Consider the following 57,671-nt stretch of genomic DNA (forward strand, 5'->3'; position numbering starts at 1 on the left):
GCGCGTCGTCGCGACGGCCTCGGCGAGCGAACGCGACGCGCTATTGGCGCTCGGCGCGAGCGAAGTCATCGACTATCACGCGCAGCGCTTCGAAGAGGAGGCAGGCGAGGTGGACCTCGTGTTCGACCTCGTGGGCGGCGAAGCCCAGCAACGCTCGTGGCAGGTCGTCAAGAACGGCGGGGCGATGGTCTCGACGCTGGGCGAACCTTCGCAGGCGCAAGCGAGCCGCCACGGCGCGCGCGCTACGCGCTACACCGCGCGAGCGGACGGCGCGCAGCTCGCCCATATCGTCGAGCTCGTCGAGAAGGGCGCGGTGAAAGCCGAAGTGGTCGAGCGCTTCGACTTCGACGACACGCCAAGGGGCTTCGAGCGGCTCGCCGGGGGGCACCTGCGCGGCAAGCTCGTAGTAATGCGTCAGTGGCACGACGCCCTTTGATCTTCGATGCTCACGCGGCGCGCACGCGACGCTGCGAGATGTCCTGGAGCGTATTCGTCGCATTGTGCAAGCCGGCGTGGGCTGCGCACGCGTTTCAAGCCTTACACGTAATCGATGCAAGTTCGCGCGCGGCCGACTGCAGCGCGAAAAGACGGTGTGCGCAGCCATTGCAAAGGGACGCGCCCTCATTGGGCTTGCAAACCTTTCGGGAATCCGAAGTGCTCGCACGGATTCGAGCGCGCCCATTCGTGCGCGGGTAGCGCTATCGTCCATGACCCGAACACGCCTCATCGAAGATTACGCATTGCTTGCCGATGGCCGCAGCGCGGCGCTGCTCGCTCGCGATGGCTCGATCGACTGGCTCTGCTGGCCGCGTTTCGACAGCGAACCCTGCTTTGCCGCGTTGCTCGGCCGCGAAGAGGATGGCCACTGGCGCCTTGCACCCGCCGATCCGGCGCGCCGCGCGAGCCGCAGCTACCGGCGCGACACGCTCATGGTCGAAACCGCCTGGAAGGGCACGCACGGCAGCGCGCGTGTGATCGACTTCATGGCGGCTGATAGCGCTGAACCGTGCATCATGCGCATCGTCGAAGGCGTGGACGGCAGTGTGGATATGCACATGATCGCGCAGCCGCGCCGCGCGGATGGGCACGCTGCGCCACACACGATAGACGCAAGCGGCGCGGCGACCGTGCGCGCCGCGTGTGGCCCGATGACGTTGCGCGCGGAGGTGCCGTTGCGTGTCCACGCGCAGGCGCTCGAAGCCGCGTTCACGGTGCGCGCGGGCGAGCGCTTCGTTTTCACGCTATGCCCGGGCGAGGCCGTGGGCGTCGATCCGGCATCGGCCGTCACGGCGCTGCACGACACGCAACGTCACTGGCGCCGCTGGATCGACCACTTCGACAACGATCGAACGCTCTGGCCGCAAGCGGTGCGGCGCTCGCTCCTCACGCTCTACGCGCTGGTCTACCGTCCGACGGGCGCGATGGTCGCCGCGCCCACCACGTCTTTGCCGGAGGCGCCGGGCGGCGAACTCAACTGGGACTATCGCTATTGCTGGCTGCGCGACGCGAGTTTCGCGCTGGAAGCGTTGCTCGAAGCGGGCTTTCACGACGAAGCGCGCGCCTGGCGCGACTGGCTGCTGCGTACGATCGGCCATGTGCGCGGACACATTCACGTCATGTATTGCGTCGATGGCTGCCACGTGCCGCGCGAGCGCGAGGTCGACGCCCTGGCGGGCTGGCAGGGCGCGAGGCCCGTGCGCTTCGGCAATGCGGCGTGTATGCAATATCAGCCGGATGTGTTCGGCGAGGCGTTCGATTGCCTCTATCTCACGCGGCGCGCCGGCATCGTCGCGGCGCAGGAGGAGGCCGAACTCGAAGCGCGCTTGATCGGTTGGCTGCTCGATCATGGCGGGAAGCCGGGTTCGGGAATCTGGGAGACGCGTGGCCACGCGCGCCACTACACGCTTTCGCGCGTCATGGCGTGGGTGGCGCTCGACCGCTTCATCAAACACTGGTGTGAAGACGGCCCGGGCATAGGCGACCCGCTGGTGCAACGCGCACTGCAGATGCGCAAGGCCCTGTACGAGGAGGTCTCCGAACACGGCTGGAGCGCGCGGCGCGGCGCCTTCGTCCGCGGTTACGGCGAAGAGGCGCTCGATGCGAGCGTGCTCCTCATGCCACTCGTGGGCTTCATGCGCGCCGACGAGCCGCGTATGTCGGCCACCATCGACGCGATTCGCGCCGAACTGGGCGAAGGCGGCCTGATTCGTCGCTGGCGGCTCGGCGGGGACGAAGCGCCCGACGAAGGCGCCTTCCTCGCGTGCTCGTGCTGGATGGCCGACTGTCTCTACCTGCGCGGCGACGTGGACGAGGCCATCGCCCAGTTCGAGCGCGTGCTGGCCGTGGCCAACGACGTCGGTTTGCTCGCCGAAGAGTATGACGTGGGGGCGCAGCGGCTGGCGGGCAATTTCCCGCAGGCGCTCAGTCATCTGGCCGTGGTCAAGACGGCAATCCTGCTGAGCGGATCGGCGAAGGGCCATCGCCGCGCCAGGTGAGCCGGCGCGGGTCGTCAGGCCGATCAGCCCGCCGGCACGATCGCCCCGATCAGCCGCGCCGCGAAATCGGGCCAGGTAACGACGAGCGGCATCGGGTTCATGAGTGCGGCGGGGTTCATTGCAGGCTCGGCCCACGGCGACGCAAACGTGCGCGCAAGCCTTATGCCCCTGCGCTGCGGCAGACGCTCGCATGCGTGGCACACCATGTGCGCTGCGAAGGGCTAGCGCGCGGGTGGTTTTCAGCACGCACCGCCCGTTTTTTCTATCCAGACGATGACGAGGAAAGCCAACCATGAAGCCACGACACTATTTCATTTCTGCACTAGCGAGCGTGACGCTTGCTACATCGGGTCTCGCGCTCGCCCAGGGTTCAGGCGGCGGCAGCAGCAGCACGAGTCCAGGCGCTGCGACCGGCGGCGCAAGCGACGTGTATCCGGCGCAGACTCAGGGCGTCGAGCAGAATCCTGCCGCTACCGGTACGACACACAAGTCGACTCATCACAAGAAGCACACGAAGGCGATGTCCAAACCGATGAACGACACGACCAACACCCCGGGTGCGGACGCAAGCAGCGACAGCAAGGGGCAATAAGCTCGTCAGATAGCCCCTGACCCGGATGGCGCGCGGTCGTTCCCCACCGCGCGCCATGCTTGACTGGAAGGAACGCTCAACGGTGGATCGCGCCGCGCAGTCGCGTAACTTCGGCGGGCGCGATGGGCGCCGCGTCGTTGCCCCACGCGCCGCGCACGAAGCTCGCCACCTGGGCGACCTCGCTGTCCGTGAACTGGGTGCGGAACCCAGGCATCTTGCGCGGCGTGCCGCCATTACCGGTTTGCGGACTCTGGCTGCCTTCGACGATGAGGCGCAGTACGCTTGTCGCGTCGGACGAGAGCGCGAGCGAACTGCCCGCAAGGGGCGGCGCCTTGTCGGGTTTGCCGGCGCCGTCGGCGCCGTGGCATTTTGCGCAGTACGAGAGATAGAGGCCGGCGCCGGGCCGCTCCGGCGTGCCGCCGTGCAATGCCGCCATGGTCGAGGCGCGCGCGGCCGCGGAATCGGCATACTGGCCACTCGCCTCGCGTGCGGGCAGCGATTTCAGATAAGTGGCGATGGCGTGCAGATCGTCGTCGCCCAGGTATTGCGTGCTCGCGCCCACCACGGGCGCCATCGCGCCGAATGCATAGGCGCGGTCGTTGTGCCCGTCGCGCAGGAACGCGGCGATGTCGTCGGCACTCCAGCGGCCCAGGCCGCTGCCTGGGTCGCCCGTCAGATTCGGCGCGTACCAGTGGTCGTTCACGCCGCCCGTGAGGTAGAGCGGGCTGCTTTGCGTGTAGCCCATTTCGTTGTAGGCGGGCCCGCGCGGCGTGTGGCACGCGCCGCAGTGGCCGAGACCCTGCACGAGCCAGGCGCCGCGATTCCACTGCGCGGTCTGCCCGGGGTCGGGCTCGAAGCGGCCATGTTGTGCGAACGCGAGACGCCAGAACATCATCACCCAGCGCTGGTTGAACGGAAACGGCAGATGCGTTTGCGGCGCGGCATTCGGCACCGGCTTCACGCCATACATGAAGTACTGGTAGAGCGCGTTCACGTCGCTTGCCGCCAGCGCCGCAAACGACGGATAAGGCATCGCGGGATAGAGCCGCTTGCCGCCACGTGCTTCGCCGCGCTGCAAGGCCGCGGCGAACTGCGCGGGCGTGTAGTCGCCGATGCCGTGCACGGGGTCGGGCGTGATGTTGCTGGCGTAAATCGGACCGAACGGCGAATTCACGGCGAGACCGCCGCCGAAGGGTTCGCGTTTGGCGGAATCGTGGCACGAGGCGCAATCGCCCGCTTTCGCGAGCTTTTCGCCCAGTGCGATCTGGGCGGCATCGGGCGGCGGTTTCGTCGTCGCGAACGGCTCGTCGCGGTGGCAGCCGGCGAGCAGCACGAGGGCGGCGAGCACAGCGCTCGAACCGGCGCGGGAGTTCATCGCAACGCCCCGCATAGCCGTTCGAGCGGCAACGCGAACAGCACCGATATCGTGAACACGAGCGCGATCGTGAACGCCACGGCAACGGCCGTGCTGCTCCAGGCGAGAAAGCGGAAGGTGTCGCGCTGCGGCGTGTCGACGGCGGCGCTTTCGCGCCACGTGCGCCGCGCCAGCAGCGCGCCGGTGAGCGCCAGAGCGAACGCAGCGGCGGAGACGAGCGCAAGCGTCCAGTGCACGACCTCCCAGGGCTCGCCATTGCGTTGCGGGACGCCGCCGGCACACGCGGTGGCTGCGAGCGTCTGGCAGACCAGCACGTGGACCGCCCAGATGGCCGGCACGCCAAAAATGCCGTACCACACGGCAATATGCTGCCGCAGCGTGGGCCGGATGCGTGCGGGCACGGGTGCTGGAGACGCGGCGGAGTGCATCATCGTCCTCGCATCCAGTAAGGCGAGAGATAGAGCACGGAGAAGATGAAGAGCCACACCACGTCGACGAAGTGCCAGTACAGGCCGCCAATGGTGAGTGCCGCATCGCGTCTGCCGTCGAAGTAGCCGCGCGCGATCCAGAACGCGAGCGCGGCGAGCATCAGCACACCCGCCATCACGTGGGCCATGTGAAAGCCCGTGATCGTGAAGTAGAGCGAACCATACAGATGCGTCGCGAGCCCATAGGGCCGGTCGTGCCACTCGAAGAACTGGATCGTGACAAACGCGATGCCGAGCGCAATGCCGGCGATCATCGACCAGAACGCGGGCCAGGAGCGCGCGCGCCGCACAAACGCGCCCGCGAGCCATACGAACACGCTGCTCGTGAGCAGCAGCGCCGTGTTCAGTCCGCTCATGCCGAGCTTGGGCAGGCCATCGGGCGGCCAGGGCTGTGCGCTCTGCGAAGCGAGATAGAGGTACGAGAAGATCAGGTAGCCGAACAGCGCGGTTTCCGTCACGACGAGCGTGAGCACGCCCCACCAGCCGCCCGCATGTTCGCCGGCGCTGCCCACGGGCAAGGCAAGGGTTTCGTCTTCGCTTCCTGTCGTGATCGACTCGGCAGTCGTCTCGGCGACTTTGCCGGCGGGCGTCGTGCCTTGCGGCGCGAACGGTTCGCGCTGTCCTAGCGAGCGCCGCGGCCACAGCCACGAGAGCAGCGCGAGTCCGCATGCGAGCCCGGCGAGCGCGGTGAACTGAGTCGAATGGAACAGCAACCCCACGAACACGAGCGTCGAAGCCACGCCCAGCACGAAGGGCGCGTAGCTGTCCTCGGGCATCTTGAGGATGACGTCGGGCTCGCCCATGAGGGGCGTGACGCCGAGCGCTTCGCGCCCGCGATGGAGCAGATAGCCGGGACGCGGCACATTTGCATCGGGCTGCCAGAGCGGGTCCCGCGAGCGCACGCTCGGCAGGATCGCGAAGTTGTACGGAGGCGGCGGCGACGAGGTCGCCCACTCGAGGCCCGCCGCATTCCATGGGTTCGCGCTCGCGCGTGCGCCGCGCCGCGCGCTCACGAGCGCATTGCCGATGAACATGGCGATGCCGATCGCGAACACGAACGCGCCGATGCTCGTGAGCAGGTTGGCCGTGTCCCAGCCCATGCCTTCCGGGTAGGTATAGATGCGCCGCGGCATGCCGAGGAGCCCGGAGATGTGCATCGGAAAGAAACCCAGGTTGAAGCCGACGAACGTGACCCAGAAGGTCCACTTGCCGAAGCGCTCGTGCATGAGCCGTCCGGTGAACTTGGGAAACCAGTACGTGAGGCCGCCGAGCACCGGAAACACGTTGATGCCGAGCAGCACGTAGTGAAGGTGGGCCACGACGAAGTAGGTGTCGGTGAGCTGCCAGTCGAGCGGCACGGCGGCGGTCATCACGCCGGAAACGCCGCCCACGGTGAACATCAGCACGAATCCCGCGAAGTAGTAGAACGGCGTCTTGAACACGGGCTTGCCGGTCCAGATCGTGGCGATCCACGCGAACACCGCAATTGCGCTCGGCACGGAAATCACCATGCTCGCCGCACCGAAGAAGGCCAGGGCGAGCGGCGGCAGGCCCGTGGCGAACATGTGATGGAGCCACACTTCGAAGCCCACGAGCATGGTCGCGACCGTTGACAGCGCAACGGCCGCGTAGGCGACGATCGGGCGGCGGCAGAAGGTGGGCAGCGCGTCGGACACGATGCCCATGGCGGGCAGCACGACCACGTAGACCCACGGGTGCGCGAAGATCCAGAAGAGGTGTTGCCACAACAGGGGGCGCCCGTCGGCTGTCGTATCGAAGAAGTGCGAGCCTGCGTTGCGGTCGAGCCAGAGCATAAAGAACGCGAGGCTCACGGAGGGCACGGCGAGCAGATTGGCGGCCGAAGCCGTGAGCGTGCCCCAGACGAGGATGGGCAGGCGCGCGACCGACATGCCGCTGGCCCGCATGCGCAGGAACGTGATGACGAAGTTCCCCGCGCCCACTGTGGTGGAAATGCCGAGCAGCACCATGCCGAGCGCGTAGACGTCGATGTTCGGCCCGGGGTCGTAGGCGGCCGTGGAAAGCGGCACGTAGTTGAACCAGCCCGCATTGGCTCCCTGTCCCGCGGGAAAGCTCGCGTAGAGCAGAATGCCCGCGCCGAGAAAGACCCAGTACGAGAGCGCGTTCAGGCGCGGGAACGCCATGTCGCGCGAGCCGAGCACGAGCGGCCACAGGTAGTTCGAAAAGCCGCTCAGCACGGGTAACGCGTAGAGAAAGATCATCGTGACGCCGTGCATCGTGAAGAGCTGGTCGTATTGCTCGGGCGTGAGAAGCGTTTCGTTGGGGCGCGCGAGTTGCGCGCGCATGATGAGCGCTTCCACGCCGCCCAGCACGAGGAACACGAACGCCGTGACGAGATAGCGGAGGCCGATGGTCTTGTGATCCACCGTGGAGAGCCAGCCGCGCCAGCCGGCGCGCGTTTCCCACATCTCCTGGAGGCGGCGCAGGGTGGCTTCGTCGAGCGGCGCCGTGCCCGTTTCCGGCACGCGCGAGAGGCGCCCGGCACGCGGACGGCGCGGCACCGTCGCGCTGGCGGGACGGTCGGAAGCTGCGGGGGAGGCCGGGATATCGTTCATGTCACTGGAGTGTGTCGAGCCACGCGCCGAGGTCGCTCGCCTCGGCCGGAGTGAGGGCAATGTCGGGCATGAGCGATTCGGGTTTGCGCTGCTGGGCGTGCGCCACCCAGTCGAGCCGGTTGACGGATGTGTTGGCGAGCGTGCCCGCGGCGATCAGGCGCCGCGAGGCGAGATGCGTGAGGTCGGGCGCCTGCATGCCGCCCGACTGCGTGCCGCGCACGGCATGGCAGCCGCCGCAGCGCGCGGCGAACAGCTGCTCGCCGCGCTGCGCCGCGCCGCTTTGCGCGGCCGCTGCGGGCTGCCGTTGCGCATCGAGCCAGCGCGAGAAATCGGCAGGGACCTGCGCCACCACTTCCATGGCCATATGCGCGTGCTGTGCCCCGCAGAACTGCGTGCACTGCCCGCGCCATACGCCGGGATGGTCGGCCTCGATCCACTGGTGATTGACCTGGCCGGGTATGGCCTGCGTCTTGCCCGCGAGCGCCGGAACCCAGAACGCGTGCACGACGTCTGCGCTTTGCAGATCGACGCGCACGGGCTCGCCCGTGGGAATGTGGATTTCGTTGGCGGTTTCGAAGCTCGCGCCCTCGGGCGTTCGATAGCTCACTTTCCACCACCAGTCGTAAGCCGTGACGGTCACGGTGAGCGAAGGCTCGCGCGGCGGGTCGGCCACGGCGGCCAGCACGCGCAGCATCGCCACGAGCGCGCCCAGCAACAGGACCGATGAAATGGCCGTGCCGACGGCAACGATGCGGTTCGCCGTGCGCTCGCCTTGCTCGTCGGCAACGTTGGTTTGCAACAAAGCTTCATCTTGCGCCGCGCCACCGCGACGCCTGCGCCGGATCGCCAGATAGAGCAACGACGCTATGACGATGCACACGCCCACGCACAGGACGGCGAGGCCCCAGTCGAGCGCCTGCACCGGACCCGATGCGGGGCCCGCGCTGTGCAGGAAGTAGGCAAGTGGGGTCATGAGCGGCGCAGCAGCGTAGGCGTCCAGAACGTTTTTCGCCTGCGCACCCGGCATGCCCATGCACGCCTCATCGCTGCGCGAGCCAGGCACACGCGCTGCGCGATCCCGGCAGGCCCGCTACGCGCTTTTACCGGCGTTTTTTATGGAGATCGAGCATGCAAAGCCCTTACGACCTGCCCCGTTTTCGACGCGTCCAGATGGAGCCCGCCACGCCGCCGAAAAAGAACGATCCGGGCGGCGGCGCAGAACCCGACGAGCGCGAATCCGGCGCCCCTCAGGCGGAGCCGCACGAGTTGCCGGACCTGCCGGAACCTGCCGAAGTCGGCGAGGATGGCTAACTCACGAAACACGAAACGCGTGATGAAAGACGCGCCGCGTGCGCGGCGCGCCCGATCACTTCTGGTTCTTCTTCGGAATCTTCGCGCCGGATTTGCGCGCCTGGTTCAGCGCGATGGCAACGGCTTGCTTCTGCGACTTGCCTTGCTTCACTTCCGTCTTGATGTTCTTCGAGATCGCTTCGCGGGTTTTTCCCTTGCTGAGTGGCATGATGGCCTCCTTTTGAAAAACATCTGCGTCAACGCACGACGCGTGCCCGCGCGATGGTCATCAAAGCTCGCCGCGCGCGGCCAGCGTCTTGATGCGATCGGCGGTGCGGCACGCAACGGCCTGGATGGTGAGCGAAGGATTGACGCCGCCTACGGTCGGAAACACGGAGCCGTCGCAGATCCATAAATTCGGAATGTCCCATGAGCGGCAGTCCGCATCGACGACGCTCGTTTGCGCGTCGCTGCCCATGCGCGCCGTGCCGTTCAGGTGGCAGGTGTCGTCGTCCTGGGTCCAGATGTCGCGCGCGCCCGCCGCCTCCAATGCACGGCTCATATAGTCCAGCGCGTGGTTCACGAGCCGGCGGTCGTTCTCGCCCATCGACCATGTGACGCGTGCGACGGGCAGGCCGAGCGCGTCTTTCTCGTCGGCGAGCGTCACGCGGTTGCGTTCCTGCGGCAGCGTCTCGCCCACCATCTTGAGACCCGCCTGATGGTTGTACTTCGTCATCTCGCGCATGAGCGCGTCGCCCCACAGGCCGCGGCTCGTTTGCGTCGCCGCCCAGACGAGCGGCAGCGGGCCCTGACTCATGTAGCAATAGCCGCCGTGAAAGTCCTTGCCTTCGTCCTGATAGTTCCAGTGTTCGGTGAGCGCCAGCGAAGGCGGCCCCTTGTACCAGCGGATTTCGTCGTCGAATGCGCCCCACGCGGCCTGGTTCGTCTGCACCATGAGATTCTTGCCGACGAGTCCCGAGCGGTTCGCCAGGCCTTCGGGAAAGCGACCGTTCGCGGAGAGCAGCAGCAGGCGAGGCGTTTCGATGGCATAGCCTGCCACGACCACGTTGCGCGCGCGCTGGAAATGCCAGCGCCCCTCGCGATGAAAATGCACGCCGGCGGCGCGAGCCAGCGCGTCGGTTTCGATGCGGCCCACCATCGCGAGATCGCGGATTTCCGCGCCCGCGCGCACGGCGCGCGGAATCCACGTGACGAGCGCGCTCTGCTTCGCGTTGGTCGCGCAGCCCGACACGCAAAAGCCGCGATAGACGCACTGATGCGCGTCGCCGCGCGGCGCGGAGAGCGTCGCGAGCGGCGTGGGCGCCCAGGGAACGCCGAGCGCCTCGCAGCCGCGGGCGAGCACGAGGCCCGCGCCGTTGATTTCATGTGCGCGATACGGATAGCGCGGGCGTTTGGGTCCCCACGGATAGTTCACCGGCCCGGAGATGCCGAGCGCCTGCTCGACCTCGGTGTAGTAGCGCCACATCTCGCGCCAGTCGAGCGGCCAATCCACGCCATAGCCGAGTTTGGTGCGCGATTGAAACCACTCGGGCCGAAAGCGCAGCGAGACCATGGCGAAGTGGACGGTGCTGCCGCCCACCGCACGGCCGCTGTTGTTGCTGCCCAGCTGCAAGGGGTTTTCGCCGTCGCAGATGCGTTCGTCGGTCCAGTAGAGCTTGGCCTGGTGGGTCTCGTCGGAGGCGAATTCTTCGAGGGGCCGCCACCATGCGCCCGCGTCGAACGCCACCACGCGAAAGCCCGCCTCCGCAAGCCGGCAGGCGAGCGTCGCGCCTCCCGCGCCGGTGCCGACGATGGCGAAATCGACCGGATCGTCGAGCGCGTATTCGCGCATGCGCATCCAGCCGCCGCGCCGGAACACGTCGGGCGCGCGGCCGTGCTTGCCACGCGGCGCTTCGCTGGCGTCGGTCGAGTCGGCGAGATCAGCGCACACGCTCGTTCTCCCTGCGGGCCGCCTCGTGCGCCGCGTCGCTTTCGTCGGCGGCTTCGACGGCTTCCCAAGGATCGCGCCGGTTCGTATAGAGGCGCACGTAGCCGCGCGGATTCGCCGGGCCGCCAAAGCCCATCGCATTCCACGCGAGCGGGTGTGACCAGTACGCGGCGCTCACGTCGTGCAGCACGCGCTTCGCGAAGAACAGGTCGCACGGCATGCCGTGCCAGGCCCGGCTGCGCAGCTCGCCACGCTGCATGCGGGCGACGATCGCACGCCGCCGTTCGTCGTCCAACTGTGCAAAGGGCTCCCCGCAGGCTTTCACGCTTTCCGCATCGAGGGCGGCGAGCCCCGTCTCCCAGGCGGCGCGCAACGGCGGCAGGCGGGCGTCGCGAAACCCGTCGCGGCGGTCGTCGAGCAGTTTGCCTTCCACGAGCGCGGCGACCGGCACGCGCGGAGCGTGCACGCCATTGACGTTGCCGGGCTGCGGCACGATCGTGTCGCACAGCGCGAGCAGCGTTTGCCACTGCGATGGACCGAGATAGCGCGCCTGGTTCGGGGTGTTCAGGCGCGCCGCGATCACCGCACGCGTGGGGGCGTCCCACGAAGGCGTGTCGCGTTTGGCAAGCACGTCGTAGCCGGGATAAGTCGGCGTTCGGGTCATCGTTCGGTCTCCCGCATGCGCAACGCCGCAAGCCCCGCGAGCGCGAGCGCGCTGAAAGCGGGCGGCGCGGGCAGGGGCGGCCCCGCGAACAGATTTTGCGACCAGTTGCGCCAGCCGCCCTGCGCGCGCGCCACGCCGTTCGCATGAAAGCCGAAGCCCGCAAAACCGAGCGCCGCCGTGAGCCGCAGCCAGAAGCGCGCGAACCCGCTCGCGCGGGCCGCATGGCGGGGCGGGGCCCACGCCGCATGCGCGAGCAACGCGCTGCTCACAGGCACGATGGTCACGGGCGCGTACATCGCCGGATGCTGGAACGCGCCGCGAAAGTGCAGCAGCGCCGCCTCGGCCGCTGTGCCGAGCAGCCCCACGCCCGCCACCAGCGCGAGCGCCTTGCCCGCGGGCATGCCGAAGAGCTGCGGGTCGTGCCCGGGCTCGTCGCGCAACTGCTCGGCGACTGCGCCCAGCACGCCGGAGAGCACCAGCGCGAAGGGTGCGCCCGCCGGCGCGCCGTAAAAGGCGTTATGCCAGCTGAATCCGCCGGGCCGCTTCGTCACGTTGTAAAGATGGAAGGCGGTGCCCGTCACGCCGGTCGCGGCGCTGGTGAGCTGGATCGCGTGACGCAGCCGGTGCGAGGCCGCGCGCCGGTCCGCGCCGCCATGCAGCGCCGCGGCGAGCGAGCAGAGCGCCACGGCGGGCGGCAGGTACATCGCACGGTTTTCGAACGAGCCGCGATAGTGCTCCATGGCGCTGTCGGCCAGTACGGAGAGCGCGAGCAGCGCCGACCCATGATTGAAGCTGCGCGCTGCGGCCACGTGCTTGCCGCTCGCACGTGCGTGCGCAGCTTCGCGCAGGCTGCGCGTGGACCACATGGCGAGCGCGGCGCCCGCCGCGACGCTCGCCATGGCCGCGGCGGCGCGCGTGGATCGTGTCATCGGCCTGCCCTCCGTCCTGTTCGTCAGTCCCCGACGAAACAGCAAGGCAGATGCCGCGGCCCCGCGCTCGCTCTCTGCCACCCGTGCAGGCACGGCAATTGCGCAAAGTGACGGATTGATCCCGATTCACCTGCCAGCCTGGACACCAATTGATCTACCGAGACTTCATCGCCATAGGCACATCGTCGGGCGGCGTCGATGCGCTTCGAAGTCTTGTGTCCGCGCTTCCGCCAGACTTGCGGGCGACGATCGCAATCGTGCTCCATGTGGGCAGCCACTACAGCCATCTGCCTTCGCTGCTCAACAGCGCAGGCCCGCTGCGCGCAGTGCATGCCGCGGACGGCGAAACCTGGGCGCGCGGCAGGATTTACGTGGCGCCCCCCGACCAGCACATGATCGTGGAGGGCTCGCATCTGCGGCTCGTGCATGCCGCGAAGGAAAACTTTGCCCGTCCGGCCATCGACCCGCTCTTTCGCAGCGTGGCCGCGGAACTGGGCCCGCGCAGCATCGGCGTGATTCTTACGGGCCTGCTGGACGACGGCGCGGCCGGTCTCGAGGCCATCCAGGCCTGCGGCGGCACCGGGATCGTCCAGGACCCGTCCGACGCCTTCGCCAGCGAAATGCCGCTCAACGCTGCGCCGTTCGCCGACTACATCCTGCCGCTCGCGGGCGTGGCCCACCGGCTCGTGGAATTGACGGACCGCGCGCCGCCCGCAACGGCCGAGGAAGGCGTCGCGAGACGCCGCGCCGCCGGGCTCGTCAGCACGGAGCTGCGCGCCTGGCGCGAGGGCAATGGCCTGGCCGGCGATCTGACCCGCATCGGCACGCCTTCGACGTTCACCTGCCCCGAGTGCAACGGCACGCTCTGGCGCCTCGACTACTCGCGTCTGCTGCGCTACCGCTGCCATACGGGCCACGCCTACACGGCGGCCTCGCTCAACCGGGGCCGCAGCCGCGACGTGGAGCGCTCGCTGCGCGACGCGCTGCGCGCGCTGCGCGAGCGCGAATCGATGAGCCGTGCCCAGAGCGAACACTACCGGCGGTGCGGCGACCGCGATGCGCAGCAGCGGGAGGAGGAAACCGCGCGGCGTGCGGGCGATGCGGCAGGACTATTGCAGTCGATGCTCCTGGAGGGATAATGTCGGCGCAGCACCCGCGGCCTGAGCGCGCGAGTGCGAACGCGATTCATTCCAACTTCAGGACCTGGCGATCATGCCGAAACGACGTGGCCATATGCCCCGCAGCCAGACCAATTATCCGATCGTCGGTATCGGCGCATCGGCAGGCGGCCTTAGCGCGCTGCTGGCCTTCTTCGAATCCCTTCCCTCCCACACCTCGATGGCGTTCGTCGTGGTCGTCCATCTCGCGCCCGACCACGAAAGCAGTATGGCCGCGCTGCTGCGCAAGGCGACGGACATGCCCGTGGTGGAGGTGACGAGCCCGACCCCCATCGAGCCCGACCATGTCTACGTCATCACACCGTCACTCGATCTGGCGATGGTGGACGACTATCTGCGCGTTTCTCCCAGTCAGCCTCAGGAGGGCCGCCGCGCGGCGATCGACGTGTTCTTCCGCACGCTCGCCGAAACGCATCACGAGCGCGCCATCGGCATCGTGCTCTCGGGCGCGGGCTCGGACGGCTCCGCCGGCCTCTCGCGCGTCAAGGAAATGGGCGGCATCACGTTTGCCCAGGATCCCTCGGAGGCGGAATACGACAGCATGCCGCGCAGCGCCATCGCCACCGGCATGGTCGACTTCGTCACCACGTCGGCGGAGATGCCGCAGCGGCTGATGGACCTCTGGTCGACGACGAAGGAAATTCAACTGCCGGTCGCGGAAAGCGAGGAGCGGCGCGAAGAGCATATCAACGAGGCGGCCGAGCGGGCGCTGCGCGAGATCATGATCATCCTGCGCACGCGCACGGCGCACGATTTCCGCCACTACAAGCGCGCCACCGTCCTGCGCCGCATCGAACGGCGCTTGCAGGTCAACGGCATCACCGACCTGCAGGCGTACCGGGACCATCTGCATCTGCATCCCGAGGAAACCCAGGCGCTGCTGCAGGACATGCTCATCAGCGTCACCAACTTCTTCCGCGACAAGGAAGCGTTCGACGTGCTCGAGCGCGAGGTCCTGCCGCAGCTGTTCGAAGGGCGCGGCGAACAGGACCGCATCCGCGTGTGGTCCGTGGGCTGCGCCACGGGCGAGGAAGCCTATTCGCTGGCGATGCTGCTCCAGGAGCGCTCGCTCAAGTCGACGGAAGGCACCTCGTTCCAGGTCTTCGCAACCGACATCGACGAACGCGCGATTTCATTCGCGCGCACGGGGCTCTTCCCTGACTCGATCCTCGCCGACGTCACGCCGGCACGCGTGCGCCAGTTCTTCTCCAAGGACGCCGCGCATTATCGTGTGAAGAAAGAACTGCGCGAGCACATGCTGTTCGCGCATCACAACGTGCTGAGCGATCCGCCGTTCTCGCGCCTCGACCTGATCTGCTGCCGCAACCTGCTGATCTATCTCGACCGCGAAGCGCAGATCGAAATCCTCAAGATGTTCCACTTCGCGCTGCGGCCGGGCGGCGTGCTGTTCCTCGGCAGTTCCGAATCCGCGGACAGCGTGAGTTCGATGTTTACCGTGGTGGACAAGCGCAACCGCATTTACCGGGCGAACATGGCGGTGCGCGGCGACACGCCCGTGCCCGTGGCGATTGCCGGCACGATGAACGCGCGGCCCGTGGTCGCGACTGTGCAGCCGCCGGGGCGCCGCCGCTTTTCGTTCGGCGACCTGCACCAGCGCCTCGTCGAACAGTACGCGCCGCCTAGCGTGCTGGTGAGCCGCGATTCGGAAATCGTGCATCTGTCCGACCGCGCGGGCCGCTTCCTCCAGTATTCGGGCGGCGAGCCTTCGCACAACATCGTCGCCGCCGTGCGCCCGGAATTGCGGCTCGAGCTGCGCACCGCGATCTACCAGGCGCTGCACACGAACCGCAGCGTCGAGGCGCGGCGCGTACGTCTGGAGCGCGACGGGCGCTCGTATTTCGTCAATATGACGGCGCGGCCGGTGCACGACCCCGAGGCGAACGCCGACTTCGTGCTCGTGCTCTTCGACGAAGTCGAAGACAGCATGAGCGGGGTGGAAACGGCTTCCGTAGACGTGCAGAAGGACCCGATCATCACCCAGCTCGAACGCGAACTGCAGCGCACCAAGGAGCAGCTGCAGTCGACCATCGAGCAGTCGGAAACCTCGACGGAAGAACTGAAGGCGTCCAACGAGGAACTGCAGGCGATCAACGAGGAACTGCGCTCGGCGACCGAGGAACTCGAAACCAGCAAGGAAGAGCTGCAGTCGATCAACGAGGAGCTCACCACCGTCAACGCGGAGCTGAAGTCGAAGGTCGAAGAGACCAGCAAGATCAACGACGACTTGCAGAACCTGATCGCGGCGAACGATATCGGTACGATCTTCGTGGACCGCAACATCTGCATCAAGCGCTACACGCCGCGCGCGACCGACGTGTTCAGCATCATTCCTTCGGATATCGGCCGCTCGCTGCTCGACATCACGCACCGGCTCGAATACGACAAGCTCGCCGACGACGCCGCCGAAGCCTTCGACTCGCTGCGCCTGATCGAGCGCGAGCTCAAGAGCAACGACGGGCGCTGGTATCTCGCGCGCTTCGTGCCGTATCGCACGACCGAAGACCGTATCGACGGCGCGGTGCTCTCGTTCATCGACATCACCGGGCGCCGCCAGGCCGAAGACCAGTTGCGCGAAGGCGAGCGGCGCATGCGCATCGTCGCCGAGGGCACGAAGGACTACGCGATCATCACGTTCGACGACGAAGGTTACATCACGAGCTGGAACGCGGGCGCGGAACGCATTTTCGGTTATACGGAGGCCGAAATGATCGGTCAGTCCGCCGATCTGCTCTCGACCGAAGAAGACCGCGTGAACAAGGTCGCCGACCGCGAGTTCGCGCTCGCGCGCCAGCATGGCCGCACCGACGAGGAACGCTGGCACCTGCGCAAGGACGGCACGCGCTTTTTCGCGAGCGGCGTGCTCTCGCGCCTCGACGAAGCGGGCGTCAGCGGCTTTGCCAAGATCGCGCGCGACCTGGGCGAACTCGTGCCCGCGGACGCGGACCTGCACAACGCCACGCTCGAACAGGTGCGCGACGCCGGCGAGCGCGACGGGCAGCGGCGCCAGGACGAGTTTCTCGCGGTGGTGTCGCACGAACTCAAGCATCCGCTGAACTTGATCTCGGCGAGCGCCGAACTCATTGCGCGGGCGCCGGAAACGCGCCAGAGCCTGAACCTCACGCGCGCGGCGGACACGATCCGGCGCACCGTGGTCGGCCAGGCGCAGATCATCGACGACCTGCTGGATATTTCGCGCGTGCGTACCGGCAAGCTTTCGGTCATGCGCTCGGCGGTGGACATGCGCGAGATCGTGCAGCGCGTTTGCCACGCCGTGCAGTTCGAGGCGCAGCAGCGCGGCATTGCGCTGAACGTCTCGGTCACACAGACGCCGGTGATCCTGCATGCCGATTTCACGCGCATCGAGCAGATTGTCTGGAACCTCATCAGCAATGCCATGAAGTTCACCCATCGCGGTTCGGTGGACGTCTCGCTGGAGGTCGCCGAAGACGAAGCCGTGCTGCGCGTGAAAGACACCGGCACCGGCATCGAACCGGCGCTCCTGCCGCATATCTTCGACATGTACAAGCAAAGCCGGCAGTCCGCCGCGCGGCGCTCGGGTCTCGGCATTGGCCTTGCGCTCGTGCGGGAACTCGTGACGATCCACGGCGGCAGCGTGCGCGCGGAGTCGCAGGGCCTGGGGCGCGGCGCGACGTTCACGGTGACGCTGCCGATGCAGCGTTCGTTCGCGCATGCGGAAAGCCACGACGGCGCGGCCGTGGCGTCGCTGCAGGGGCTCCATATCCTGATGGTCGACGACGACGCCACCACGGTCGAGACGTTCAAGCTGCTGCTGGAGAGCGAAGGCGCGAATGTGCAGACGGCCACGAGCGGCGAGGAAGCGCTGACGCTGCTCAACGGCAACGCGCCGGATCTCGTGCTCTCCGATCTCGGCATGCCGGGCATGGACGGGTACGAGTTCATTGGCAAGCTGCGTTCGCAGCCCGCGCTCGAATCCGTGATCTGCATCGCGCTGAGCGGCTTTGGCCAGGAGGCCGATGTGGAGCAGTCCGAACAGGCGGGTTTCGACGCGCACCTCAAAAAGCCGGTACAGCTCGAAGATCTGCTGGCGACTTTCGCGCGCTTGAGACGCTAGTTCGCGAGCCTCCGGGCGAGTACGGGAGCCACGTGTGCAACGGACGTTCTTCTACATCAACGGCGCGAGCGACGGCGAGTTTCCCGAGCGGGAGCTGATCCAGCTCGACAAGGCGGGCTACACCGTGGCGCTCAGCCGCGTGGCTATCGACGCGGTGGCGCCGTATGTAGCCGCCGCCGAACGGCCCGCGTTGACGAGGCTGCTTGGACGCATCGATGCCGAGGACGAGTTGGTGGTCCTGCAGCTTTCCGCTTTGGGCTGCAACGCGCGCGACGTGCTCGCTACGCTGCTCAACTGCCGCAAGGGGAAGATTGGCGTGCGCTGTGTCGAACTGGGCGGCGTCGATCTCACGGGGCGCCCCGAGCCGCAAGCGGTCAAGATGCTGCGCGCCGTGGTCCGCATGGAGGCGGCCGCGCGCAGCGAACGCAGCCGCAACGGCCTGAAGCTCGCGCAGCGCAGCGGGCGTCCCACGGGCAGGCCCGCCTCGCTTTCGGCGCACGACCGCGCGCGCGTGATGAGTTCGCTGGGCAGCGGACTCTCGGTGAGCGAAGTGGCACGGCGTTTCGGCACTTCGCGGCAGACGGTTCTGCGCATACGCGCCGCCGCGGGAACGCCGGATCTCAAGTAATCAGCGTATAAGGGTCGGCTTCCAGCGCGACGCCCGCCCCGCGGATCACCTGCATGTAAGCGAACGTGTCACCCACTGCAGCGCTGGCTTGCTCCGCGAGACTGCGCACATCTGCCGACTTCTCTGCACTCGCCATCATGGATTCCAGCGCTGCCGAGTCCGCGAAGCCGTGCGCGGCCGCTGCACAGAGAACCGCATCGAGAATACGCCGGGCCGCCGCGCGGGCATCGACCGACGCGAGCGGGGCGCGGTAGGCGAGAAAGCCCGCCATCAACAGAAAGTCCGCTGGGCTGATACGGTGGCCATTGCCAACCGGCACGCCTTCCGGCATGTCGTGATGTCGCGACATACTTCGCCTCCCGCGTTGGAGCGCTGTGAATGCTGCTGCGGCTGTCAAAAAATATAGTACAGAAAGCATCGCTCATGCCGACGAATGCGGTTGTTCTGCAGTGTTCCAACCGGCGGCGGCCTTGTTAAGTGGGGGTTTCGATAAGTGGTACAGACATTATTTCGACGTGCCGCGGCAGCAAGTCGTAGTATTCTTGACCCGGGCAAAGCTGCCATCCAGCAAAGTGTCATGTTTTTGTAGGCTTCGAGACAAATTCACGATTTTTCTCCGAGGGCATTCATGAAAACGCTGTTTCTGCAGGCACCTTCCTACGAAGGCTTCGATGGCGGCGCGGGCTCGCGCTTTCAAACGAAGCGCGAAATCCGCTCGTTCTGGTATCCCACGTGGCTCGTTCAGCCCGCCGCGCTGGTCGAAGGCAGTCGCGTGGTGGATGCCCCCGCAGACGACCTGACGCTCGAAGCGACCCTGGATATTGCACAGGAATACGAACTCATTATCATTCACACGAGTTCGCCCTCGTTCCAGAGCGACATCCAGTTCGCCGAGCACCTGAAGCGGCGCAAGAGCACGGTCCTCATCGGCATGATCGGCGCCAAGGTGGCGGTCGATCCGCATGGTTCACTGACTGCGAGCGACGCGCTCGATTTCGTGTGCCGCGAAGAATTCGATTTCACCTGCCTCGAGATCTCCCAGGGGCGGCCGTTCGAATCGATCCTGGGCCTGAGCTATCGGCTGCCCGACGGCGGCATCATGCACAACGACGCGCGGCCGATCCTCGAAGACATGGATCAGCTTCCTTTCGTCTCGCCGATCTACAAGCGCGACCTCACGCCCGAGCATTATTTCAGCGGCTATCTCAAGCATCCGTATCTCTCGCTCTACACCGGGCGCGGCTGCAAGTCCCGCTGCACCTTTTGCCTCTGGCCACATACGGTGGGGGGGCATCGTTATCGCACGCGCTCGGTCGAGCACGTGCTGGAAGAGGTGAAATGGATTCGGGACAACATGCCCGAAATCAAGGAGATCATGTTCGACGACGACACGTTCACCGATCTCAGGCCACGCGCCGAAGAGATCGCGCGCGGGCTGGGCAAGCTGGGCGTGACGTGGTCGTGCAACGCCAAGGCGAACGTACCGTACTCGACGCTCAAGGTGATGAAGGACAACGGCTTGCGTCTGTTGCTCGTGGGCTTCGAATCCGGCGACGACCAGATTCTCGTGAACGTCAAGAAGGGCGTGCGCACGGACTTCGCGCGCCAGTTCAGCGAGGATTGCCGCAAGCTCGGCATCAAGATTCACGGGACCTTCATCCTCGGGTTGCCGGGCGAGACGCACGAAACGATCCAGAAGACCATTCAGTACGCAAAAGAGATCAATCCCCATACCATCCAGGTCTCGCTCGCCGCGCCTTATCCCGGTACCGTGCTTCATAAGCAGGCGGTCGAAAATGGCTGGCTGAACGATACCAAGGTCATCACGCTCATCAATTCGGCCGGTACGCAGGCCTCGACGATCGGCTATCCGCACCTGTCGCGCGAAGAGATCTACCTTGGCGTCGAGGAGTTCTACAAGCGCTTTTATTTCCGGCCGTCGAAGATCTGGGAGATCGTCCGCGAGATGCTGGTGAGTTGGGAAATGATGAAGCGGCGCCTGCAGGAGGGCGCAGAGTTCTTCAAATATCTCCGCGCGCGCAAGGTCTGAAGCAGCAGTGTCCCCTTCGAAAAAACGCCCGGAATTCCGGGCGTTTTTGTCACTCGCCGTCACTGTTTCCGTTTTTTTCGTCCGCTGTATTGCGCGTCATTCGCGCTGCGGTGTGTGCAGTGAGCACCTGTCCGGAATGCTGCCATTACGAACATCCTGCGGCAATTAACATTCTCTTCGGCGGTGCATAAAATGTCTCAGCCCCATTACCACGACATAAATAGCTTCATCGGGCCACCGGAGGAGACCGCAATGGCACCGAAACGTAGGTCGCCCGCTATCGCCGATATCGATGCGCGACCGTCTCGCGCGCCCGACCATGCGCGCGAGAACCAGGCGCTTCTCGCGTTGGTCACCGCGCAACTGGACTCGCGCGAAGTGCTGTTGCAGAGGATTGCAGACTTTGCGATGCGTTTGTGCTGCGCGCAATCGGCCGGCATCAGTTTGCTGGAGCGCGAAGGCGAAGAGCGCTACTTTCGCTGGCACAGCGTGGCCGGCAAGTTCGCGAACCTGTGCGGAAGCCGAATCCATTGGAGCGACTGTCCGTGCGCCGCCGTGCTCGAAGCCGGCAAGCCGCTGCTTTTCACCGCGTTGAGCGACGATTTCCCAGTTCTCGCCCCCGCATGCGCCGACGTCCAGGAGGCGCTCATTCTGCCTATCGTTTCGAAAGGGCGGCCACTGGGCGCGATCTGGGTCGCCTCGCTCGAGGAACGATCGCGTTTCTCCCGCGAAGACCAGCGGGTGCTCGGCGAGTTTGCCGCCGTGGCCGGCTCGGCGCTCGATCTGGTCGAGGCGCGCGACCATAGCCGCATGCAGACACAGCGCTATTCGGAAGTGATCGCCGTGCTCGCACACGAGTTCCGCAATCCGCTCGCGCCGCTCGAAAACGCGTTTCAGGCGCTCCAGATGATCTGCAAAGATCGCGCGCCGCAGCGCGAATACTTCGCGGTTGCGCAGCGCCAGATCGCGCAGCTCAAACGTCTGATGGACGAACTACAGGATGCGTCGCGCCTGGACCATGACAAGTTGAACGTCGATCCCACCGATGCGTCGTTGAACGAAATCCTCTCCGACGCGCTCGCCTCCATCCGCGAGCGTGTGCAGGCGCGCAGGCATACACTGAGCGTGCGGCCGCTTGCCGGCGACCTGCGGTTGTTCGCAGACCCGACGCGGCTCACGCAGGTGATCGTGAACCTGCTTTCCAATGCCGTGCGCTATACGCCTGACGGCGGCGAGATTACGCTCGTCGTCGAACAGAAGAGCACGGGCGGCGCGCGCTGTGTCGAGATCTCGATTCGCGACAACGGCATCGGGATCGACCCGGCCGTGCTCTCGCGCATTTTCGAGCCGTTTGCGCAATTCGCGGGCAAGAGCGCGCGGCTGGAAGGGGGCCTCGGCATCGGACTTCCCATTGCGCAGCGTCTCGCACAGTTGCATGGCGGCGAGATTCTCGTGACGAGCGAGGGAATCGGACGCGGCACGCTGGCGCGCCTCTCGATTCCCGTGCGAACCGGCAGCGCCGAAACCGTCAAGCCGCTCCCCGCCGTGCTGGCGGGCAACGGCCCGGCGCGCGTGCTCATCGTCGACGACAATGCCGACGCGTGTTTCGCACTCGGCGCGTTGCTCGAACTGGAAGGGCATGAAGTCAGAACGGCCGGCGACGGCGCGAGCGCACTGACTATGCTGAGGCAATGGAAGCCGCATCTTGCGCTCGTCGATATCGGCATGCCGGGCATGAACGGCTACGAACTGGCGGAGCGCATGCGCGCCATGCCGGATCACGCCAACGTGATGCTGGTCGCGCTGAGCGGGCATGTTTCGGACAGCGACCGGGCGGCGGCGCTGGCGGCCGGTTTCCATGCGCATCTCGCGAAGCCCGCCGATATCGGACGGCTGCGCACCATGCTCCAGATGTGCGCGCAAGACGGCTGGCGTATGACTGGCTAGCGCAGGTGCGAAGAGCGGATGCCGTTGTGGTGGTGGAGGTTGCGCAACAGACTTGCGCGGCGCCGTTCGCGGCGATAGTGCGCAATCACGGCCGTGGCCGCGATGACCAATACCATGACGCCGATGGCGGTTCCCCACTGTAATGCGTCCATGTCTGCCTCCTTGTCACGTCAGGGCCGTCGCGTCGAGGCGAACGGGTTCAAGCGTAGTGCGGCTGGCAGGTGCGTTCCGCGGCAAGCGCCGGGGGAAACAACGCGACGCACACGAAAGGGTGGCGCTGGTCGCGGACGCAAGAAAAGATTAGCCGATTGCGATGCGCAATTGAACCGAGCGGCAGTGTACGGATGCCAGCCATTATGGACACCTCGGCTTCGCCAGACTTGCACTCGGGCGAGCGCTCTTCAGTTCTTTGGGAAGTCTCGAGCCCTGCCGGGAGCAGGCCCGTTCGGCTGACGACTCGAACCCGGTTGCGATTGCCATTGCGCTTGCGTCGGCGCGCTTACTCGAGATCGCGCGTTTCGAGCTCCACGGACTGGCCCCCGTTTTTCTCCAGCGCGTGCCGCGCGGCCAGTTCGATGCTCGGGCGGTTTGCCTCGAAGGCGCTCAATAGCGCATGCGCCGATGTGCCGGTGTTGCCGAAGCGGTCGTTCAGCGCGTCGAGCGACACGCTGCACCATACCGGGCGGTTGTCCACGTTGGCTTCGAACGCGACGCGTGCGGCAGCCACAGCGTGACGGCGACTCGTGAATTCGATTCTCATCCTGGTCCTCCGTGAGTTCTATTGTTAAAGGGTAGAGCCTGGCGCAGCCAGGGGTGAGTTCTATTTGCGCTTCTTTTTGTGCTATTTGGCCTGAGCGTCGCTGGCGGGGTCGCTGCGCATCATCTTGTCGTGGGTGGCGGGCCCCTTGGGTTTCTTCACAGGCATGTTATCGGGGTTGGCGGGGTTCGATTCGCTTGCCGTGCCTGGCACGGCTGCCGGCGGTTTCACCATCGGCGGCGCAGGGGGATGAGCGGGCGTTTGGGTCTGTGCGTTGACGGACAACGAGGAGGCGGCGAGCGCCAAACAGGCGATCGCGCCCCAGACGGGAACATGCAGTGGCTTCATGGCTCCTCCCTGGTCTTCATCGTCATGCCCTGCAAGGTGCCGCGAATCGCGTGCCCGCAAGCGTGGACGTGCGGCCATCGTCGTCAGTGAAACAACGCCGACGTGTCGACGTCGGCGAGTTGTTCCAGTTCGTCGCGGCGCGTGTCGCACGACCGGCGGATGGTCGCGCCCTGCGTGACCCAGATAGCCAACGCGACGACGGCGAGGCTGCCGAGCGCGAGAAACGCCGCTGGATAGCCGAAGCGGTTGGCGAGCCACCCGCCCAGCAGCGGACTCAGGCAGCCGCCCGCTGCCTGCACCGCGAGCACCGCACCCTGACCGAGATTCACGCGGCCGCTGCCATGCAGCAAATGCACCACGAGCGCGGGGATGGCGACGCTCTGCAAACCGGAGCCGAGACCGTCGAGGACCTGCACGGGCAGGATGCCCCACGGCGACGCCAGCCACGCGGCGAACACGCCGCGCAGCGGCAGCGTGAGGAGCGTCGCGAGAATGACCCGCCAGAAGCCCCAGCGGCGAATGATGCGGCTTGCGAAGACCGCGGCGGTGAGCATCACGATCTGCGAGATGATGATGTTGGCGGCGGTGATCTGGTTAGCGTCGCCGTGATGGGCTGCCGCGACGGCAAGACTATAGAGCGGCAGCATGGCGGAATTGCCGAGACTGAACGCGGCAAGCGACGCCGCGAGCAACAGCAGGGGGCGGCAATGCAACAACATGCGCATGCGTTCGGCGCGCACCTGCGAACGATCTTTTTCGTCGTCGTGCACGAGGCCGCGCGCGTAGTGCCGGTGCACCGAACGCGGGGGAATGAGCAGCACGGACGCGATACACGCGAGACCGAATGCCGCGCCCAGCACGAACACATAGGCAATGCCGAGCCACCATCCGAGCGCGCCGGACAACGCCGCGGCGATGATGTTGCCGGCATGGTTCGCGACCTGGTTGCGCCCGTATTGCCGGTCGAAGTTCTTGCGGCCGACCATGCCGAGCGTCAATCCCGTCAACGCGGGGCCCATGACCGAACCCCCGACGGCTGTGGCGATCTGCGAAAACGCGATCGGCCAGTAGCCGTGCGAAAGCCAGATGACGCAAGCGGCCACGATGGTCAACAGGCTGGCGCCGACGACCACCGCGCGGCGGTGATAAATGGCGTCGACGAGCGCGCCGCCGGGCACTGTCGCGAGCGTGCCGATCACCGCGCCCATGGTCAGCACGGTGCCGATCGTTTCCGGCGTCCAGCCATGGGCCTGGAGATAGATGCCGAGAAAGGGGCCCGCGCCCGCCTGCACGTCCGCGGCGAAGAAACTGACGGCCAGTAGTGGAAGGGTCGGCTTCACGCGGATGCGTTGTCATTTCTCTCTTGTCAACAGGGTCTTCCGCATCGCGCGTGCCTGCTTCGCGCCTTATGTGCTCTGCTTAAACCCCGGCCATGCCAGGGTTTTGCCAGGGGTTCTAGAATGAGGTCATGAGTGTAAAGGAGACCGTAATAACGTCATGGATACACAAGCGAAAACATTCGAGGAATTGCTGCGGCGGGAATATCGTCACGGTTTCGTTTCGGACGTGCAGTCGGACACGTTGCCGCGCGGTTTGTCCGAGGACGTGATCCGTCTTATCTCGGCGCGCAAGCAGGAGCCGGACTTCATGCTCGAATGGCGGCTCGCCGCCTACCGGCATTGGCTCACGATGGCCGAGCCGCATTGGGCGAGCATCGAACACCCGCCCATCGACTTCCAGGACATCGCCTACTACTCGGCGCCGCTTACCCAGGCAAACCGCCCGAAGAGCCTCGCCGAAGTCGATCCGGAACTCCTGCGCACCTACGAAAAGCTCGGCGTGCCGCTGCAGGAGCGCGAGATGCTCGCGGGGGTGGCCGTGGACGCGGTATTCGACAGCGTGTCGGTTGCCACGACGTTCCGGCGGCAGCTGGGCGAGCTTGGCATCGTCTTCTGCTCGTTTTCGGAAGCGGTGCGCGACCATCCGGACCTCGTGCGCCAGTATCTCGGCTCGGTCGTGCCGTACACCGACAACTTCTTTGCGACGCTCAACTCGGCAGTCTTCAGCGATGGCTCGTTCTGCTATATCCCGCCGGGCGTGCGCTGCCCGATGGAGTTGTCCACGTACTTCCGCATCAACGCGCGCAACACGGGCCAGTTCGAGCGCACGCTCATCGTGGCCGACAAGGGCGCTTACGTGAGCTACCTGGAAGGCTGCACCGCGCCGATGCGCGACGAAAACCAGCTGCACGCCGCCGTGGTGGAACTCGTCGCGCTGGAAGGCGCGCAAATCCGCTATTCGACGGTGCAGAACTGGTATCCGGGCGACGCGCATGGGCGCGGCGGCATCTACAACTTCGTGACGAAGCGCGGCGACTGCCGCGAGGCGAACGCGCGGATTTCGTGGACCCAGGTCGAAACCGGCTCCGCCATTACGTGGAAGTATCCGAGCGTGATCTTGCAGGGCGACAATTCGATCGGCGAGTTCTATTCGGCGGCGCTCACCAATCACTATCAGCAGGCCGATACCGGTACGAAGATGGTGCATATCGGTCGCAACACGCGCAGCACGATTCTCTCGAAGGGCATCTCGGCCGGCCGCGGCAAGAACGCCTATCGAGGCCTCGTGAAAATGGCGCGCTCGGCCGAGAACGCGCGCAACTACACGCAGTGCGATTCGCTGCTGCTCGGCGATCGCTGCAGCGCCTTCACGTTTCCGTATATCGAGGTGAAGAACCCGAGCGGGAAAGTCGAGCACGAAGCATCGACGTCGCGGATCGGCGAAGACCAGTTGTTCTATTGCCGCCAGCGCGGGCTCAGTGAAGAGGACGCGGTGTCGATGATCGTCAACGGCTTCTGCAAGGACGTGCTCAAGGAGTTGCCGATGGAATTCGCCGTGGAAGCGCAGAAGCTGCTGGGCGTGAGCCTGGAAGGCAGTGTAGGTTGAGAGGGAGAAAAGGATGCTGGAAATCCGCAATCTGAATGTCGAAGTGGAAAGCAAGCCGATTCTGCGCGGAGTGGATTTACGCGTGAATGCGGGCGAGGTTCACGCGATCATGGGGCCGAACGGCTCCGGCAAAAGCACACTCGCCCATGTGCTGGCGGGGCGCGAGCAATACGTGGTCACGGGGGGCAGCGTGCACTACGACGGCTGCGACCTGCTCGCGCTTGCGCCCGACGAGCGCGCGCGCCGCGGGCTCTTTCTCGCGTTTCAGTATCCGGTGGAAATACCGGGCGTGAGCAATATCTATCTGCTCAAGGCCGCGCTCAACGCGCAGCGCAAGCATCGTGGCGAGGCGGAACTCGACGCCATGGACTTTCTCGCACTGGTGAAGGAAAAAATGGCGGCCATGGAGATGAAGGAAGACCTGCTCTACCGGGGCGTGAACGAAGGGTTTTCGGGCGGCGAGAAAAAGCGCAACGAGGTGCTGCAGATGACGGTGCTGGAGCCGCGTCTCGCCATTCTCGACGAGACCGATTCCGGGCTCGATATCGACGCGTTGCAACTCGTCGCCCGTGGTGTGAACCAGATGCGCAGCGCGGACCGGGCCATCGTGCTCGTGACGCACTATCAGCGCCTGCTCGACTACATCGTGCCGGACCAGGTACACGTGCTTTCACAGGGGCGCATCGTGCGCTCGGGTTCGCATGAGCTTGCGCTCGAGCTGGAGCGCAAGGGTTATGGCTGGCTCGGCGGGCAGGATGGCGACGAACCGGCAGCGGGGCAGGGCGCCGGCACGCAACACACGGCAGCCGCCAGGGAGCAACGATGAGCGAATCAACGCGCGAGCATTACCGCGACGCCTTCCGCACGATGGCGGGGACGCTGGCTGGCGTCGAGCTGCCGTGGTTGCGCAAGGCGAGACGGCACGCGTTCGACCGGTTCGAGACGCTGGGCTTTCCCGGCACGCAACTCGAAGCGTGGAAATACACCAATGTGATGCCGATTGCGAAGCCGCATTGGCATTTCATGCCTTCGGACGGCGAGCAGACCGACTACGCCCGCCTGATCGACGACCTCGTGCCCGCCGACGCGGGCGGGCGTATCGTGTTCGTGAACGGCCGCCACGTGCCGAAGCTCTCGTCGTTGCCGCCTTTGCCGGAAGGCGCGTTCGTCGGCACGCTTGCACAGGCAATGCGCAGGATTCCTGAGCGGGTCGAATCGATCATGGCGCGGCGTGCGCCCGAGGACGGCTTTGCGGCGCTCAACGGCGCGTTTCGCAGCGACGGCTACATGGTCGTGCTGCCGCCCGGCTGCGCGCTGGACTGGCCGCTGCACGTGCTGTTCTTCAGCAGCGAGGCCGCGCTTGCCATGCACCCGTTCAACGCGGTGGTCGCGGAGCGCGGGGCGCGTTGCTCGATCGTCGAGCAGTTCGCGGGTATTACCGACGAAGCCTATTTCGTCAACACCGCCACGGAAATCGTCGCCGACGAAGAGGCCGACGTTCAGCATTGCCGCATCCAGCAGGAGGCGCGCAGCGCGTTTCATATCGCGCACGTCGGTGTTTCGCAGCGGCGCGCGAGCCACTTCACCTCGCACTCGTTCGCGTTCGGCGGCGCGTTGTCGCGTACGCAGATCGACACGCGTCTGGACGCAGAAGACGCGCAAGTCGACTTGAACGGCCTGTATTTCGTGAGCGCGCGGCAGCACGTGGATCATCACACGCGCATCGACCATGAGATGCCGCGCGGCACCAGCCGGGAATACTATCGCGGCGTGCTCGACGGCGCGTCGCATGCGGTGTTCGACGGCCGCGTGATCGTGCATCAGGACGCGCAGCAGACGAATGCGCATCAAGGCAACGACAATCTGCTGCTCTCGCGCAACGCCGAAATCGACACGAAGCCGCAACTGGAGATTCACGCCGACGACGTGAAGTGCACGCACGGCGCGACCGTCGGCCAGCTCGACGAGAGCCCGCTCTTTTACCTGCGCTCGCGCGGCATAGACGAGCGCATGGCGCGCGCGCTCCTCGTGTGGTCGTTCGCGCGCGTGAGCGTGGATCGCGTGGAAAGCGCCGCGCTGCGCGGCCGGCTCACGCAACAGCTGCTCGCGCGCCTGCCCGGTGGCGAGTACCTGCGGGGACTGTCATGAATCTGCTCGAACCGGTGGGCATTCCCGACGCCGAAGCGGTCGTGGCCTGGCGCCGCGACTTTCCGATTCTGCGGGAAAGCGTGCACGGCAAGCCGCTCGTGTACCTCGACAACGCGGCGACCACGCAGAAGCCCGCGAGCGTGATCGCCGCCGAGCAGGCCTATTACGAGCACGACAATGCCAACGTGCATCGCGGCGTGCATCTGCTGTCGCAGCGCGCGACCGATGCCTACGAGGGCGCCCGCGCGCGCATTGCGCGTTTTATTCACGCGACGCACGAGAAGGAGATCGTGTACACGCGCGGCACCACCGAAGCGATCAATCTGGTGGCGCAAAGCTACGCGCGGCCGCGCCTTGAGCCCGGCGACGAAGTGCTCATCACCGCGATGGAGCATCACTCGAATATCGTGCCGTGGCAACTTGTCTGCGAGCAGACCGGCGCGGTGCTGAAGGTGGCGCCGATCGACGACGACGGCACGCTCGACTTCGACGCCTACGCGCGCCTGCTCGGCCCACGCACGCGCATGGTGGCGGTGTCGCATGCGTCGAACGCGCTGGGCAGTGTCAATCCGCTTGCACAGATGATCGAACTTGCGCATGCGCGCGGCGTGCCGGTGCTGGTCGACGGCGCGCAGGCGATCGCGCATGTTCCCGTGGACGTAGTCGCGCTCGATTGCGACTTCTATGCGTTCTCGGGTCACAAGGTCTATGGCCCGACCGGCATTGGCGCGCTGTACGCGAAGTCTGCGCTACTGGAAGCCATGCCGCCATGGCAGGGCGGCGGCGACATGATCCGCTCCGTGACGTTCGAGAAGACCGAGTACAACGTGATTCCATGGCGGTTCGAAGCGGGCACGCCGAACATTGCGGGGGCGATCGGGCTCGGCGCCGCACTGGACTACATAAGTGCAATTGGCCTGGAAGTAGCGCAACGGCACGAGGCCGATCTGCTCGCGTATGCCGACGAAGCATTGCGTGGGATGCCTAACGTGCGAAGGATCGGAACGGCGAAAGAAAAACTCGGCATCCTCTCGTTCGTCATGGAGAACGCGCACGCCCACGACATCGGCACGATACTCGACCAGTGCGGCGTCGCGGTGCGCACGGGCCATCATTGCGCGATGCCGGTGATGGACCGCTATGGCGTGCCGGCCACGGTGCGCGCTTCGTTTGCGCTGTACAACACACGCGCCGAAGTCGACGCGCTGCTCGACGGCCTCGCGCGTGTAGAAGAGGTGTTCCCGCTATGAGCGACTTGCGCGACCTGTACCAGGAAACGATCTTCGACCACTACCGGCGGCCGCGGAACTGCCACACGGTGCCCGGCGCGACGCATAGCGCCGAAGGCTACAACCCGTTGTGCGGCGACCGCGTCACGTTGTATCTGCGTATCGAGGACGGCGTGGTCAAGGAAGCCGGGTTCGAGGGCGCGGGGTGCGCGATCGCCACGGCTTCGGCTTCGTTGATGACCGAAGCGCTCAAGGGCCGCACGCAGGCGGAAGTCGAGGCGCTGTTCGAACGCTTCCACGCGATGGCGACGGCGCCTTCGGACCGCCCGGCCTCTGCCGAAGGTCTCGGCAAGCTCGCGGTGCTCGCGGGCGTGCGCGAATTTCCGGCGCGCATCAAATGCGCGACGCTGGCGTGGCACACGCTGCACGCCGCGTTGCGCGACGAGCGCGGAACCGTATCGACGGAATGAGGCCGCGCGGGCCTGGAGGCATATGACGATGAATACGCAAACGGCGAGCAACGACTTGCGCGAACGCGTGATCGACGCGTTGCGCTCGGTGTTCGATCCGGAGATACCGGTGAACATCTATGATCTGGGGCTCGTGTATCAACTCGACGTGGATGCCGAAACGGGGCACGTGATGATCCGCATGACGCTGACCGCGCCGGGCTGCCCGGTCGCGCAAACCTTCCCTGGCACGGTCGAAGAATACGTGAACGAAGTGGAAGGCGTGAGCGAAACGAACGTCGAGTTGGTTTGGGACCCGCCGTGGACGAGAGCGCGCATGTCCGAAGCGGCGCTGCTGCAACTGGGGATGCTCTGATATGGCCGACTGGGTGGACGTGGCGCCATACGCCGAGTTTGAACCGGGTTCCGTACGCAGCGTCGATGTGGACGGCACGGCGGTCGCCGTATTCAATCTCGAAGGGACCTGTTATGCGATCGAGGATACCTGTCCGCACGACGGCGGCGTGCTGACGGGCGGCGCCGTGGAGGGCGACGAGGTGATTTGCCCGCGCCATGGCGCCCGTTTTTGCATCAAGACGGGCAAGGTTCTCGCGCCGCCCGCGTATGAGGACGTCGCGGTGTTCGCAGTGCGCGTGGAAGCGGGCATGGTGCAAGTGCGCGATACACGCTGGGATGAGGGCTTTTCCTGAGAGCGGAAGCCATGCAGGCGCCTCACGCACAGTTGTCAGCGGCATAATGGCTGCGCGGATCGATGCAATGGCCGGTCGACTCAATCAAGTCGACCGCGCCGCATTCCGCGCTTTGCATGCGTTGCAACTATCGAGAGGCATCCATGAAGGCACTGTTCCATCTCGCAGCGGCCGCCGCGGCAGGCACGCTCGTCATGTTCTATCTGGACCCGGTTTCCGGGCCGCGTCGCCGCGCGAAGCTGCGCACGCCGCCGTTTTCGCGCCGTGGCGGCCGCGTGAACGCCCACGGCCACGCGGCTGAGCTGGGCGTAGACGGCGAACTGGCGGGCCCGGGCGGCGGCATTGGCACGGCGCCGTGAGCGCGTCGAGGCGAGCGTCTTGCGCAACGGCGGCTGTAAAATGCAAACCCACCGCAGAAGGAGCCCACCATGTCCGCTCTGTTGCCCGACCTGAATCATCGCGTTGCGCTCGTGACTGGCGGCTCGCGCGGGATCGGGCGGGCCATTGCCCTGGCACTGGCTTCGGCTGGCGCGGCGGTTGGCGTGAACTACCGGCAGCGCGCTGACGAAGCGGACCAGGTCGTCGCGGAGATCGAAAGCGCCGGCGGCCGCGCGCTCGCGGTGCGCGCCGATGTGTCGTCGGCGAGTGACGTCACCAGCATGATTGGCGAGATCGAGCGCCGCCTCGGCGCGGTCGATGTGCTCGTGAACAACGCCGGCACGGGCACGTTCAGCGACATCGAGTCGATTACGGAGGCCGAATTCGACCATACGCTCGCCGTCAATCTCAAGTCGGCGTTTCTTTGCACGCAGGCGGTGCTGCCCGGCATGCGCGCACGCCGCTGGGGCCGCATCGTCAATCTTTCGTCCGTCGCCGCGCGCGGCGCAGGCCTCGTCGGCATTCATTACAACGCTTCGAAGGCGGGTCTCGAAGGCTTGACGCGTGGCTACGCCTCACGCGTGGCACGGGAAGGCGTGACCGTGAACGCCGTGGCGCCGGGACCCATCGACACGGAGATGGCCGCGCCGCTGAAAGCCGCGAACATCGCCGAGCGGCTGCCCGTCGGCCGCCTCGGTGAAGCCGATGAGGTCGCACAGGTCGTGTTGATGGTGGTCGGCAACGGCTTCGTCACGGGGCAAACCATTGCCGTCAACGGCGGCGTCAGTTTCATCTAGGCCGCCTGTTCCATTGCCGGCCGCCGCACTGCGGCTCAATTCATTTTATTCAGCTCGTTTGCTAACCGGCGCGCGCGGGTTAGCAATCTTCATACCTGAAATCCCGGTGGCCTTTATCGTTGCGTCGGCAACTGAGCGTGCCAATCGAATGCCGAGTGCCGATTCAGCGCCAAACTTTCCAATCGAAAATATTTCGTAAGGAGTCTGACGCTGAGCATTCATAACCCGATGCTTTAATCCTCATGCCGTGTAGCCTCCGCATTCAGCTGGCATGAGCGCCACGATGCGAGCTGCATAACGCCTTCACCCGGCTTCACGGTGATCCCGACAATACGAAACCAACCAGGAGCCGAAAATGCAATGGCGTCACGTCGCAGTTGGTTCGCTCACAGCCGCAGCATTCGCATCGACAATTGCGTGGAGTGCTGGTGACGATCACGACAAGAATCATCCGGAACACAATCACACCGCCACTCCGATCAAGCACCTGGTCGTGATTTATGGCGAGAACGTCTCGTTCGACCATTACTTCGCGACCTACCCGCATGCGACCAACCCGTCCGGCGAGCCAGCATTCAAGGCGCAACCGGGCACGCCCGAAGTGAACGGTCTGACGGGCACGCTGCTGACGAAGAATCCGAACTTCACGAATGCGGCCAATGGCACGGGCGCTGCCAATCCGTTCCGTCTGGATCGGACCCAGGCGGCCACGGCCGACCAGAACCACGCCTATACGGCCGAGCAGCAGGCGTACGACGACGGCCATGCCGACCTCTTCCCGTTGTACACGGGTAACGGCACGAGCGGCGGCGCCGGCGCGTTCGGCACGAAGGGCCAGGTGATGGGCTACTACGACGGCAACACCGTCACGGCGCTGTGGAACTACGCGCAGCACTTCGCGATGAGCGATAACGCCTATACGTCGACCTACGGTCCGTCGACGCCCGGTGCGCTCGAAGTGGTCTCGGGCCAGACCAACGGCATGAAGGTTGTGCTCACGACCAAGAAGCCTTCGACCGCCGGTTCGTACTATGTGAACGACGGGCAGAACGGTTTTACGATGATCAACGACGTCGATCCGGCCTACGACCTCTGCTCGAGCGCGACCGACCAGGCGCAGATGACCGGCAAGAATATCGGCGACCTGCTGAACGCGCGTAGCGTTTCGTGGGGCGGCTTCATGGGCGGCTTCAACCTCGCGACGACGAACAGCAACGGCACGACCGGCTGCAAGCGCAGCACGGTCTCGCCGGTGGTGGGCTCGGCTACCGCCGACTATATTCCGCACCACAACTGGTTCCAGTACTATGCTTCGACCTCGAACCCGCAGCATCTGCGTCCGAGCTCGCTCGCCGCGATCGGTCACACCGAGGGCAAGAACGGCAACCCCGACCCGGCGAATCACCAGTACGATACCGACGACTTCTTCGCTGCCGTGAAGGCGGGCAATTTCCCGTCGGTGAGCTTCCTGAAGGCTCCGGCCTACCAGGACGGCCACGCCGGTTATTCGGATCCGCTCGACGAGCAGGCTTTCGTCACGAAGGTCGTGAACTTCCTGCAGGATCAGCATGACTGGGAAGATACGGCCGTGATCGTGGCATGGGATGACTCGGACGGCTGGTACGACCATGCCTACGCGCAGCCCACCAGCGCTTCGTACGACAGCGTGGCCGACCAGCTGACGGCCGCCGGCATCTGCGGCACGGGTTCGGCGCCCGCCGGCCTGAACGGCAAGCCCGTGAACGGCCGCTGCGGTCCGGGCACGCGCATTCCGTTCGTCGTGATCTCGCCGTGGGCGCGCGAGAACTACGTCGACCATACGCTGATCGACCAGTCTTCCGTGGTGCGTTTCATCGAAGACAACTGGCTTGACGGTCAGCGCATCGGCGGCGGTTCGTTCGATGCGACGGCCGGCAGCATCATGGGCATGTTCGACTTCGACCGCCGCGGCCGCGGCCACGAAGATCGCAGGCTGTACCTCGATCCGACGACGGGCGTGGTGCTCGACAAGGCACCGAAGGTTTGACCGTTGAGGATCGCTGATCGTTGTTGATCGGTAGAAAGAAGCGCGCCCCTGCCAGATTCGTCGGGAAGGGGCGCGCTGTGTTTTTCAGCAGCCGATCATGCGGGGCGGGAAGCGTGCCCGTGATCGCCTGTTCCGCGCGCGTCGTCGTATTCGCGCGAAATATCCTTGTTCGTGTAATCGCCCATGCGCCAGGCGGCGAGCAGACTGATCACACCGCACACGGCGATATAGATCGCGATTGCATAACCCGTGCGGTAATACGCAAAGAGCGCCGTTGCGATCAGCGGCGCCGGGCCGCCCGCAATCACGGAAGCCAGCTGATAACCGAGCGAGGCGCCGCTGTACCGCAGCCGCCCCGTGAACGATTCGGCGATGAACGCCGCCTGCGGACCATAGAGCATGGCGTGCGGCACGAGCGAAAGCACCACGGCCGCGAAAATCAAAGCCGTGTTTTTCGTATCCAGCATGCCGAAGTAGATAAAGCCGAAGATGCCCGCGGCCAACGCGCCGATCATGTACATGCGCTTGCGTCCGATCAGGTCGGACACGTGCCCAAAGAACGGAATGGTCACGAACTGCAGCACGGCGGCAGCCAGAACCGCAGTGAGCATGAGGTCGCGCGAAACGTGCAGTGTCTTCACGCCATACGTGAAGACGAAGGCCGTGTAGATGTAGAACGGCGCCTGTTCGGCCATGCGCGCCAACGCCGAGAGGAGAATGTCCTTGGGTTGGCGGCGAATGACCTCCAGCATCGGCGTTTTCTCGATCTTGTTCTCGGCGAGGAGCTTCGCGAAGATCGGCGTTTCGAGAATGCTCAGCCGGATATAGAGGCCGATCGCGACGAGCACGATACTCAGCAGGAACGGCACCCGCCATCCCCACGTCATGAAGGCGTCTCCGGAGAACGCGCTGACGGCGAGCACCACGAGATTGGCGATGAAGAGTCCCGCCGGCACGCCGAATTGCGGCCAGGAAGCAACGAAGCCGCGGTGCGAATTGGTGCGCGCCCACTCCATCGACATCAGGACCGACCCGCCCCATTCGCCGCCCACGCCCACGCCCTGGATGAAGCGCAGCACCGTGAGCAGAACGGCGCCCCAGATGCCGATCGAGGCATAGGTCGGAACGAAGGCCACGGCGAAGGTGGCGACTCCCATGAGCAGCAGCGTGACGATCAGCGTGGCTTTGCGGCCGACGCGATCGCCATAGTGGCCGAAAATGGCCGCGCCGACTGGCCGTGCGACGAAGCCCACGGCATAGATCAGAAAGGCCTGCAGGGTGCCGACTAGCGGGTCGGATTCAGGAAAGTACAGCTTCGCGAAGATAAGCCCGGTGACAATGCTGTAGAGGAAAAAGTCGTACCATTCGATCGTCGTGCCGATGGTGCTGGCAATTACGGCGCGGCGCAACTGGCGTTGGGCGTCTTCGTCCGAAAGGAGCGTGGCTCCCGGTTGATCGGCATTCATTTCGCACCCCCAAGGCAAGGGCGATATGGCCAATGCAAAACGCATGACCAGGGTCCCGGTGGTGCGCAAAAAACGTGCCCCGATCGGCCGGGATGTTGGCTTCGCCGGATCGGGTGGAAGTGATACGTCCCTCGCTATCGCTCCATCCTGATCGGCATGGGTTGAGACGTCGTGATACAGCTCGATGATATATCACGTTGTGATGCAGTGTGCGCTTTTGAACGAAATCGCCATGCGGCAGTGCATCACGGAAGACGGAGGCGCGATGACTCCACCGCTATCCTCGCAGGCCCTCAGCCCTTCTGAGTATATTGCGCGGCATCTGCAGAATTTCGCCTCGAACACGCCGGCTTCGGCGAGTGTCGATCAGCACGCGCAATTGACGGTATGGAATGAGCACGTATTCGTCGTCGCCGGCATTTTGTTCGTCGTGCTCGCGTGCATCGGCGCGCGCCGGGACAAGTGGGCGCTGTTTACGCTGAATCCCGGGGTGTCGTTCGGCCGGCGTCTTTATCTCTGGTGGTCCTGCGCCTGGCGTCAGTGGCTCGCGAGCGCGCTGCTCTTCGTGGTGGCCTTCTCCGTGTTGCGCTTATCGCTCGGAAAGATCGCGACGCCGCTCATGGCGTTCGCCGCGAACCGGGTGCCGCACGACCTCGCGCAATCTTCGCCGGCCATTTCGCTTGCGATTGCCGGCATGCCCTTCATCGTGCCCATGCTCGCATATTTGCTGCTCAGCCTGCCGCTCGTGGGGTACATGGTGCGGCGCGGACTGGCCGCGCACGCCATGCCCGCACCCAGGCGTTTCGGCTTCTGGCGCGCCACGCTGCTCGGCTTGATCACGTATGCGTGGACCTTGCCGGCCAGCCTCGCCATTACCAATGTAGGGGTCTCCTCTGCGCAGCCACTTGCAAACGCACTGCGCGCGATACTGCTTGTGGCATGGGGCATGTATATCGTGCTGCCGCGCCAGGTGCGCAGCGTCGCGCGCCTGGCCGCCCCTCGGTAGCGGGGACTTCAGGCCGCCAGGTCGACGACCGCCTTCAGCGGTATCAGCCGCCATTCGCCGGCGGTCGCGAAAGCGACGATCTGCGAGAACGTGGCGGGCGCGTTGCTGAAGATCTCGGCTTCGAGCGCGGGTGCGCTACCAATGCGATGGATGATCGAATCCGGGTCCTCGTCCAGCAGCCCGTAAAACACCTCGACGACGATGCGGCCCCCCACTGGGCCAAGGCGCGTCAATGCGCCGACGCCGAGCTTGCCGTCCTGCGTGCCGAGCATGTCGTCTTCACTGAACGTCTCGCCGACGGGCGCGAGTTCGAGCACCGGCCGTTGCGCTTCAGCGAGGATATAAAACCATAGCGGCGTATCGTCCTTGAACGTGTCGCCCAGCGCCGGGCTCGCGCCATCCGCATTCAGCGAGGCAATGCGATCGAAGCGGAAGGTCTTCGACGGATCGCTCGAAACCTGGGTGCGCACCACGAGTTCGTCGGGACCGAGCGGCGTCACGCCGAGCGCGCTCGCCACCGTTTCACCGCTTGGCAGGCCATAGACGTTGCCGCGCAACAGGTTGAGCATGGCCAGCGAACGAAAGCCCTTCGCCGATGCGAGATTGTTTGCCGCGTCGGGAATCGGCACATCGGACACGCTGTGCGGAAGTTTCGAAAGCGGATCGACGATCGATGGATCGAGCTTGTACGCGTATTGCAGACGCTTGACGTCGTTCGAGGCATTGTCGGCAACGCCGGTGGCGGCCTTGTTTGCGCCATCGAGTCCGGGCCCGCCTTTCTCGCCCGGCAACGGATGCTCGCGCGGGAAGAAGCGCTGCCAGTCGTCGATCACGTGTGTTTCGGGCAGCCGGTCGAAACCGACGAGGCTGTCCTTGTTGGCATTCGTGCCGTCGAATATCGGTGCACTGAAGTTGTCGTTCAGCACATAGCCGTTGCGCACGCCCGAGTGGCCATACCGGTACGCGGCCCCGGTGAATTCGCGCGGCAGGTTGCGTCTCGCCGGGCCCGGACCATAAAGCTTGTAGGCATGCGCGCGGTCCTGCTCGTGCGCGGTCACGAATGCATCGACGACGGACGAATCGACGATCCGACGCAGGAAGTCTTCGACCAGCACGCGCTGATACGCCCAGCGCACCTGTGCGCGCGCCGCTTCGAACAGATCGCTTCCGCGCAGCGTGACGTCGGCTTTCGCGAGCCGCGCGACCACGCGGTTATGAAAACGCAGGAACAGCATCTGGATCTGGCAGACGATCGAATTCTCGTCGTTGCGCTTGTCGCCGATAATCGCGCGAGCGTTATAGGCATTCCCGGTTCGCGGCAGATCGTCGTGACCTTCGATCAGCGAGGCGCCCTGATAAATCCCTTTGTGCGGGTGGTTTTCGTCCGCATACATGTAGGGCGCGTCGTCGGGTCCTGGGCCGTATACGTTATCGAGGTCGAAGCGCGGCGTGCGCAGGTTCGTCGGCAGCTGTCCGGTCTTGCGCGCCTGGATCAAGGTTAGCTGCGACGTGGTATCGAGCGTCAGGTCGTGATCGATGAACTGGCCGAAATACGTGTAGCCGGCCGGTACATAAAGGTTCTCCTCCGGGTCGGGATCGTTCGATACGGTGTCCGCTGCTGACTGCATGCCTCGCGCGAGTACGGCGAGGTGCGCAGGGTCATAGTGATTGAAGCGCGGCGGGAAAATCGAAGTCAACTCTTCGTTCAGGCCGCTCATCCCCGCATGGGCTTCGACGAGGTTGCGCGGTGTACCTTTGGGATTCACTATCGTTCTCCTAAGTAATTCATCGCAGAAAAGACACTTCGCAAGCATGCTGGCGAAGGACCCCGTTCGACTTCAGGCTGAGTGGATTATTTTGAGGTGATGGCGGCGACGATCGCCGCAAACGGAGAGGGCGGATTGACAGGAAGCAGGATTAATTTTTCTGAAAGCTTTGAATGTGCGCTAACCCACGCTTGGGCGGCGCTTCGATTTGCGAACGTTCGACAACGCAGGCAGGCAATCGCGAATCGCGCCCAGGCGGCCCGGTTGATGGTTACGTGACGGTATTCGCGTGCTGCGCGCCGAACTGCAGCGCCGCGAGCTGCGCATAAAGCGGCGAACTCTGCAGCAGGTCCGCATGCCGGCCTTGCGCCACGATGCGGCCCTGCTCCATGACGATGATGCAGTCGGCCTGCTGCACGGTGGCGAGGCGATGCGCGATGACGAGCGTCGTGCGGTTTTGGGCAGCGTTGTCCAGCGCGGTTTGCACAAGGCGTTCGCTCGCGGCGTCGAGGGCGCTGGTGGCCTCGTCAAGCAGCAGAATGGGCGGGTTCTTGAGGATCGCGCGCGCAATGGCAATGCGCTGACGCTGACCGCCTGAAAGGCGCACGCCGCGCTCGCCGAGGAACGTGTCGTAGCCTTGCGGCAGTTCCTCGATAAAGCCGGCTGCCGCCGCCATGGAGGCGGCGCGCTGCACGGCTTCGAGCGTCGCGTCGGGCGAGCCGTAGCGAATGTTGTCGAGCACGCTGCCCGAGAAGATCACCGACTCCTGCAGCACGACGCCGATCGCCTGGCGCAGCGCCGCGAGCGACACCTGTTGCGTCGGCACACCGTTGATGCTGAGGCTGCCCGATTGCGGGTCGTAAAAGCGCAGCAGCAATTGAAAGAGCGTGGTCTTGCCCGCGCCCGACGGACCGACCAGGGCGACATGTTCGCCCGGGCGCACGTCGAGCGAGAAGGCGTCGAGCGCGGCAATGCCAGGGCGCGAAGGGTAGGAGAAGCCAACGTTGTCGAAGCGGATGCCCGCGCCATGAGCGGGCAGCGGCACGGTTGCCGCCGCCTGCGCCACCGGCGAGCGCGCGGCGAGCAGTTGCAGCAGCCGTTCGGTGGCGCCCGCGGCCCGTTGCAGATCGCCCCACACTTCGGCAACGGCGCCCACGGCGCCGGCCGTGAACACCGCGTAGAGAATGAACTGGGAGAGCTGGCCGGCGCTCATCTGCCCGGCCAGTACCGCCTGCGCACCGAGCCAGAGCACGAACACGACGGCGGCGAACACGAACACGATCACCACGGCCGTCAATCCGGCACGCGCCCGAATGCGTGTGAGCGCCGTTTCGAAGGCCGCTTCCACGGCGCCCCCAAAGCGCTTTGCCTCGAACGACTCCTGGGCATACGACTGCACCGTGGGCATGGCGTTGAGCACTTCGCCCGCCAGGGCGCTTGCGCTCGCCACCTTGTCCTGGCTCGCGCGCGAAAGCCGCCGCACGCGCCGCCCGAAGATGACGATAGGTGCGACCACAACGACCAGTGTCGCGATGATGTAGCCGGACAGCACCGGGCTCGTCGCGACGAGCATCGCCACGCCGCCGACCGTGAGGAGCACGTTGCGCAGGCCCAGCGAGAGGCTGGTGCCCACCACGGTCTGGATCAGGGTCGTGTCGGTGGTGAGGCGCGAGAGCACTTCGCCCGTCTGCGTGGTCTCGAAGAACTGCGGGCTCATGCGTATCACGTGGTCGTACACGGCGCGCCGCATGTCGGCCGTCACCCGCTCGCCGAGCCACGAGACCCAGTAGAAGCGCAGCGCCGTCGCCGCGGCGAGGATCAGCGAAACCACGAAGAGCGCGATGAAATAGCGGTCGATATGCGTGCGATCGCCGCTCGCGAAGCCACGGTCGATCAGGTACTTGAATGCCACCGGCAGCGCGAGCGTCGCGCCCGCCGAGGTCAGGAGCGCGAGGAAAGCAAGCGCCCAGCGTCCCGCATAGGGGCGCAGGAAGGGCAAAAGGGCGAAGAGGGGCGCGACGCGGGAAGGGCGGCGGGCGGCGACATCTGGCATGGAGCTTCCTGGCGGATCGACAATGAAGGGATTGTGCCAGCCCGAGGCGGGGCGAGGCTGGCACGGGTTTATTGCGCGGGCGGCGCGGCGCCATTGCGCAGTTGCTCGCGCTCCTCGGGCGTCATGTGCTGCCATTGTTGCCACTGGTGCCAGTGCATGCGTCGGCGGCAGCCGCCATGCCCGCGGAAACCGCCGAACAGGATCCGGCACAGCACCAGCAGTCCGATTGCGCGCGGATAGTCGATGGCATGTGCATTGGCGACGATCGCCGGTGCGATCCAGTTCCACAGGCCCATGACGATTGCGCCCAGCAGTGCGATGACCGCCGCCATCAGCAGCGCCTTGGCGAATATTTTGCGGCGAAACTTCATTCCATTCTCCTTCGGTTCAAATCTCGAGGTCGTCCCATGACGCGCGCAAACGTTCGCGCAGATGCAGCACCGCATAACGTTTGCGCGCGAGCAGCGTGTTCACGCCCACCCCGCTCGCGGCGGCCAGCTCCTTGAAACTGCGCCCGTCCAGTTCGTGCGCGATGAACACCTCACGCTGACTGGCGGGCAATTCGTCGAGCGCGGCGCGCAGTGCGTCGAGCATCGCTGCGCGTTCGTAAGCGGCCTCAGGGCCGGCGTCGGGCGAGGGCAGCGCGAGGTCGAGGCGATACTCGCTTTCGCCCTCTTGCGGCTCGACGAGCGGCACTTCCTTGCGTTTGCGAAACCGGTCGACGATGCGATTTCGCGCCACGCGAAAGAGCCACGCGCCAACCTGCTCGATGGGCTCAGGCAGCCGCCACGCCTGAACCAGTTCTTCGAACACGTCCTGAAGAATGTCGTCGGCTTCGTCCTGGTCGATCACGCGGCGGCGGATGAAATTGCGCAGCCTGGGGCGCTCGCGGGCGACGGTGTCGGCGATTTCGCGGTCCTGCGTACTCGGCGGGCTGGGGGTGGGCGGCGGTTCCATACCCGTGTAGACGATCGGGAAATAGAAATATTGTGGCGCGTAATCGCGGGTTTTATGTGGCATGGATATTTCGTTAAACAAGACCCGAGATAGCCGCATATTTATTGACATCTGTCACTATATTTCGGTCACAATGCAGCATCGAACAAAACCAACAAATTCACACGCTATCGGTCATGCACCTTCACGAGCCTGGCAGCGGTACTGCGTCTAAAACGCTGGAACTGCTCGCGGACCCCGGGCAGTTGCCCCTCGAAACGCCGCTGCCATTGGCGGTGTTTCACCATGATGGAACGATGCTGCTGCCGCAAGGCGGGATGCTGAACGGCGAGCAGCGCGACTTCCTCTTCGCGCACTTCCAGCCTTATCGCAACACGGCAGACGAGGCGAGTCTAGCGAGCACGCAAGACAGCCTGGCCGACCGTGGCGAGCGTGGCAAAGGGCCGTTGACGCTGGACGACATGAATCTCGCCATTGGCGCGCTGCTAGGCATACGCAGCCAGGCGGGCATGGGGCGCGAGATGCTGCCGTGCCGGCTGATCGGTTTCCGGCCCGGCGGCGCGATGTTCGTCACGCCGCCCGCCGCGGCCAAACCCGCGTGGGAGCCGTTTCAGGGCGAACAGGTCGAGATCGTTGCGATCGCAACACAAGCCGTGTTCTGGCTCGTCTGCACCGTCGAGGCGGTCTGCACGCATCCGTTCCGCTATCTCGTGCTCTCCGAACCGGGCACGATACGCCGGCTGCGCGAACGCCGGGCCGTGCGCGTGCGCACGCAACTCGCGGTGCGCTATGGCGTGGACCTGACGGGCTCGGAACTGGACCGGCTCGGCATTGGCTGCGATATCAGCGTGCTGGGGATGTCGCTCGCCGCCGGGCGCAAGATCGGCGAGGTCGGCGAGCGCATATGCGTGGTGTTTCCGATCGAAGCGGGGAACGTCGGGGCGACGTTCCAGGCCGTCGCCGTGATTCGCAATCTGCGCGCCGATAACCCGCAGGCAGGACTCACCCTGCACGGACTCGAATTCGACACGCTTTCTCCCGAGAGCCAGGTCGCGCTCAAGACGTTCGTGTTCGATCGGCAGGACGCCGTGTCTTACTGGGCCGGCATGCCGACCTGAACCGGGCGCGCTCAATGCAATGACCGGTTGTTCGAACTCGAAGGCATGGGTGTGAACGTGCAATTCGGGTCCTTGTGCGCCGCGTCTTTGCAGCAGTCCAGCAAGGCCTTGACCGACGCGAGATTTGCCTTGTCCCATTGTTCATTGCTCATGGCGTTGTCGGTCGGCATCCAGTGGTCCCATGGATAGCTGTTGGCGAGCCGGTCGTTGCCAGGCGCTTTCTGATTGCCCACAGAGAGCCCGAGAAAGGCGGTGCAGCTCTGCTCGCTGCCGATGCGGTGACAGCCAATGCAGGTGTTGCCCGGTGTGCTCATCGTCATGAGGTGAAACGACGAGAAAGCCTGCCCGATGCTCGAATACTTACCCCATGGGTCGGTGGGCACCTTGTCCCACACTTGCCCGATATACGGGCTGAAGATGAAGGGGCCTGCGTCGTGGCATTGGAGGCAGGTGGGCTTTTCGGAGGCGACCACTGCGGGTGTCGCCCAGAATTCGACTGCGGAGGTGTGTCCTGCAGGTGGCTTTCTCTCGTTCGGCGGCGGCACGCGGGTCGCCACGAATCCACCACTCGCGGACACGCTGGCTTGCGATTTCGGTTGTGGCTTCGCCTCGAACCAGCAGGTCTTGCCGTTGCCTGAGTGATGCATCACGACGACTACGCCGTCATAGTGCGGGTCGTTATCGGGGCGCAGCGCATCGCGACGGCAGTACGCGGAAATTTGCGTGTTCCCGCGCGACAGATTCAGGACCTTCGAAAACGGGATGCATTGACCTTTTGCTTCCGAAGTTGGACTCAGCAATGAAGGCTTGTCGCATCGCGTCGGGGACTCGTTTGGCCCGGGCGGCTTTCCATCGATCGTAATGGGAATATCCGTTCCGTCATTGCAGTTGAACGGCGGGATTTCGCCAATTTCCTTCACGCACTGATCGGCGTATTCGAGCAAGGTCTGCTCATGCGTAAAAGCGGCAAGCGGCACGGCGAAGAGGAAGCACAGAGCGAACAGGCGGACGCGGACAGACATGGTCATCCTCCGCTTTTCATCTGCATTTGCGCGACTTTGCGAATCGCCTCGCGATACTTCACGTAGCCTGTGCATCGGCACAGGTTTCCGCCCACCCAGGTGTCGATTTCCGTTTCTAGCTGGTCTCCGCTGATGCGGTACGCCTTCACATGTTCGAGCATGGCGGTCGCGGCCATCAGAAAGCCGGGCGTGCAGTAGCCGCACTGAAACGCGAAAGATTCGAGGAAAGTCTGCTGCAGCGGCGAAAGCCTGTCGCCGTCCGCGAGGCTCTCCACGGTAAAGATATATTGATTCGCGACAGCGCTTACTGGTGTGACGCACGCCAGAGTCTTCTCCATCAGCGTGTCCTGGCTGCTGCGCAGGCCCACGGTGCACGCACGGCACGCGCCAATGCCGCAGCACACCTTGGTCCCTGTCAGGTCCAGGCGTTCGTGAAGGAATTCGGCGAGGCTCATGTCGGTATCGGCGGCCGGTACCGTCACGGCGCGTCCGTTCACGTGAATCTTGACGTCGGCTTCGCTCACTGCAGGGCCTCGCGTATCTTGTCGGGCGTGACGGGGGTTTCCCTGAAGCGATGCCCGGTTGCCATGGCCAGCGCATTCAGCAGTGCCGGCGCAATGGGGCACATCACGGCCTCGCCGATGCCGCGCGCACTGTGATGGTCCCCTTCCGGCGGCGGCAGCGCGATCAGTTCCTGCCGCGGGACGTCGGTCATGCGCGTGATGAGGTAGCGGTCGAGATTCCACGTGCCGTCGCCGGGGCCGTGATTGCCCAGCGGACACGCTTCGCTCAGCACATTGCTCATCGCCATGGCCACCGCGCCTTGCGACTGGCCTTGCACGATTTCAGGACAGATCAGGCGGCCGGCGCTGAGTGTCGTGACGACCTCTTCGACCTTTACGTGGCCGCTTTCGGGGTTCACGGACACCGCGACGAGCGCTGCCGAAGGCGCATAGTTCGTGCGCCCGAAATTGAACGTATCGCGTGGCGGCAGCAACTTGCCGTGAGGCAAGCCCTCGAGATGGTGCGTATCGGGGCCAACGGCTATGAAGTCGCAGTCCATCTCGACGGCGCCCGAGGCGAACGTGTACCGGCTTCTCCAGAATCCGCCGGCATAGGTCACATGGGCGGCGGCCACGGTAGGCAACTGCTGGCGGTTGATCTCGTCGAGCAACGCGGGCCAGCTGATTGCCGGGTGACCGGCCGCGGTCAGCTTGCCATTTGTCCACGTGAGGTCATGCCGCTCGATGTGCGGGCTGTTCCATATTGCGCGTGCGGCAGGCAGCACGCTTTGCAGCATCAACACCATCGCGGCGCGATCTACGGCCTGAAAGTGATGGAACGCACCGAGGCAGGCGCTCGAAGAACCGAAGGGGGCCGAGATCGCTTTGCTTCCGGTGGCATCCAGGATGCCCAGCTTTGTGTAATCGAAACCCGGTATCTGAAACGCCTCGACTTCGTTCATGGTGATTTTCTGCGCGTTCTGCCCAAGGCACGCCGCAGGAGCCAGGGCCAACGTCGTCGCCGCGCCATTGCCCATGTCCGTGTAATGCGTGAGCACATGCAGGCCCGCGTTCGGCTGAATCTGCACCATCGCGAATACGGCGTCTTTGCCGGTACCGTAGGCCTGGTTCGACATGGCGAGCCCAACGCCATACCGTAAGCCGAGCGCGTGGCGTTGCGCGCGCACGCTTTCCCTGTTGCGCCATAACTCGTGGGCCTCAAGCTGGTTCAGCAGCTCGGCGAGTTGCAGACGGAACAGAATGGGTGCGCCAGTGAGCGTTTTGCCGTGCTGCTTGCGGAGCAGGTTAGTGCGTCGGATGTCGAATGGACTTTTGTGCAGCGCCTGGGCGGCCTCGTCCATGAGCGTTTCGATGGCGAGGTAAGCCTGAGGACCGCCGAAGCCGCGCTGCGAGCCGCCGAACAACGCGGGCGTATAACTCACGGAGCTTTGCGCAATGGCGCGCGGAATGTCGTAGCAACTCATGGCGCTCATGGCAGCAAGGTCGCCAACGGGGCCTGTGAGATTTTCCTTGGCGCCGCCATTGAAGCTGAAGGAACTGACGAGCGCCTGGAGCTTGCCGCTCTCGTCGAGCCAGATGGACTCCGTGAAATCCGTCTTCGCGCGTTTCAATCCGACCTGGAATTGTTCATAGCGCGATTGCTGCCAGCGCAACGCCCCCTTCGCGAAGGGCGCGGCGAGCGCGAGATAAACGGGAAAATACGATTCGTCGCGGCCGCCGAATCCGCCGCCTGGGTAGCAACTGATCACGTGAACGTGCTTGACGTTGATATTGCTGTCCTTGAACAACTTACATGCGGATATGCAGTCGCCGCGCGGCGATTGTGTGCCGAGCACCAGGTTCAGACAACCGGAATCCGCCTGAAACCACGCGAGTCCCGACTCCGGTTCCATGAAGACGGGATCGATTGCGGGCGTTCTGAAGGCGCCATCGAACTGGTGCCAGGCCTTGCTGTCGACCCTGGCGCTGGCCAGATCGTAAATTTCTTTACTTGCGCTGTCGCGTGCCTTGGTGAACTTCTCAAAGGGGAGGCTGCTACGCTGGAGGTTCGAAAACGACCTCGCGTCGTCGCGCACATAAACCTTGGACGCGGACGGATACAAAGTGGTGATGGCGCTTTCCGGTACCGTTGCGCCGTAACGGATCACGGACTCGTTGAAATCGAGCAGTTTCTTTGCGCGGCGATACGTATCGAAGTCTTCGAAGATCAACAAGGCGACGGGCTGGCCGTAGCAATTGGCAGGTTTGCCCTTCTGCGCGAAAAGATAGATATCCTGGCTAGCGACCGGATCCTTTTCGACCGCGAGATAGATGCGATTGTCATTCAACGTCTGGTTGGATACCACGGCGATCGGGCGAAGATTGCGCGGCAATACGCTCAGATCGAAGCCTTCGAAATTCTTGTCGACGCAATTGCATCTCAGCGCATATAGCCAGTTTTCTTCTTTCGGCCAGCCTTCGAAGTCGCGCGCCTTGTAATCACGCGCGTAGATCTTCGCACCCGTGACCTTGCTCACGCCCTCGATGCGCCAGCGCGCCTTGCCGGGCTCCGGCGCCCAGTCGGGTGTGCCGTTCGGCGGCGGTAGTGCGGAGTGGGCGCGCGTCGCGCCTGGTACGGTTGGGCTGGCGGCCGTGAACGCGGTGATGGAACTGACTGACATCGTGACCGCGCCGCTCCCCATGGCCTTGAGGAATGTCCGGCGAGTGATCGGAACATCGCAAGCCATGTGCGTCTCCAGGCGAGACCCGCAGCGCGATCTGCATTATTTCATGTCGCGCGCTACGCGAAATCCATTGGCTTCGTAGCGAACGCTGCTGTCGTATTTGAAGCGCGTGGCGGCGAGCATATAGCCCGCGCCGTCACGCCACGATCCGCCGCGAATCACGCGCGTCTGGCAGTTGGGCTCGTCCCACGAGTGGCCATCGTTCGGCGCGTTCTTGTACGAGTTGTGCCAGCAGTCGCTGACCCATTCCCAAACGCCGCCGGCCATGTCGTAGAAGCCAAACGCATTGGCCGGGAACGAGCCGACGTCGTCGGGCGCCTCGACGTGCCACGGCGGGCCACAGTCCTTGCAGTTCGCCGTGCCCTTGCGCATGTCGTTGCCCCACCAGTAGCGCGTTTCGGTGCCGGCGCGCGCGGCATATTCCCATTCCGCTTCCGTCGGCAGGCGGTAGGGCTTGCCGCTGATCTTCGAAAGCCATTTCACGTACTGCTGCGCGTCGTCCCAGCTCAGGTCGCGCACGGGGGCGTTCGGCGAGGCGTTGTTCTCGTTCGACAGGCGCGGGCAGGCGCTCGCGGCAATGCACGCGTTCCACTGCGCCACCGTCACCGCATACTTCGCGAGCGCGTAACTATGGCTGATCGTCACGTGGTGCGCGGGCCGCTCCGAGGCGTCGTCGGTGTCGATGCCCATGGTGAAGTTGCCGGGCGTCACCGCGACCAGCACCGGGCAAGCTGGGCAGTCCTGAATGTCGTGTGGACCCGGCTTCGAAATGGCCGGATTGCCCTTGGCAGCAACTGCCGCCGCAGCTGCAGCCGTTGCCGCGTTCGTCGCGGCGCCCGGCGGTGCGGAGGCGGGCGCTGCCGTGGTCTGCGCGGGTGGGGGCGGCGGTGTCTTTGCCTGAGGCGCTGGCGCGGGTGCCGGGGTGGGAGCGGCGGCCGCGGGGGTGTTAGCCGGGTGCGGGGTGGAAGCAGCGGGCGTGGCGGAGGCTGCAGCGGGTTTCGATGCCTCCGCACGCAAACGCGTCAGGCGGGCCTGCGCGAGCGGCGCGAAGCGTCCGTTCGGATAGGCCTTCAGATACGCCTCATAGTCGCTCGCGTATTGACTGTCCTTGATCGAATTCCAGAACGTGATTTCGTATTCCTGGGAGGTGTCTTTCGGCATCAGGCCAACGCGCACGATCGCGACGCCATAGCGTTGCCGCGCTGCGCCGGCCGCGGTGAGGCGCTCATGTCCGGCGTGGGCGCTTGCGTACCGGCCAGGAGCTTGCGGCTCGAGACGCGGCTGCTCGCGTGCCGGAGCCGAACGGTCATGCGCTGCCGGCGCGGCCGAACGTAGCGTCGAAGTCAGGCCTAGCGAGATCAAGAGGCACACAGGCAACACTAGCCGCCACATGTTCGTTCTCCCTATCAGGTGCCAACCCGGGTGCATACCCAGGCGTCATCGCCTTTCAATGCCGACGGTGCGCTACCCCGCTGCAGTCGCCAGCCGCGCTCGCATGAAACGCGGGCCGCCGCCGGCACAGGCACTGCCTGCGCACAACTACAAAATAGCACGCACGCCGCGCGATGCAGTAACTCGGTGGCACCCGCACGCGCGGCGCCGATTTATCTCCGTCCGCTTGAATCCGTCCTAAGCTGTAGAACACGCACCGAACTCCAAAGCGGCGCGCCGTCTGCCGAACAAGGAGCACGAAGATGCAACGAAGAGCAACCCTGTTGGCCCTGGCAGCGGCCGTTCTGATGCCGCGCCTCGCGTTTGCCGAGCGCACCCCGTCGCCGCCCGGCGCGGAGGTCTACATCATCTGGCCGCCCGACGGCGCGACGATTCCCACCGGCAAGTTCTGGGTGCGCATGGGCCTGCGCAACATGGGCGTTTGCCCCAAGGGGATCAACAAGGCGAACACGGGCCATCATCACTTGCTCATCGACACGGACCTGCCGCCGCTCGATCAGCCGATCCCGTCGGATCGCAATCATTTGCATTTCGGCGCGGGCGAAACGGAAGCCCGGGTCGAGCTTGCGCCGGGCAAGCACACGCTGCAGTTGCTGATGGGCGACTACAATCACGTGCCGCACGATCCTCCGGTCTACTCGAAGAAGATCACGGTCACGGTCAAGTAGCGAAGGACATCCGGCTTTAGCCGCAGCGCAAAAGAAGCGGGAGTGCACGCCATGAAGAGGTTCCTCGTTTTTGCTGCCAGCCTCGTGCTGTTCGCGGGCGGTGCGGCGCAAGCAGGCACGACGCCGGTCGACCCGAACGCGCACGTTTATATCGGCTGGCCCAACGACGGCCAGGTCATGCCGGCCGGGCGGCCATTTCGCGTCTGGTTCGGCCTGCGCAACATGGGCGTGGCGCCCGCGGAAGTCGAGTTTCCCAATACGGGCCACCACCACCTGCTCGTCGATACGGACTTGCCGCCGATGGATCAGCCCATTCCATCCGATCGCAATCACCTTCACTTCGGCGCCGGCCAGACCGAAACGATGCTGCAGTTGCCGCCAGGCAAACATACGCTGCAGCTGCTGATGGGCGACGCCCACCACGTGCCGCACAACCCGCCGGTGTACTCGAAGAAGATCACCATTTACGTTAAGTGATCCATACGAATCGACCGCGAATGTTGCGGGATGATTCGAACGTTTGCGACGCTTTCACGTTCCCCCAGCAAACAGTGTTCGTAGCGTGCCAACATAAGCCGATCGACGCGTTGGCGCGCGCCCATCACCACGCACGACGCGCACGCGCCACGCGCCGCGCGTGAGACTCCGGGAATTCCAGAACAGTCCTTATGCGACGGGCGATGCGCGCCGTGCGCACGCGCACTCGTGCATCTGGCACGCCTCATGCCTTGTTGGACCCGAGCCCGCAACCATGCAGCTCACAATCCCAACAGTGTTGCATCCATTCCTGGAGAACTGCCATGAGCAAGCTGATGATCGCCGACCTGAGCGTCGCGCAAGAACTCGACCGCCGTGAAATGAGCGCCGTGCGCGGCGGCCTGGGCCTGTGGCCCGTCTGCTACCCGACGATGCCGAGCGTGAAGGTCGACTCCACCAACTTCTCCGCATCGCAGTTGATCGGCCAGACGAACACCATCCTGTCCAACACGGGCAACGACGTGGCGTTCGTGAACAACCTCCACGCTTCGACTAACCCCGTGCAAACGGCTCACAACACGATCAACTTCTGATCGTGCTGCCAGCCGTGGAGGCTTACCCGCCTCCACGGCGCCGCCCTCCACCGCATCCGCTGCACACCGCTTCTTCGTCGCGTCCTTCGCCGCCTTTCCCTTAAGGAGTCGATCGTGAACACACTGCTCTCGCCGTCCGCCGCGCACGTATGTCGCGGCGCGTCGCGCTGGCTGACCCGCGTCGTCGGAGCGGCCGGGTTGTGTGCCGTGGCGCTGTGCGGCTGCACGGATCTGAGCACGCCTGCGTATCGGCGCCCGGACATGCCTGAGAAGGACGCCTGGGCGCATACGAGCCGCACGTTTTCCGCGGCCGATACGGTCAATCCGCAGTGGTGGACAGAGTTCGACGATCCCTACCTGAATACACTCATCGAAAAGGCGATTGCGGGCAATATCGATATCCGGGTGCTGGCGGCGCGCATTGGCGTAGCCGGCGCGCAGATCGGGGAAGTGCAGGCCGGTGCACTTCCCACGGTCGACGCGGGCGCGGGTATCGACTATGAGAAGAGCACGGGGCTAGCGCTCTCGAAGACCTATAACGTCGCCACTCAGGTCAACTGGGACATCGATATCTGGGGCAAAGTCCAAAAAAGCGTGCAGGCTCAAAAGGCCGAGTATCACGCTAGCGAAGCGGATTGGCGCGCAGGCTATTTGACGCTCGTTACGAAAGTGGCGAGCACTTATTTCCAGATCCTCCAGTTCGACGATCAGATCCGCGACGAGGAAGACACGCTCAGGCGGAACAAGCGGATTCTCACCATCTACCAGCAGATGTACGCAAACGGTGTCGCGCCCAAGACCGAGGTGCTGCGCCAGAGCGCGGAAGTCAATGGCGTCACGAACGAACTGCTCGAACTGCACCGCGAGCGCGATACCGCCGAAAACGCGCTTTCCACGCTGGTCGGCGTGCCCGCCGGCGAGTTCAAGATGCCGTCGGGCCAGTTGCGCGAGCGCGTGAAGTTGCCGGACGTGCCCATGGGCCTGCCCGCGCAGCTGCTGGGGCGCCGTCCCGATGTGGTGGCCGCGCAGTACCGCATTCTCGAATCATATGACGAAGTCGGTTCCGCGCGGCTCGCGCAATTGCCGACCATCAGTCTCACGGGCCGCGCCGGTACGGCCGCGTTCTCGCTCTCCGATCTATTCAAGGTGTTCACGCTGAGCTTCATGCCGAGCATCGACTTCCCGATGTTCGACCCCAGCGTGCATGCCCACATCAAGACGACCGAGGCCCAGAGCAAGGTCGCCGAAGAGCAGTATCGCCAGGTGGTGTTCACGGCGTTCGAAGAAGTCGAGAACGCGCTCGTGAACCTCGACGCGCATAAGAAGCAGCGCATCGAACTGCTGCAGCAGAACGAGCGGCTGCGCACCGTCGCGGCGCAGGTCGAGGCGCAGTTGAAGGAGGGGCTGGTGTCGCAGCTCGAAGTATTGGAGTCCGAACGTTCGCTCGCAAACGCAGAACAGTCGCTTTTGTCCAATCATGAACTGATCCTGAGCGACACCGTCACCCTCTACAAGGCAATCGGCGGCGGCTGGCCCGACGTCGATGTCGCCAGCGTGGCCTCGAATTCCGCTGTGTCGGCAGCACCCGTCAAGTGAGCGCGCTGGTCGCAGCGGGCCGCGTCAGTTGTTTGACTCCAGCCAACAGTCGCCTACACTTTTCTCACACCCCGATCGCCATGTACAAGGCGCGCGGCTCCACACGGAGAGTCAGTGCGCACGCGGCGCCTGCGCCACGCGCGTCCCGGCTCACAACTGCTGATCGCTGGCGGAATCATGGTGCCTGACGCCGCTTCCATTGCCGAGAGCCAGACATCGCTCGACCGAACGTTCGATATCGTGCTGCGGCCGATATCGCATGCAGAGCTGGGCGAGATCCGCATCGACAAGGATCTTTTCGCAGTCGGGCGGACCCAGCCGCCTTTTGCCGAGGCGAAGCCCGAGGTCGTGGTCGATGTCTCGCGCCGTCATGCGCGCATCTTCCGCGAGGGCGCGGCGGCCTACGTGGCCGACCTGGGCAGCAAGAACGGCACGGCGGTCAATGGCATCGAAGTCACCCAGAAGCCTCACGTTCTCAAAGACGGCGACGAACTCAGCTTTGCCGGCGCGCTCGCGTTTCGCGTGAGCTTCGCGCCGCGTACGGTGCGGGCGCCTGCGCGGGCGACCGTGGTGACGCTCACGCCGGTGCGCGCCGATCTGGGTTTGCAGCAGATCGTCGTGACGAGCTTTCCGTTCCTCGTCAGCAAGGCCGACGAGACCTTTTCGCAGTATCACGACGCGTATCCGCATCAGGTGAACTATTTGTCGCGCCGTCATGCGCACATCTACGCCGAAGACGATGCGATGTACGTCGAAGACCTGGGCAGCACCAACGGCACGTTCCTTGACGGACAGCGACTCGACGATCATGCGGTCAAGCTCGAAGACGGCCAGCGGATCGCCTTTGGCGGCGAGCACTTCGTCTACCGGGTTGGCCTCGAAAGCACGAGTGGAAGCGATGCCACCGTGACGGCGACGCGCGAGCGTCGCGCCTCGGTGCTCGCCGAAGATGCAGACCGCACGACGTTCATTGGCAGCGCGCACTCGTTTCTCGATATTTTCTGCACGCCGCCCGCGCCTGCCCAGGACGACGAAATCAATCCCGATGCGCCGCAACCCGCGCCGGAGCCGGGCCACGACGCGCGACGCCGGCGCGGCAGGATCGAGGTCTTCCTGAGTGAGTTGAGCGAAGCGCTGGGCGGCAGCGGAAAGATCAACATGGGCGCGTTCGCGCGCTGGGGCGGCGGCGCGATTGCCGTGATCGTCGCGCTCGTTGCGCTCACTTATTTCCAGGGTGCGCCGCAGCGCGACATGCAGGCGTTGCTCACGAGCGGACAGTTCGAAAGCGCGGCGCGCATGGCCGATCAATATCTCACGCGCCACCCGAACGACAGCACGTGGCGCGCGATGGGGACGGAAGCGCTCATCAAGGCCGACGTGCCCGACTGGGTCGCCGCGATCAACGCTCGCGCGTTCGACCGTGCGCGTGCCATCGTGGAGGACATGCGTACGCTCGCGCGCCACAACCCGGACGCCGCGTCGCTCGTGGAAAACATCGGCTGGATCGGCGCACTGCAATCGTTCGTGCAGGGACGGGGCGGCCCGCAGGCGCCGATCCGCATCTATCGCGACGAGGCGCCGATCCATGCGCTGACGAGCCGCTGGAACGACGACCCCGGCGAGCATCAGCGTGCATTCGACCGGATTTCGGCCTACGTGCCGGCGTTTGCCGCCGTGTATGCCGATTCGCTCAGCCACCTGCGCAAGCTGCAGAGCGACGACTCGGTGTATGTAGCCGCGCTCGAGCGCATCCAGCAGACAATCGACAGCGCACTCGCGAGCGACCGCTTCGACGCGCTCACCGCGATGCTGAGCGACTATGCGCAGCGTTATCCGCGCCTCGCAGGGCTCGATGCTGTGCGCGCCGACGTCGACCAGTATCAGCAGATCGACAGCGAGGCGCATGCGGGCCATGTGCAGGCCGTGCACGACCGCCTGGCCGCCGCTCACTTCGCCACGCCGCCGTTCGCGGCCCATGCGGGCGCGCTCGAAAAGCTTGCGCTAGCGGGAGGGCATGGTGAATCCGCGCCAGCTCATTGAGCGCCTGCGCAAGGCGCTCGGCATGCATGATGGGCATGCCGCGCCCGAACCGCCGCGGCCGCTCGGCGAGGCGCTGGGCGACCACAGCGAGGAAGGGGTGGCGATCCTCACCGCGCGTCCGTGGCGCCTCATCGAAGCGACGATCATCACGATGGTGGCGCTCGTGGTGTGCGGCCTCCTGTGGTCGTTCGTCGGCCGCGCCGACGTCATCGTGAGCGCGCAGGGCGCGCTTGCCCCGGAGTCCGAGGTGCGCCGCATCTACGCGCCCGTGGATGGGGAACTCGTGGATATCTACATCGCCGAAGGTCAGCCCGTGGAGAAGGACGACGTCATTGGCCGCATCAATGCACGCGGCGCGATCCAGGCGGCGACCAACGCGCTCGACGCGCGCCTGAAACTCGACGACGCCGAGCGCGACTGGAAGGCGTTCCCCGAAAAGAAGGCGCTCATGGAGCGCAAGGCCGAGGCACTCAAGGCGCAGATGGACGTGGAAACGCATCTGCATGAAACGCGCGTGGCGGAAGGCACGAGCAAGCTCCAGCAGGCCGAGAACGCCCAGCTCGACGAAGCGCGCGGCAATATCGACAACGCACGCCACGTGCGCGACCTCGCGAAGGAAGACCAGGACAAATACGAGCGGCTGTTCGCGCTGCCCGGCGGCGGCGGGGTCTCGCAAAGCCAGGTCGAGGAAAAGCGCAGCGCGTTCCTGCAGGCCGATAACAACTACCGGATCGCGCAGGCGCGGCTCAGCGAATTGCAGGCGCAAACGAGCCACGACTTCGCTCAGGCGAAGGCGCAGCTCGAAGGCAGTGCCGGGCAGCTCACGTCGCTGCGCATCGAATACGACGCGACGGAGCGCGAAATCGCCAATACCGAGGACAAGTTGCGCCTGCAGGTGCAAACCGCGCGCCTTGCCGCCGACGCCGCGGCGCGCATCCGCTTCGAGAACATCGACAAGGACAACTTCCTGCTCGTGCTCGCGCCGGTCTCGGGCGTGATCACGGACGTGACGACGACGCAGCCCGGCGACAAGATCCAGGCGAACACGCCGCTAGGCGGCATTGCGCCGGCCAACGCGCGCCCGGTCGTGAAGGTGGCGATTGCGGAGCAGGACCGCGCGTTCCTGCATGAAGGCTTGCCCGTGAAGCTGAAGTTCAACGCGTTTCCGTACCAGCGCTATGGCGTGGTGGACGGCACGCTCGAATATATTTCGCCAACCACGAAGCCGCAGGTGCAGACGAAGGAACCGGTTTACGAGGGTCGCGTGCGTCTCGCGCGCGATCATTTTTCGATTGGCGGCGCGACGTATCCGTTGCGCTACGGTATGACGGCAACCGCCGAAATCGTAGTGCGCGAGCGGCGCTTGATCGATTTCGCGCTGGACCCGTTCCGGCAGGTCGCTGGCTGAAGATATTCACCAGTTCAGATTTCGGGAATCGGAAATCAGGGGAACGCAATGACGACAATCGTACGGATCGACGACGAAGCGATCGACACGGAAGATTTCATCCGCGTGCTGAAACTCACGGGGCAGTTCGAGAGCCTGGTCGAGCAGCAGGTGCGCGACCGGCTCACGGTCATCGCCGCGAAGAAAATGGGCGTAAAGGTGGAGCCCGACGAAATCCAGCAACGCGCCGACCAGTTTCGCCGCGTGCGGGGGCTGCACCGCGCGGCGGACATGAATCGCTACCTGGACGTGTTCGGTATCAGCCTCGACGAATTCGAGCACTTCATTACCGACACGCTCTATCAGGAGAAGACCTTCAACCTGATCTGCAACGACGAGGCGGTCGAAAGCTACTTCAAGCTCAATTCGCCGAAATTCGACAGCATCGAAGTGAGCCACATCGTGGTGGACTCGGAAGGCAAGGCGCGCGAGGTCATGTCGATTCTCGAGGACGAGCCGCAAGCGTTCGGCGAAATGGCGCGTGAGCATTCGATTGCCGACACCAGCGAGCGCGGCGGCGTGATCGGCAAGGTATTGCGTGGGTCGTTGAAGACGGACATCGAGGCGAAGGTGTTCAACGCGCAGGTCGGCGACCTGCTCGGCCCGTTTCCCGCGCCGGACGGCTCGTTCTTCGAAATCTTTTGCGTGACGGCAAAGCATCCGGCGTCGCTCGAAGCGGACGTCTCGTCCGAGGTGCGGCGGCTATTGCGCGAAGAATGGCTCGCGGAGCGCGCACAAGAACATATCATCGACGCGCACTGAGCGCGCAGAGTCACGCAGATGGACACTCAGGCGCCCCTACCTGCCAGCGCGCCGTCGCTGGTGGATTTTCTCGCATCGGTCGAACCGCTCTCGCTCTTCTCGCGCGAGGAACTCGACCGTCTTGCCGCGCAGGTCGAAACGCACAACTACGCATTTGGCGACACGTTGTGCAAGCGCGGCGAGCCCGCAGCCGGACTCTATGTGATCCGCTCGGGCTCCGTGCGGATCATCGCCGAAGAGCGCGGCAAGGAAATGAGTCTTGGCGTGCGCAAGGAACGCGAAGTATTCGGCGAAATCGCCATGCTGCGCGACTACTGGCACGAAGTGTCGGTGCGCGCTTCCGCGAAAACCGAGGTGCTTTGCATCCCCCGCGCGGCGCTCGAGCCGTTGCTGGCTGCGAATCCGGCCGCGCAGTCGTTCGTGACGAGCTATGTCGCGATCAGCTCCGCGGGCGGCTTCGTCACGCGGCTGTTCGACCTGCGCGGCAAGCTTTCGCGCGCCGAGCTCGAAGAGTATGTGTCGAGCGTGGGCGTCAAGCGCGTGAGCGCGGGCAAGGAGATCATCCATCAGGGTGCCGGCGGTGACATGCGCCTGTATGTCGTGCGGCAGGGCGAGGTCAGTATCGCGCGCGAGGAAGACGGCAGCGTCTATCAGATCGCGACGCTCGGCGCGGGAGAGATCTTCGGCGAACGCGCTTGCCTGCTGCGCCAGAATCAGCCCGCGACCGTCACGGCGCTCACCGATGTACGGCTCCTGGTGATTCCCGAGAAGACTGTGCATTTCATGCTGGAGCGCAACCCGAAGCTGCGCGAGGTGCTGGAAGAGCGCGTGCGCTTCAACGAGCGCGAATTGCAGCGGCAGAAGAAGCTCGCCGAGCGCCGCAGCCGGCCCGTTGCCGTGGACAGCGGGGCGGATGCTGCATTTAGCGAACGCGTGGTCAAGCGCTTCGTGCTCATCGAGCAGGCCGAGGAGATGGATTGCGGCGCAGCGTGCCTCGCCATGATCTGCCGGCATTACGGCATACCCATGACGCTCGGCAAGCTGCGCGACCTCGCGAACGTGACGACGCAGGGCGCGACGCTGGACAGTCTCGCGCGCACCGGCGAGGCACTCGGCTTCACGACGCGCGGCGTGCAGTGCACGTTTGAGGCGCTGCAAGGGTTCGAACTGCCGTTCATCGCGCACTGGGAGGGCTACCACTATATCGTCGTGTACGGCGTGTCGAAGCAGTGGGTGAGGGTGGCCGACCCGGCGCTCGGCTTTCGCAAGCTGAGCGTCGAAGCGTTCGAGCGCGGCTGGAACGGCACGTGCCTGCTGTTCACCGAGGTCGAGACCACGGGCGCGCAGGCGGCGACGCGCTTGCCGTGGGTGCGCTTCATCGGCTACCTGCTGCCTTACCGGAAAATACTCGCCCACCTGTTTCTCGCGACCTTCGTGATCCAGTTGCTCGGCGTGGTGCCGCCTCTCATCATCCAGAACATTCTCGACAGCGTGATCGTCCACCAGAACGTGAGCCTGCTGCATCTCCTGATCGTGGGACTCATCATTTCGCACCTGTTTACGCAGCTCATGACGACGATACGCGCGCATTTGTCGAATTTCATGGTGCGCAGTCTCGACTTCGCGATGATGTCGCAGTTCTTCAAGCACACCATGTCGCTGCCGTTCTCGTTCTTCGCGCGCCGCAAAACAGGCGACATCTTCGCGCGCTTTCAGGAAAACCAGACGATACGCGCGTTTCTGACCGAATCGACGGTGACCACGGCGCTCAACCTGTTGATGATCTTCATCTACTTCACGATCATGTTCCTCTACAACGTGAAGCTGACGCTGCTGCTGATCGCGTTCGTGATTCCCATCATGGCGCTCACCGCCATTGCCACGCCGCGCATCAAGCGCTACGCGCGCGAGGTCTTTGCCG

General features: G+C 64.9%; 49 protein-coding genes and 2 pseudogenes (2 of these 51 running past the window's edge). 29 read left to right on the forward strand and 22 right to left on the reverse strand.

Annotation, left to right across the window (positions count from 1 at the left end; genetic code table 11):
* The 3 genes from AB3X99_RS15305 to AB3X99_RS15315 all read left to right on the forward strand — a co-directional run.
* Positions 1–436, forward strand: the final stretch of a protein-coding gene (locus tag AB3X99_RS15305) for an NADP-dependent oxidoreductase (RefSeq protein WP_069262296.1). Its footprint begins 530 nt before the window's first position; only the last 436 of its 966 coding nucleotides appear in the window; its start codon lies off the left edge, out of view; it ends in the stop codon at positions 434–436.
* 271 nt (positions 437–707) lie between these two features.
* Positions 708–2,495 carry a glycoside hydrolase family 15 protein gene (locus tag AB3X99_RS15310; protein ID WP_368617403.1) on the forward strand — a complete coding sequence of 596 codons (1,788 nt, stop codon included), beginning with the start codon at positions 708–710 and terminating at the stop codon, positions 2,493–2,495.
* A gap of 292 nt (positions 2,496–2,787) precedes the next feature.
* Positions 2,788–3,087 carry a hypothetical protein gene (locus tag AB3X99_RS15315; RefSeq protein ID WP_342948283.1) on the forward strand — a complete coding sequence of 100 codons (300 nt, stop codon included), beginning with the start codon at positions 2,788–2,790 and terminating at the stop codon, positions 3,085–3,087.
* Positions 3,088–3,163: 76 nt separating this feature from the next.
* Here AB3X99_RS15315 and AB3X99_RS15320 read toward each other — a convergent pair whose 3' ends face one another.
* Genes AB3X99_RS15320 through coxB form a run of 4 tightly spaced genes read right to left on the reverse strand, consistent with a single transcriptional unit; the run spans position 3,164 to position 8,571 of the window.
* Positions 3,164–4,462 carry a cytochrome c gene (locus AB3X99_RS15320; protein ID WP_368617404.1) on the reverse strand — a complete coding sequence of 433 codons (1,299 nt, stop codon included), beginning with the start codon at positions 4,460–4,462 and terminating at the stop codon, positions 3,164–3,166.
* Positions 4,459–4,893: a cytochrome C oxidase subunit I gene (locus AB3X99_RS15325; protein WP_368617405.1), complete on the reverse strand. Its 435-nt coding sequence runs from the start codon at positions 4,891–4,893 to the stop codon at positions 4,459–4,461. Before AB3X99_RS15325 ends, AB3X99_RS15320 begins: the two co-directional genes overlap by 4 nt.
* A complete protein-coding gene (gene ctaD / locus AB3X99_RS15330; protein WP_368617406.1) occupies positions 4,890–7,544 on the reverse strand; it encodes a cytochrome c oxidase subunit I in 2,655 nt (884 codons plus the stop codon). Before ctaD ends, AB3X99_RS15325 begins: the two co-directional genes overlap by 4 nt.
* Position 7,545: 1 nt before the next feature.
* Positions 7,546–8,571, reverse strand: coding sequence for a cytochrome c oxidase subunit II (gene coxB, locus AB3X99_RS15335; RefSeq protein ID WP_368617583.1), 1,026 nt, complete (start codon positions 8,569–8,571; stop codon positions 7,546–7,548).
* A 101-nt stretch (positions 8,572–8,672) separates the two neighbouring features.
* On the opposite strand from coxB, the gene AB3X99_RS15340 reads away from it, so the two are divergent.
* The gene (locus tag AB3X99_RS15340) at positions 8,673–8,855 is read left to right on the forward strand and encodes a hypothetical protein (RefSeq protein WP_342923528.1); all 183 of its coding nucleotides are present in this window, start codon (positions 8,673–8,675) and stop codon (positions 8,853–8,855) included.
* Positions 8,856–8,910: 55 nt separating this feature from the next.
* Here the strand turns inward: AB3X99_RS15340 and AB3X99_RS15345 are convergent, their stop codons facing one another.
* From AB3X99_RS15345 to AB3X99_RS15360, 4 genes are read right to left on the reverse strand one after another with little or no spacing between them, the layout of a single operon-like run.
* Entirely contained in the window at positions 8,911–9,063 is a 153-nt protein-coding gene (locus AB3X99_RS15345; RefSeq protein ID WP_176732830.1) for a DUF6496 domain-containing protein, read from the reverse strand.
* Positions 9,064–9,123: 60 nt separating this feature from the next.
* The gene (locus tag AB3X99_RS15350) at positions 9,124–10,785 is read right to left on the reverse strand and encodes a GMC family oxidoreductase (protein WP_368617407.1); all 1,662 of its coding nucleotides are present in this window, start codon (positions 10,783–10,785) and stop codon (positions 9,124–9,126) included.
* Complete coding sequence (locus AB3X99_RS15355; protein ID WP_368617408.1) at positions 10,775–11,446, reverse strand: gluconate 2-dehydrogenase subunit 3 family protein; 672 nt, start codon at positions 11,444–11,446, stop codon at positions 10,775–10,777. The genes AB3X99_RS15350 and AB3X99_RS15355 overlap by 11 nt, the downstream gene beginning before the upstream one ends.
* On the reverse strand, positions 11,443–12,312 hold the full coding sequence (locus AB3X99_RS15360) for a hypothetical protein (protein ID WP_368617584.1): 870 nt from the start codon (positions 12,310–12,312) through the stop codon (positions 11,443–11,445). Before AB3X99_RS15360 ends, AB3X99_RS15355 begins: the two co-directional genes overlap by 4 nt.
* Positions 12,313–12,524: 212 nt before the next feature.
* Between AB3X99_RS15360 and AB3X99_RS15365 the strand changes: the two genes are divergently transcribed.
* The 3 genes from AB3X99_RS15365 (at position 12,525) to AB3X99_RS15375 (ending at position 18,295) form a co-directional block, all read left to right on the forward strand.
* Positions 12,525–13,514 (forward strand): chemotaxis protein CheB, encoded by a 990-nt coding sequence (locus AB3X99_RS15365; protein WP_368617409.1) that lies wholly within the window; start codon positions 12,525–12,527, stop codon positions 13,512–13,514.
* Positions 13,515–13,587: 73 nt separating this feature from the next.
* Complete coding sequence (locus tag AB3X99_RS15370) at positions 13,588–17,667, forward strand: CheR family methyltransferase (protein ID WP_368617410.1); 4,080 nt, start codon at positions 13,588–13,590, stop codon at positions 17,665–17,667.
* Between the two features lie 34 nt (positions 17,668–17,701).
* Positions 17,702–18,295 carry a recombinase family protein gene (locus AB3X99_RS15375; RefSeq protein WP_069262286.1) on the forward strand — a complete coding sequence of 198 codons (594 nt, stop codon included), beginning with the start codon at positions 17,702–17,704 and terminating at the stop codon, positions 18,293–18,295.
* On the opposite strand, the gene AB3X99_RS15380 is transcribed toward AB3X99_RS15375, so the two are convergent.
* Entirely contained in the window at positions 18,288–18,644 is a 357-nt protein-coding gene (locus AB3X99_RS15380; RefSeq protein WP_069262285.1) for a hypothetical protein, read from the reverse strand. The genes AB3X99_RS15375 and AB3X99_RS15380 overlap by 8 nt on opposite strands.
* Before the next feature lie 279 nt (positions 18,645–18,923).
* Between AB3X99_RS15380 and hpnJ the strand changes: the two genes are divergently transcribed.
* Entirely contained in the window at positions 18,924–20,345 is a 1,422-nt protein-coding gene (gene hpnJ / locus AB3X99_RS15385) for a hopanoid biosynthesis associated radical SAM protein HpnJ (RefSeq protein WP_342948275.1), read from the forward strand.
* A gap of 252 nt (positions 20,346–20,597) precedes the next feature.
* Positions 20,598–22,292: an ATP-binding protein gene (locus AB3X99_RS15390; protein WP_368617411.1), complete on the forward strand. Its 1,695-nt coding sequence runs from the start codon at positions 20,598–20,600 to the stop codon at positions 22,290–22,292.
* Here the strand turns inward: AB3X99_RS15390 and AB3X99_RS15395 are convergent.
* The 4 genes from AB3X99_RS15395 to AB3X99_RS15410 all read right to left on the reverse strand — a co-directional run bounded on the left by AB3X99_RS15395 (position 22,289) and on the right by AB3X99_RS15410 (position 24,737).
* Positions 22,289–22,444, reverse strand: coding sequence for a hypothetical protein (locus tag AB3X99_RS15395; RefSeq protein WP_169739106.1), 156 nt, complete (start codon positions 22,442–22,444; stop codon positions 22,289–22,291). The two genes, AB3X99_RS15390 and AB3X99_RS15395, sit on opposite strands and share 4 nt — an antisense overlap.
* Positions 22,445–22,791: 347 nt before the next feature.
* Entirely contained in the window at positions 22,792–23,052 is a 261-nt protein-coding gene (locus AB3X99_RS15400; RefSeq protein ID WP_028204289.1) for a DUF1488 domain-containing protein, read from the reverse strand.
* An 81-nt stretch (positions 23,053–23,133) separates the two neighbouring features.
* Complete coding sequence (locus AB3X99_RS15405; protein WP_069262282.1) at positions 23,134–23,397, reverse strand: hypothetical protein; 264 nt, start codon at positions 23,395–23,397, stop codon at positions 23,134–23,136.
* A gap of 83 nt (positions 23,398–23,480) precedes the next feature.
* Positions 23,481–24,737 carry an MFS transporter gene (locus tag AB3X99_RS15410; RefSeq protein ID WP_368617412.1) on the reverse strand — a complete coding sequence of 419 codons (1,257 nt, stop codon included), beginning with the start codon at positions 24,735–24,737 and terminating at the stop codon, positions 23,481–23,483.
* A 157-nt stretch (positions 24,738–24,894) separates the two neighbouring features.
* Here AB3X99_RS15410 and sufB point away from each other — a divergent pair, with 157 nt between their 5' ends.
* The 10 genes and pseudogenes from sufB to AB3X99_RS15460 all read left to right on the forward strand — a co-directional run.
* Complete coding sequence (gene sufB / locus AB3X99_RS15415) at positions 24,895–26,343, forward strand: Fe-S cluster assembly protein SufB (protein WP_342948272.1); 1,449 nt, start codon at positions 24,895–24,897, stop codon at positions 26,341–26,343.
* A gap of 13 nt (positions 26,344–26,356) precedes the next feature.
* Positions 26,357–27,169: a Fe-S cluster assembly ATPase SufC gene (gene sufC, locus AB3X99_RS15420; protein WP_069262279.1), complete on the forward strand. Its 813-nt coding sequence runs from the start codon at positions 26,357–26,359 to the stop codon at positions 27,167–27,169.
* A complete protein-coding gene (gene sufD / locus AB3X99_RS15425; protein ID WP_069262278.1) occupies positions 27,166–28,491 on the forward strand; it encodes a Fe-S cluster assembly protein SufD in 1,326 nt (441 codons plus the stop codon). Before sufC ends, sufD begins: the two co-directional genes overlap by 4 nt.
* The gene (locus tag AB3X99_RS15430; protein WP_368617413.1) at positions 28,488–29,741 is read left to right on the forward strand and encodes a SufS family cysteine desulfurase; all 1,254 of its coding nucleotides are present in this window, start codon (positions 28,488–28,490) and stop codon (positions 29,739–29,741) included. The genes sufD and AB3X99_RS15430 overlap by 4 nt, the downstream gene beginning before the upstream one ends.
* Positions 29,738–30,190: a Fe-S cluster assembly sulfur transfer protein SufU gene (gene sufU / locus AB3X99_RS15435; RefSeq protein ID WP_368617414.1), complete on the forward strand. Its 453-nt coding sequence runs from the start codon at positions 29,738–29,740 to the stop codon at positions 30,188–30,190. The genes AB3X99_RS15430 and sufU overlap by 4 nt, the downstream gene beginning before the upstream one ends.
* 28 nt (positions 30,191–30,218) lie before the next feature.
* A complete protein-coding gene (locus AB3X99_RS15440) occupies positions 30,219–30,545 on the forward strand; it encodes an SUF system Fe-S cluster assembly protein (RefSeq protein ID WP_368604657.1) in 327 nt (108 codons plus the stop codon).
* Between the two features lies 1 nt (position 30,546).
* Positions 30,547–30,879, forward strand: a complete 333-nt coding sequence (locus AB3X99_RS15445; protein WP_069262274.1) for a non-heme iron oxygenase ferredoxin subunit — start codon at positions 30,547–30,549, stop codon at positions 30,877–30,879.
* Between the two features lie 143 nt (positions 30,880–31,022).
* A complete protein-coding gene (locus AB3X99_RS15450) occupies positions 31,023–31,238 on the forward strand; it encodes a hypothetical protein (protein ID WP_069262273.1) in 216 nt (71 codons plus the stop codon).
* Positions 31,239–31,307: 69 nt separating this feature from the next.
* Positions 31,308–32,054: an SDR family NAD(P)-dependent oxidoreductase gene (locus AB3X99_RS15455; protein WP_368617415.1), complete on the forward strand. Its 747-nt coding sequence runs from the start codon at positions 31,308–31,310 to the stop codon at positions 32,052–32,054.
* 466 nt (positions 32,055–32,520) lie between these two features.
* Positions 32,521–34,080 (forward strand): annotated as a pseudogene (locus AB3X99_RS15460) (phospholipase C); the annotation flags it as partial.
* Positions 34,081–34,175: 95 nt separating this feature from the next.
* Here AB3X99_RS15460 and AB3X99_RS15465 read toward each other — a convergent pair.
* Positions 34,176–35,546: an MFS transporter gene (locus AB3X99_RS15465; protein ID WP_069262271.1), complete on the reverse strand. Its 1,371-nt coding sequence runs from the start codon at positions 35,544–35,546 to the stop codon at positions 34,176–34,178.
* Between the two features lie 265 nt (positions 35,547–35,811).
* Here AB3X99_RS15465 and AB3X99_RS15470 point away from each other — a divergent pair, with 265 nt between their 5' ends.
* Positions 35,812–36,552 carry a hypothetical protein gene (locus tag AB3X99_RS15470; protein WP_141710579.1) on the forward strand — a complete coding sequence of 247 codons (741 nt, stop codon included), beginning with the start codon at positions 35,812–35,814 and terminating at the stop codon, positions 36,550–36,552.
* 8 nt (positions 36,553–36,560) lie between these two features.
* Here AB3X99_RS15470 and AB3X99_RS15475 read toward each other — a convergent pair whose 3' ends face one another.
* The 4 genes from AB3X99_RS15475 to AB3X99_RS15490 all read right to left on the reverse strand — a co-directional run bounded on the left by AB3X99_RS15475 (position 36,561) and on the right by AB3X99_RS15490 (position 41,328).
* Positions 36,561–38,318: a peroxidase family protein gene (locus AB3X99_RS15475; RefSeq protein ID WP_368617416.1), complete on the reverse strand. Its 1,758-nt coding sequence runs from the start codon at positions 38,316–38,318 to the stop codon at positions 36,561–36,563.
* Positions 38,319–38,589: 271 nt separating this feature from the next.
* Positions 38,590–40,371: an ABC transporter transmembrane domain-containing protein gene (locus AB3X99_RS15480; RefSeq protein WP_368617417.1), complete on the reverse strand. Its 1,782-nt coding sequence runs from the start codon at positions 40,369–40,371 to the stop codon at positions 38,590–38,592.
* A 68-nt stretch (positions 40,372–40,439) separates the two neighbouring features.
* Complete coding sequence (locus AB3X99_RS15485) at positions 40,440–40,742, reverse strand: hypothetical protein (RefSeq protein ID WP_368617418.1); 303 nt, start codon at positions 40,740–40,742, stop codon at positions 40,440–40,442.
* 16 nt (positions 40,743–40,758) lie between these two features.
* Positions 40,759–41,328, reverse strand: a complete 570-nt coding sequence (locus AB3X99_RS15490; RefSeq protein ID WP_342948367.1) for a sigma-70 family RNA polymerase sigma factor — start codon at positions 41,326–41,328, stop codon at positions 40,759–40,761.
* 176 nt (positions 41,329–41,504) lie between these two features.
* Between AB3X99_RS15490 and AB3X99_RS15495 the strand changes: the two genes are divergently transcribed.
* Positions 41,505–42,446 (forward strand): flagellar brake protein, encoded by a 942-nt coding sequence (locus AB3X99_RS15495; protein ID WP_342948262.1) that lies wholly within the window; start codon positions 41,505–41,507, stop codon positions 42,444–42,446.
* A gap of 11 nt (positions 42,447–42,457) precedes the next feature.
* On the opposite strand, the gene AB3X99_RS15500 is transcribed toward AB3X99_RS15495, so the two are convergent.
* From AB3X99_RS15500 to AB3X99_RS15515, 4 genes and pseudogenes are all read right to left on the reverse strand, one after another.
* Positions 42,458–43,543 (reverse strand): hypothetical protein, encoded by a 1,086-nt coding sequence (locus AB3X99_RS15500; RefSeq protein ID WP_368617419.1) that lies wholly within the window; start codon positions 43,541–43,543, stop codon positions 42,458–42,460.
* The gene (locus tag AB3X99_RS15505; protein ID WP_069262265.1) at positions 43,471–43,992 is read right to left on the reverse strand and encodes a (2Fe-2S)-binding protein; all 522 of its coding nucleotides are present in this window, start codon (positions 43,990–43,992) and stop codon (positions 43,471–43,473) included. The genes AB3X99_RS15500 and AB3X99_RS15505 overlap by 73 nt, the downstream gene beginning before the upstream one ends.
* On the reverse strand, positions 43,989–46,718 hold the full coding sequence (locus AB3X99_RS15510; RefSeq protein WP_368617420.1) for a xanthine dehydrogenase family protein molybdopterin-binding subunit: 2,730 nt from the start codon (positions 46,716–46,718) through the stop codon (positions 43,989–43,991). The genes AB3X99_RS15505 and AB3X99_RS15510 overlap by 4 nt, the downstream gene beginning before the upstream one ends.
* Positions 46,719–46,754: 36 nt before the next feature.
* Positions 46,755–47,882: pseudogene (locus AB3X99_RS15515) on the reverse strand (formylglycine-generating enzyme family protein); the annotation flags it as partial.
* A 527-nt stretch (positions 47,883–48,409) separates the two neighbouring features.
* On the opposite strand from AB3X99_RS15515, the gene AB3X99_RS15520 reads away from it, so the two are divergent.
* The 8 genes from AB3X99_RS15520 to AB3X99_RS15555 form a co-directional block, all read left to right on the forward strand.
* The gene (locus tag AB3X99_RS15520; RefSeq protein WP_069262263.1) at positions 48,410–48,835 is read left to right on the forward strand and encodes a DUF4399 domain-containing protein; all 426 of its coding nucleotides are present in this window, start codon (positions 48,410–48,412) and stop codon (positions 48,833–48,835) included.
* Positions 48,836–48,886: 51 nt separating this feature from the next.
* Positions 48,887–49,312, forward strand: a complete 426-nt coding sequence (locus AB3X99_RS15525; protein WP_368617421.1) for a DUF4399 domain-containing protein — start codon at positions 48,887–48,889, stop codon at positions 49,310–49,312.
* A gap of 323 nt (positions 49,313–49,635) precedes the next feature.
* Entirely contained in the window at positions 49,636–49,905 is a 270-nt protein-coding gene (locus tag AB3X99_RS15530; RefSeq protein WP_069262261.1) for a hypothetical protein, read from the forward strand.
* Between the two features lie 207 nt (positions 49,906–50,112).
* The gene (locus AB3X99_RS15535; RefSeq protein ID WP_368617585.1) at positions 50,113–51,501 is read left to right on the forward strand and encodes an efflux transporter outer membrane subunit; all 1,389 of its coding nucleotides are present in this window, start codon (positions 50,113–50,115) and stop codon (positions 51,499–51,501) included.
* 114 nt (positions 51,502–51,615) lie between these two features.
* Positions 51,616–53,541: an FHA domain-containing protein gene (locus AB3X99_RS15540; RefSeq protein ID WP_368617422.1), complete on the forward strand. Its 1,926-nt coding sequence runs from the start codon at positions 51,616–51,618 to the stop codon at positions 53,539–53,541.
* 22 nt (positions 53,542–53,563) lie between these two features.
* Positions 53,564–54,949, forward strand: a complete 1,386-nt coding sequence (locus AB3X99_RS15545; protein ID WP_342948363.1) for an HlyD family efflux transporter periplasmic adaptor subunit — start codon at positions 53,564–53,566, stop codon at positions 54,947–54,949.
* Positions 54,950–54,997: 48 nt separating this feature from the next.
* Positions 54,998–55,750 (forward strand): peptidylprolyl isomerase, encoded by a 753-nt coding sequence (locus AB3X99_RS15550; protein ID WP_069262259.1) that lies wholly within the window; start codon positions 54,998–55,000, stop codon positions 55,748–55,750.
* Positions 55,751–55,768: 18 nt separating this feature from the next.
* Positions 55,769–57,671 carry the 5' portion of a peptidase domain-containing ABC transporter gene (locus tag AB3X99_RS15555; protein ID WP_368617423.1) on the forward strand. 1,169 nt of this gene lie beyond the right edge of the window, so 1,903 of the gene's 3,072 nt are visible here — the first part of the coding sequence; its start codon is at positions 55,769–55,771; its stop codon lies off the right edge, out of view.

The sequence above is a fragment of the Paraburkholderia sp. BR10882 genome (assembly GCF_040948855.1).
GTDB lineage: Bacteria > Pseudomonadota > Gammaproteobacteria > Burkholderiales > Burkholderiaceae > Paraburkholderia > Paraburkholderia nodosa_A.

Excerpts from the sequence above, each read along its gene's own strand:
- AB3X99_RS15310 (WP_368617403.1), top strand. The coding sequence starts at position 708 with ATGACCCGAACACGCCTCATCGAAGATTACGCATTGCTTGCCGATGGC.
- AB3X99_RS15315 (WP_342948283.1), top strand. The coding sequence starts at position 2,788 with ATGAAGCCACGACACTATTTCATTTCTGCACTAGCGAGCGTGACGCTT.
- AB3X99_RS15320 (WP_368617404.1), bottom strand. The coding sequence starts at position 4,462 with ATGAACTCCCGCGCCGGTTCGAGCGCTGTGCTCGCCGCCCTCGTGCTG.
- AB3X99_RS15325 (WP_368617405.1), bottom strand. The coding sequence starts at position 4,893 with ATGATGCACTCCGCCGCGTCTCCAGCACCCGTGCCCGCACGCATCCGG.
- ctaD (WP_368617406.1), bottom strand. The coding sequence starts at position 7,544 with ATGAACGATATCCCGGCCTCCCCCGCAGCTTCCGACCGTCCCGCCAGC.
- coxB (WP_368617583.1), bottom strand. The coding sequence starts at position 8,571 with ATGCCGGGTGCGCAGGCGAAAAACGTTCTGGACGCCTACGCTGCTGCG.
- AB3X99_RS15340 (WP_342923528.1), top strand. The coding sequence starts at position 8,673 with ATGCAAAGCCCTTACGACCTGCCCCGTTTTCGACGCGTCCAGATGGAG.
- AB3X99_RS15345 (WP_176732830.1), bottom strand. The coding sequence starts at position 9,063 with ATGCCACTCAGCAAGGGAAAAACCCGCGAAGCGATCTCGAAGAACATC.
- AB3X99_RS15355 (WP_368617408.1), bottom strand. The coding sequence starts at position 11,446 with ATGACCCGAACGCCGACTTATCCCGGCTACGACGTGCTTGCCAAACGC.
- AB3X99_RS15360 (WP_368617584.1), bottom strand. The coding sequence starts at position 12,312 with ATGTGGTCCACGCGCAGCCTGCGCGAAGCTGCGCACGCACGTGCGAGC.
- AB3X99_RS15370 (WP_368617410.1), top strand. The coding sequence starts at position 13,588 with ATGCCGAAACGACGTGGCCATATGCCCCGCAGCCAGACCAATTATCCG.
- AB3X99_RS15380 (WP_069262285.1), bottom strand. The coding sequence starts at position 18,644 with ATGTCGCGACATCACGACATGCCGGAAGGCGTGCCGGTTGGCAATGGC.
- hpnJ (WP_342948275.1), top strand. The coding sequence starts at position 18,924 with ATGAAAACGCTGTTTCTGCAGGCACCTTCCTACGAAGGCTTCGATGGC.
- AB3X99_RS15390 (WP_368617411.1), top strand. The coding sequence starts at position 20,598 with ATGGCACCGAAACGTAGGTCGCCCGCTATCGCCGATATCGATGCGCGA.
- AB3X99_RS15395 (WP_169739106.1), bottom strand. The coding sequence starts at position 22,444 with ATGGACGCATTACAGTGGGGAACCGCCATCGGCGTCATGGTATTGGTC.
- AB3X99_RS15400 (WP_028204289.1), bottom strand. The coding sequence starts at position 23,052 with ATGAGAATCGAATTCACGAGTCGCCGTCACGCTGTGGCTGCCGCACGC.
- AB3X99_RS15405 (WP_069262282.1), bottom strand. The coding sequence starts at position 23,397 with ATGAAGCCACTGCATGTTCCCGTCTGGGGCGCGATCGCCTGTTTGGCG.
- sufB (WP_342948272.1), top strand. The coding sequence starts at position 24,895 with ATGGATACACAAGCGAAAACATTCGAGGAATTGCTGCGGCGGGAATAT.
- sufC (WP_069262279.1), top strand. The coding sequence starts at position 26,357 with ATGCTGGAAATCCGCAATCTGAATGTCGAAGTGGAAAGCAAGCCGATT.
- sufD (WP_069262278.1), top strand. The coding sequence starts at position 27,166 with ATGAGCGAATCAACGCGCGAGCATTACCGCGACGCCTTCCGCACGATG.
- AB3X99_RS15430 (WP_368617413.1), top strand. The coding sequence starts at position 28,488 with ATGAATCTGCTCGAACCGGTGGGCATTCCCGACGCCGAAGCGGTCGTG.
- sufU (WP_368617414.1), top strand. The coding sequence starts at position 29,738 with ATGAGCGACTTGCGCGACCTGTACCAGGAAACGATCTTCGACCACTAC.
- AB3X99_RS15440 (WP_368604657.1), top strand. The coding sequence starts at position 30,219 with ATGAATACGCAAACGGCGAGCAACGACTTGCGCGAACGCGTGATCGAC.
- AB3X99_RS15445 (WP_069262274.1), top strand. The coding sequence starts at position 30,547 with ATGGCCGACTGGGTGGACGTGGCGCCATACGCCGAGTTTGAACCGGGT.
- AB3X99_RS15450 (WP_069262273.1), top strand. The coding sequence starts at position 31,023 with ATGAAGGCACTGTTCCATCTCGCAGCGGCCGCCGCGGCAGGCACGCTC.
- AB3X99_RS15455 (WP_368617415.1), top strand. The coding sequence starts at position 31,308 with ATGTCCGCTCTGTTGCCCGACCTGAATCATCGCGTTGCGCTCGTGACT.
- AB3X99_RS15465 (WP_069262271.1), bottom strand. The coding sequence starts at position 35,546 with ATGAATGCCGATCAACCGGGAGCCACGCTCCTTTCGGACGAAGACGCC.
- AB3X99_RS15470 (WP_141710579.1), top strand. The coding sequence starts at position 35,812 with ATGACTCCACCGCTATCCTCGCAGGCCCTCAGCCCTTCTGAGTATATT.
- AB3X99_RS15480 (WP_368617417.1), bottom strand. The coding sequence starts at position 40,371 with ATGCCAGATGTCGCCGCCCGCCGCCCTTCCCGCGTCGCGCCCCTCTTC.
- AB3X99_RS15485 (WP_368617418.1), bottom strand. The coding sequence starts at position 40,742 with ATGAAGTTTCGCCGCAAAATATTCGCCAAGGCGCTGCTGATGGCGGCG.
- AB3X99_RS15490 (WP_342948367.1), bottom strand. The coding sequence starts at position 41,328 with ATGGAACCGCCGCCCACCCCCAGCCCGCCGAGTACGCAGGACCGCGAA.
- AB3X99_RS15495 (WP_342948262.1), top strand. The coding sequence starts at position 41,505 with ATGCACCTTCACGAGCCTGGCAGCGGTACTGCGTCTAAAACGCTGGAA.
- AB3X99_RS15500 (WP_368617419.1), bottom strand. The coding sequence starts at position 43,543 with ATGCACAGGCTACGTGAAGTATCGCGAGGCGATTCGCAAAGTCGCGCA.
- AB3X99_RS15510 (WP_368617420.1), bottom strand. The coding sequence starts at position 46,718 with ATGGCTTGCGATGTTCCGATCACTCGCCGGACATTCCTCAAGGCCATG.
- AB3X99_RS15520 (WP_069262263.1), top strand. The coding sequence starts at position 48,410 with ATGCAACGAAGAGCAACCCTGTTGGCCCTGGCAGCGGCCGTTCTGATG.
- AB3X99_RS15525 (WP_368617421.1), top strand. The coding sequence starts at position 48,887 with ATGAAGAGGTTCCTCGTTTTTGCTGCCAGCCTCGTGCTGTTCGCGGGC.
- AB3X99_RS15530 (WP_069262261.1), top strand. The coding sequence starts at position 49,636 with ATGAGCAAGCTGATGATCGCCGACCTGAGCGTCGCGCAAGAACTCGAC.
- AB3X99_RS15545 (WP_342948363.1), top strand. The coding sequence starts at position 53,564 with ATGCATGATGGGCATGCCGCGCCCGAACCGCCGCGGCCGCTCGGCGAG.
- AB3X99_RS15550 (WP_069262259.1), top strand. The coding sequence starts at position 54,998 with ATGACGACAATCGTACGGATCGACGACGAAGCGATCGACACGGAAGAT.